Source organism: Halomarinibacterium sedimenti (assembly GCF_019312585.1).
In the GTDB taxonomy this organism is placed as follows: Bacteria; Bacteroidota; Bacteroidia; order Flavobacteriales; family Flavobacteriaceae; genus Halomarinibacterium; species Halomarinibacterium sedimenti.
In genome coordinates, this window is sequence record NZ_JAHWDP010000001.1 from 692,057 (window position 1) to 749,727 (window position 57,671).

Sequence of the window (57,671 nt, forward strand, 5' to 3'; positions counted from 1 at the left end):
TTCGAAAACACCAATTATTTTAGTGCCTACGGAATTCTCAAATACGATACATTGGACAACAAATTTTTTCCCTCTTCCGGGATGTTTTTTGATGGAGATTTCCACTGGTATCTTTTTGCTGAAGGTTTAAATAATGATTTTGAGCCATTTTCCATTGCGAAAGCAAAGGCAGGATATGCACATCGTTTCAATTCTAAAATATCAGGAAATATTAGTACAGAAGGGGGGCTAAAAATTGGAAGCACCACTACAAGTTCATTAGATTTTTTATTAGGAGGGTATGGTTATGTTCCAACAACAAACCTTATCCCTATGTTTGGGTATGAAGCTTTAGAACTTCGAGGAGACACCTATTTAAAAACTACTGTGAATCTTGACTATGAGTTTGCCCGTAAAAATCATCTTGTTTTATCTGGCAATATCGCAAATGTTGGTGATGATTTATTTGGAAACGGAGATTGGATAAAAAAAATTCAATATTCAGGAGTCTCTTTAGGATATGGTCTTGAAACTTTTTTAGGCCCCATGGAACTAAAATATTCCTATTCACCAGATAGTGGAGAAAGCATTTGGTACGTAAGTGCTGGGTTCCGTTTTTAAAATTAATAATTCTTCTACTTGAGAATTTTTCCGATATTTGTGGTATGGCAAATCTCCCTTGGAAATATTTACTGTGCCTTCTTAAATTTCTAATAAAAAGAAATCCTGAATGAGCTTATATGGCTAAAAACTCTTAATTTAGTAGGAGTTTAATTTTCAGAATTTTATATCAGAAATTAACCTTGTAAATAACAACACATGCCATTTTATCATAAACTAGGGAAAATACCTCCCAAACGTCATACACAATTTCGCAAACCCGATGGATCACTCTATCCAGAACAACTTTTTGGCACCATTGGTTTCGACGGAATGTACAGTAATATCTACCACGAAAACAGACCCACTCAAGTAAAGGAAATTAAAAACCAATACAGTGTAGCTCCTAAAGTTGTGAAGGCAAATAATATGAAATCGTATCGCTTTAGAGGATTTCAAGTAAAACCAGAAAACGATTATTTAGAAAGCCGAAAAACTGTATTAACAAATAGTGACTGTAATATTATTTTAGCTGCTCCCAAGAAATCACTTCGTGAGTATTTTTATAAAAATACCGATGCAGATGAATTGATATTCATTCATAAAGGCTCTGGAAAGCTACGCACATTTCTAGGCAATCTTGATTTTAAATATGGTGACTATTTATTAATACCACGAGGCATTATTTATCAAATAGATTTTGACACAGAAGACAATCGTCTTTTTATTGTTGAAAGCTACCATCCTATTTACACCCCTAAACGCTACCGTAACTGGTTTGGGCAATTATTAGAGCATTCTCCTTATTGTGAAAGAGATATCCGAAAACCAGAAGAGTTAGAAACATACGATGAAAAAGGAGATTTTTTAATGAAAATTAAAAAACAGGATGAAATTATAGAAATGGTTTACGCTACTCATCCTTTTGATGTGGTTGGTTACGACGGATATAATTTCCCATACGCCTTTTCTATTCACGATTTTGAACCCATTACAGGAAGAATTCATCAGCCACCCCCAGTACATCAAACTTTTGAAACCGCTGCCTTCGTAGTATGTAGCTTTGTCCCTAGACTTTACGATTATCACCCAAAAAGTATTCCTGCCCCTTATAATCATAGCAATATTGATAGCGATGAGGTGTTATACTACGTAGATGGAGACTTTATGAGCCGAAACGATGTGGAGGCTGGACATATTTCATTACATCCAGCAGGAATCCCACACGGACCTCATCCAGGCGCTACAGAACGAAGTATTGGAAAAACAGAAACAGAAGAATTAGCCGTGATGGTGGATACCTTTAAGCCTCTTAAAGTGACGGAAGAAGCTATGAAAATAGCAGACGACACCTATCATCAATCATGGTTAGATTAAAATTTTGAAACAATGAGTAAAGAAGTAAAATCTGTAAACTACGGTTTAGAAAAAATATTTGAAGGAGCAGAAGATTTCCTTCCCCTTTTAGGAACAGACTATGTCGAGTTTTATGTAGGTAATGCCAAACAATCGGCACATTTTTATAAAACGGCTTTTGGTTTTCAATCCCACGCTTACAAAGGGCTGGAAACGGGATCCAAAGATCATGTGAGTTATGTTCTAAAACAGGATAAAATAAGAATTGTCCTTACCACTCCACTTACAAGCAAATCTCCCATTAATGATCATATCGTAAAGCATGGTGATGGGGTAAAAGTGATAGCTTTATGGGTGGATGATGCTCGTAGTGCATATGAAGAAACAACAAAACGAGGGGCGAAATCCTATATGGAGCCAACGGTTGAGAAAGACGAACATGGCGAGGTTGTACGCGCAGGAATTTACACCTATGGCGAAACGGTGCATATGTTTGTAGAACGTAAAAACTATAAAGGAACATTCTTGCCAGGATTCCGTGAATGGAAATCCGATTATAACCCAACACCCACTGGATTAAAATACATTGACCATATGGTGGGTAATGTAGGTTGGGGACAAATGAATACCTGGGTAAAATGGTACGAAGATGTCATGGGATTTGTGAATTTCTTATCTTTTGATGACAAACAAATCCACACCGAATATTCCGCATTGATGAGTAAAGTGATGAGTAATGGTAATGGACGAATAAAGTTCCCTATAAATGAGCCTGCAAAAGGAATTAAAAAATCTCAAATTGAAGAGTACCTGGATTTTTATGAAGGTGCTGGGGTACAACACCTAGCGCTTGCTACAGACGATATTATTGAAACTGTTGCACAATTAAAAGCAAGAGGGATAGAATTTTTACCTCCCCCACCACAAGCATATTACGATGATATCCCAAGACGTTTAGGAACTCACATGGATATGATGAAAGAAGACATTAAAGAACTTCAAAAGTTATCCATTTTGGTAGATGCCGATGAAGAAGGGTATTTGCTTCAGATTTTCACTAAACCCCTTGAGGATAGGCCCACCTTATTTTTTGAAATCATTCAACGTATGGGTGCCAAAGGATTTGGAGCTGGAAATTTTAAAGCCTTATTCGAGTCTATTGAACGTGAACAAGCCGCACGTGGGACCCTTTAGTATTTGTAACAATAACAATACTCCGTCGTCCTATTCGGCGGAGGTTTTCAATTTTGGAACAGTAGTTGTAAAACCATAGAAAAGACTTATATATTTTCATAATGAAAAAACTAATTTTAGTACTTGCTCTGGTTGTAACAACGATTTCCTTTTCACAAAATCAAGCCTTTGGTGATGGAGAGTGGTTTAAGTTTCGCGTGCATTATGGATTTGTTACTGCTGGATATGCTACCCTTGAAGTAAATAATGCCGTTCTCAACGGTAAGGAAGTATATCATATAAAGGGTGAAGGCAGAACCATAGGAGTTTCAAAATGGTTTTTTAATGTAGAAGATTACTATCAATCCTACATCGATAAACAAAAAGATGTTCCATATCGCTTTATCCGAAAAATAGACGAAGGTGGGTATACCAAAGACATTCAAATAGATTTCAATAGAGAAACAGGTAGAGCACTTGTTTTAAATAAAGAAAAAAACACCCAAGACTGGGTCACTTTTAACAAAGATGCTCAGGATATGGTTTCGGCATTTTATTACCTGCGTAATAAAATTGATGCTTCAAAAATTGAAGTTGGTCATACGGTAGATATGGATATGTTTTTTGATAAAGAAAGTTATAAATTTCGATTAAAATTTTTAGGAAGAGAAACCTTAAAAACAAAATTCGGAAAAATATCCACATTAAAATTTCGCCCGTATGTTGAAGCCGGAAGAGTTTTTAAAGAGAAGGAAAGTTTAACGGTTTGGGTGACTGATGATGACAATAAAATTCCGCTACTAATAAAAGCCGATTTAGCAGTAGGCTCACTAAAAGCAACATTAACTGAGTTTAAAGGCTTAAAAAATTCATTTAAAATAATTGTAGACTAACCCTCCCATGAAAATCACACCAGAAACCGAGAAACTACTTGAGCAATTAGATAAAAAATTCAAAAATATTGGGCAAGATCTTGATACGCATCTTGAAGGGCTTTTATACGGAAAACCTATTACCTACTGGGATTATATCCAGACCGATGCCCTTTTAAATCTTCAGATACAAAGAACCAATCAGCCCGACGAGATGGTATTTATAATGTATCATCAAATAAATGAGTTATTGTTTAAAATGATTCTTTGGGAAATTCAGCAAGTATCACACGCAAAAGAACTTACTGCAACTTTCTTTTCAGAACGATTACTTCGCGTGAGCCGTTATTTTGATATGCTTACTTCCTCTTTCAATATAATGACCACTGGAATGGAAATTGAGCAATATTTAAAATTTAGAAATACCCTCACTCCAGCTTCAGGGTTTCAAAGTGCCCAATACCGAAAAATTGAATTTGCTTCCACAGAACTAATTAATCTTATAGATGCCCGTTTTCGTGAAAAGATAGATAGAAACACACCCTACGAACATGCATTGGAACACCTATATTGGCAGGCTGCTGGAAAGAATTTCAAGACAGGGAAAAAGAGTTATTTATTAAAGGCGTTCGAAGAAAAGTATAAAAATGAGTTTATAGCCTTTACAAAAGAATATAATACTATAAATTTGTACTCGAAATTTAAAAGCCTGCCCCAAGAGGTTAAAGAAAATGAAACTTTATTAAAGGCTATGCGTCATTATGATTATACTGTAAATGTAACTTGGGTAATGGCACATTATAATACCGCGAAAAAATATTTAAATCACGGTAAAGAGCCAGAAGAAGCAACAGGAGGAAGTGATTGGGCAAAATATATGCATCCAAAATATCAAAAACGTATATTCTTCCCATCTGTTTGGAGTGAAAAAGAAATTAAAGATTGGGGCAAGAATGTTTAGCCATAAAAGTTTAAAAAATTGAAACAGCTATTTTACGTTATCCCCGCATTTTTAATCCTATTAGCTTGTACTGAAGAAATAAAAGAAGAAACTACTCCCGAGCCCGAGCCCAAAATTATTGAAGAATACGGGTATATCCTCAATGATTTTAACGTAATACGTGATACCATTCGCCCAGGTGATACCTTTGGAGCCATTTTAAATGAAAATGGGGTTTCCCAAAATAAAATCTACGAAGTTGCGACCACTTTTAAGGACAGTTTTGATGTACGAAGAATAGTTGTAGGAAAACCCTATGTTTTACTAAACTCGAAAGACTCCCTCAATCAAACTCAAGTTTTTATCTACGAAAAGAACAAAGTAGACTATGCCATTATCGATTTTAGAGATAGTATTAGTGTTATTCACGAAAAAAAGCCAGTTACGTATGTTGAAAAAGAAGCCTCTGGTGTTATTACGAATTCATTATCTCAAACCATGGCAGAGAACAACTTGAGTCCCTACATGACAGATAGGCTGGCAAATATCTATGCCTGGACTATTAACTTCTTTCAATTACAGCCTGGAGACAATTTTAAAGTAATTTATACCGAAAAATTTATTTCAGATTCCATATCTGGTGGATTAGGAGAAATTAAGGCAGCCTATTTTGAACATAAAGGAAAGCCCATTTATGCTTTTAATTTTAAACCCGAAGGGGTTCATAATATGGCAGCAGACTTCTACGATCTAGAGGCCAATAATTTAAAAAGAGCCTTTTTAAAATCTCCCATTAAATTTAATTACCGAATTTCTTCAAAATATAATTTAAACAGAAGAATTGCCTACTATGGATATAAAGTACGTCCTCATAGAGGAACTGATTTTGCTGCTGGAATAGGAACCCCAATTTTAGCGACTTCAGATGGAACAGTGACCAAAGCAGAGCGCCGTGGTGGGAATGGAATTTATGTAAAAATAAGACATAATGAAACCTACGAAACCCAATATCTACACATGAAAAAGTACAATGTAAGAGTGGGCCAATTTGTTCGCCAAGGTGATGTGATAGGTTGGGTTGGAATGACTGGAAATACGGGTGGTCCGCATGTATGTTATCGTTTTTGGAAAAACGGTAAAGAAGTTGATCCCTTTAAAGAAGATTTACCTAACTCCAAGCCCCTAGAAAGTGTCTATCACGAAGAATATTTTTCTACCATGTTGCCCTTAAAAGAGCGTTTAGATTGTATTAAAAATTAATTTTTTTTCAATTCTACAATTGTTAATAAAATTGTTCCTATCTATTTTGCTTATAATCAAATACTTGCCTGTATTTTTAGTAATTTCACATTTATAGCAATTTCTTAACATAAAGTTGCTAATATTTTTAATAACTAACTTAAATTTGCACCCAACAAACAAATTCCAAACATTTATGAAAAAACTATTACTTTTTACTATGTTATTAGGCTATTTCGCAGCCTATTCACAAGGAACTGTTACTGGTAATGTTGCTGACTCTGATTTAGGAGGGCCACTACCAGGAGCCAACGTACTAGAATCTGGAACCAGCAATGGTACAGTTACAGATTTTGACGGAAATTTCACCCTTAACGTTAGTTCTAACTCTGGAGCTGTCGTAGTTTCTTATTTAGGGTTTATCAAGAAAACAGTTAAATTTACTTTAAGTGGAGGTACTGCTAACTTAGGAACTGTTGTTCTTGAAGCAGATGCTAATACACTTGCAGAAGTAGTGATTGTTGGAACTGGAGTAATCGATTTAGCAGAAGATCGTAAAACACCTGTTGCAGTATCTACAATTACTGCTCAAGAAATCCAAGACAAAGTGGCTGGTAACGTAGAAATTACCGAAGCACTTAAAAACACTCCATCTGCCTATGTTTCTGGACAGAGTGGTTTTGGAGATTCACAGTTTTTCTTAAGAGGTTTTGACCAAACTAATATTGGAGTTCTATTAAATGGACAACCAGTAAATGGTATGGAAGATGGCCGTGTATATTGGTCTAACTGGGCTGGTATTGCAGACATTGCTAATGCAATTCAGGTACAAAGAGGTCTTGGAGCTTCAAAATTGGCAATATCATCTGTGGGTGGCACAACCAACATTATTATGAAAGCTGCTGACAGAAATGAAGGTGGATTTGCTCGTTTCTTAGGAGCAAACGACAGTTATTTTAAAGGTACTGCTGCTTATAACACTGGAGTGAACGAAAGTGGATGGGCATTTTCAGTATTATTAGATTACTGGCAAGCGCACAGAAAATGGTCAAGAGGAACGTATGGTGAAGGACAAAATTATTTCTTCGCTGTAGGATACAAGCCTAACGAAACTCACTCATTTAACTTTTTAGTAACTGGTGCTCCTCAATTGCATGGTCAAAAATGGTCTCAATCTAGAGATATTATTGAAGCAGATCCAAAATTTAACCAACACTGGGGTTATAATGATGTAGATGGTGACTTTGGAAATATTTCTTCTGAAAGACAAAACTATTATCACAAACCCGTAGTGAACCTTAACTGGGATTGGACTATGAGTGAGAGTTCAGAACTTTCAACTGTATTATATGCGTCTTGGGGCCGCGGAGGTGGAACTGGCGATAGAGGTAATGGAAGAATTAGAACTGAAGATCCAGACGGTGATGGACCTCTTTATGGACAAATTGATTATCCTGCCATTTATGAAGCTAACTCTGCTATAGGTGTTGGAGGTGATTATAGCAACGATTTAGGTGCTGGATATATTAGAAGATCCTCTGTAAATAACCACCAATGGTTTGGAGCTGTATCTAATTTTAATCATGATTTCTCAGATAACTTCTCAATGAATGTAGGAGTTGATGCTAGAATGTATACAGGAGATCACTTTAGACAAGTTGCCAACTTTTACGGTTTAACGGGTTGGTCAAATGACCGTCCAGATGGTGCAGTAGTTACGACTGCTTTCGATGCAAACCCTTGGGCTTCTCTTTCTAATTTTGCAGATGAAAGTGAACGTATAAATTATGATTATTCTGAGGATATTAACTACATAGGTGGTTTTGGACAACTAGAATATGCCACAGATAAATTTTCTGTGTTTGTTCAAGGTTCTGTTTCTTCACAATCATACCAAAGAGAAGATCGCTTTGCAGAATTAACTTCAGACAAAGTAAGCAGAGATGGATATAACATCAAGGGAGGTCTTTCTTATACAATTGCTGAAGAGCACACAATCTTTATGAATGGAGGCTATTACTCAAGACAACCTTTCTTAGATAATATTTTCTCTTTTAGTGGTTCTAATGCAGACATTATTACTCCAGAAGTTGAAAATGAAATTATTCGTTCTGTAGAAGGTGGATATCACTTTTCAACTAGTGGTTTTAGAGCTAATTTTAATGCTTATATAACAGATTGGGCTAATAGAACAATCTCTTATATTGATGATATAATTGACCCAGATACAAAAGAAGAAATTGAAATTTCTGTACTTCAAAGAGGTATTCGTCAATATCATACAGGTGCTGAATTTGATCTAAGCTGGAGAGCTAGTTCTTGGTTAACACTTAATGGGTATATCTCTGGTGGTAGCTGGATTTTTAAAGGAACTTCAAGTAATTCAGTTTATAATTTAGACACACAAGAATTGCTATCTGAAGATGAAGGTGTTAACAGACAAGGCGTAAAAGTTTCTAGTGCTCCACAATTTACTACAGGTCTTGGAGCTAGAGCTAAAATCGTAGCTGGATTGAGTGTTGATGGAAACATTAACTATCGTGATCGCCACTATGAATTTACAGATGCTGGCACTAGTGCCGTTGATTATGAGCCAAGTAGATTACAACCTTATTCAATTACTGATTTAGGCTTATCTTACAATTTTAATCTTGGAGGAAGTAACGACCTTTCTTTTAGAGCTAATGTATTTAATGTGTTCGATTATATTGGACTTGCAAATACTGATGCATTTGGTTACTATACTGAAAACGGAAGAACCTATAATGCTTCATTGCGTTATAACTTCTAAGTTTTATCTCACGAAAATTGAAAAGAGGTTGGCAATAGCCAACCTCTTTTTTTATACCTTTATCTCAACTAAAAACTAAACAATTTCAAAATATGTACACGACATTTCAATTTATACATTCGTATTGGGCATACCTTGTGCTATTTATTGTCTTAATTGCTACATTAAATGCACTGGCAGGCTTATTAGGCAATAAAGAGTATCAACCTAAAGATTTCAGGATTTCGCTGTTTGCATTAATTGTTTCACACATTCAATTATTACTTGGGTTAGTTCTTTATGTAATTTCACCATTAGGACTAAAATCAATTTCAAGTAATGGAATGGGAACCGTGATGAAAGATTCCATGCTTAGGCTATATGCCGTAGAACATATTACGATTATGATCTTTGCGGTAATTTTAATAACCGTTGGCTATTCAAAGCACAAGAAGAAATTGGTTTCAAAACCAAAATTTAAAACGCTGTCTATATTCTATACTTTAGCACTTATTTTAATGCTAAGTAGAATTCCTTGGCAACAATGGTTTGCATAAAAAAAGCGCTCCAAAAGAGCGCTTTTTTTATTTTTCTTTGATAAGGTATAGATACACTGGAAAGTGGTCGCTATAGCCTCCCGTATAACCTCCATCGGCATAGCTACGGTAAGGATATCCTTTATACCTGCCTCGAGGGTTTGCTAAATACGATTTATTATAAATTCCTGCTTTGTAAAAACGATAAGTGGAATAATCGGTTTTGGTCAATTCTGCTGAAACAATCATTTGGTCAAATAAATTCCAGCCGTCGCGGTAAGCCAATGTACCAAGACCCTTTTTGAACATATCCGCCATGGGGTTATACAATTCTTTTAACCCAACTTCTTCTTTATCTTTTTTAGGCTTTAAAACTTCCGAAAGACTTGGACTTGTAGGATCGTCATTTAAATCTCCCATAGTAATAATTTTTGCATAGGGGTCTTCACTAAACAACGAATCGATAATTTGTTTGTTTAATTTGGCTGCTTTTACCCTTTTAAATCGGCTTCTCGCTTCACCACCACTTCTCGACGGCCAGTGATTTACTATAAGATGTATTTTTTCGCCATCTAGCATCCCACTTACCAATAGTTGGTCACGCGTATAAATTCGTTTGGTAACATCATTATCATCATAAATTTTTAACTCGTGTGCTTCATAATTAGTTGGGGTAAATATTTTTTTCTGATATAAAAGTGCTACATCAATTCCCCTTCTATCTGGCGAATCGAAATGCACAATGCCATAGTCTTTATTAGATAGTGCGTCTTGATTGATTAAATCCTCTAGCACTCTTCTGTTTTCCACCTCACAAACCCCTATAAGAACAGGCGAAGTTCCTGTAACATCGGCACCAATTTCAGAAATTACTTGCGCCATGTTTTTTAGCTTGTCTTTATATATTTCTTCAGTCCAATGGTCTTTTCCATCGGGGGTTCTATCGTCATCAAAAGTAATAGGGTCATCTTCAAAATCGAACAGATTTTCAAGGTTATAGAAAGCAACCGTATTTACTTTATACGTTTTCTTTTCTTGTGCTTTTCCTGGGAGTGTAATTAAAAAAGTGAAAGTAAAAAGCCAGAGTAATAATCTCATTATAATGTAATATTAAGTTTGCGTAAAATCCTTTGCAAAGGATGCGCCAAAATTACTTATTTCATTTAAAAAATGTAGTTTTGCACGCGAATTATAACGTTTATTTAAAATTAAAAACAAGAAAACAGGATGAAACAATTCATTTTAACCTTTTTCCTAGGCACAGTGGGGGTATTTTCCATGCTTGCTCAAGATGCTACGGTAAAAGGGAAAGTGGTAGATGCTAATTCTAACGAAGCTGTTCCCGGTGTGGAAATACGTATTTTGAGTAGTGTATTTAATACCGAAACAGATAGCGAAGGATCATTTTCTATTACTAGTAACAATCTGCCACAGGGAGAGCAGGTGTTAATTGTGAATAAAGCTGATTATATACTGCAGCGTATTCCCATTACCATTCAAAATGGAAAAACAGTCGATTTGGACCTTATTTTACTTCAGCTAGATTTATCGGAAGTGGAAGCCCAAATTGGTATTATTAGTCTTTCAGACAACGAATTAAATGAAGACGAAGGCACTTCGTATAATGTATCGGGTTTATTACAAGCCACAAACGATACCTTTTTAGATGCGGCCGCATTCGATTTTAGTGCGACGTTTTTTAGACCGAGAGGACTTGACAGCGAACATGGAAAAGTGCTTATTAATGGTATTGAAATGAACAAGCAGTTTAACGGTCGCCCACAATGGAGTAACTGGGGAGGCTTAAATGACGCACAACGAAATAGAGAGTTCTCTATGGGCTTGAAGGCTAACGATTACACTTTTGGTGGCCTTGCAGGGACAACCAATATTGTTATGAGAGCTTCTCAATACCGCAAAGGTGGCCGCGTGTCTTATGCTGCGGCAAACCGAAGCTATACAGGACGTATTATGGGTTCTTATAACAGCGGAATGACCCAAAATGGTTGGGCATATGCAGTGTTAGCTTCAAGACGATTTGGAGAAGAAGGCTTTCAAGATGGAACCTTATACGATGCCAACTCCTTTTTTGCTTCCGTAGAGAAAAAACTGAATGACGACCATAGCCTTAACCTTACCGCTTTTTACACACCCAATCGCAGAGGACGTTCTACTGCGATTACACAAGAAGCAAAAGATTTAAAAGGCATTAAATACAACCCCAATTGGGGATACCAAGACGGTGAAATACGTAACAGTAGAGAACGAGATATCGAAGAACCTGTTATTATGCTTAACCATTATTGGAATATTAGCGACAAAACTAGATTGAATACCAACATTGCGTATCAATTTGGAAAAATTGGGAATTCTCGTATAGACAATGGAGATAACAGAAATCCTTTTGGAAACTATTACCAAAGAATGCCAAGTTATTTCTTGCGTTTCCCATCGCCAACCTCTTACGATTACCAACAAGCTTATTTAGCCGAACAAGAATTTATTAATGATGGACAAATAGATTGGAACAATATCTATCAAACTAATCTAAACAGTGCTACTGGATATTCAAGTTATGTGCTTCAAGATGATAGAGTAGATGACACGCAATTAACATTTAACTCAATAATATCTTCTGCCATTACTGAAAACATCACCCTAAACGGAACTTTAAATTATAGAAGTCTAAAAAGTGAAAACTTTGCAGAAATAACCGATTTATTAGGAGGGACTGGCTTTGAAGATTTCGATAGATTCTATTCTGGGCCTACACCATCCTTTGCACAAAGTGATGTTCAAAATCCAAATAGGATTGCACAAGTAGGAGATGCTTACAAATACAATTATGAATTAGGTGCAACGGTCCTTTCAGGATTTGCACAAGCGCAGTTTAAATACAGCGAAGTAGATTTCTATTTAGGACTAAATGCTTCCAACACATCCTACCAAAGAACCGGTATTTTTCAAAATGGATATTTTGCCGAGGGGAATCGTTCTTTAGGAGATAGTGAGGAAGTAACCTTCACCAACTTTGGTGCAAAAGGTGGATTAACCTATAAAGTAACAGGGCGTCACCTTATCGATTTTAATGGAGGGTATTATACCAATGCGCCCACCTTACGTAATACTTTTGCAAACGCAAGACAAAATAACGACATAGTAGATAACTTAACGGAAGAAAAAATACAAAGCGCAGACTTAAGTTATATCTATCGTTCCCCAATAGTAAAAGCGAGAGTTACAGGATTTTATGCAGGCTTTCAAGATGCTACCGAAATTGGATTCTTCTTTACTCAAAATGCTTTTGGAACAGAAGACAACAGTGCCTTTGTTCAGGAGATTGTACAAGGAATTGAAAAGAGAAATGTAGGGGTTGAAATGGGAATTGAAGCCCAAGTAACACCCACATTTTTAGTAAAAGCTGCGGCTTCCGTAGGGCAAAACATCTATACAGACAACGCCACTATTTATCTTTCTGGAGACGATTACGACTTTGACCCTAACGATGGTTTTGTTGAAGGAAACGATTTAGAAGCTAGAGGAAAGAGAACCGTTTACTTAGAAAACTATCACGTAGCGGGAGGCCCCGAAAGAGCCTACCAAATTGGTTTTGAATACCGTGATCCAGATTTCTGGTGGGTAGGAGCTACTACCAACTACTTCTCAAATGCGTATGTAGATGTTAGTTCCTTACGCAGAAGTGAAGACTTTGCGTTGGACACAGACCTACAGGTATTTGCAGATTATGACCCAGAAGTAGCCAACCAATTATTACAACAAGAACAACTAGACGATTACTTTTTAGTAAACATTGTAGGTGGAAAATCTTGGAAGATTAAAGACTACTATGTTGGTTTCTTTGCTACTATTAATAACGTATTAGACCAAGAGTACAAAACTGGTGGTTTTGAAGATTCCCGTAGATCCAATTACCAACAACAGCTGGAAGAACAATCTAATACAGGCGGTCCATTGTTTGGCAACCGTTATTTCTTCGGAAATGGAACCACTTACTATCTTAACCTTTACGTTCGATTCTAAAAAATTTGATAAAAACAAAATTCAGTAAAATGAAAAACTTAAAAATAAATACTTTAATTCTACTACTAGCCGTAGTAAGCTTTGTATCCTGTGTTCAGGATGATGAATTTGGTATCCCTAATGGCGATGCCACAGAACTAAATATCCCTGCTACAGATATTGTAACTATAAATTCCCTAAGAAGTGCTTGGGAACAAGAACTAGCTACCAATGGAAATGCAACCCTTACCTTTAATGAAGATTTCGCTGGAAAATTCTTAGAAGGGTATGTGATCTCTACCGATGAAACTGGAAACTTTTTTGAAGAAGTAATCCTTCAAGATAAAGCTTCTAACCCTACTACAGGGGTAAAATTGGTGATAGACTCTAACCCTTTATTTGGTCGTTATGACTTCGGAAGAAGAGTCTACGTAGCACTTAATGGTCTTAGTGTTGGTATAGAAAACGGTGTGCTTACCTTAGGTATTGAAAGCGCTGGAAGCATCGAACCCATTGCCGAATCTCAAATGGATACCTTTATAAAAAGAGATGCTATGGTAGCCGAAATTGTTCCGTTGCCTTTAAACTTTTCAGATTTTTCTGAAGACAAAACCAACTTGTTTGTACGTTTAACCGATGTGCAATTTGTACGTAGCCAAGCACTAGGAAGTAACCCATTAACTTATGCTGGAGAAGCAAGCGATGAGTTTGATGGAGAGCGTATTCTTGAAAGCTGTGCAACTGGAGCTACCACTATTTTTAGTACCAGTACTTTTGCCAGTTTTAAATCGCAAGAATTAGCAACAGGAAGAGGAACCATAGATGCTATTTTAACCCGTGATTTCTTTGACGATTACTTTATTGTAACCGTAAATGGATTAAGTGATGTAAACCTTGACGACACCAACCGTTGTGATCCAGACACCTTTAGTTGTGATGGCCCAAGTGGTGGTGGAAATGTATTTTGGAGTGAAAACTTTGAGCAATTCAATGCTATAGAAGACTATGTAAATGCAGGGTGGACCAACGTAAATGTAAATGGAGGGGGAACACTTTGGGTTATAGGTAATTTTGATGGTACCAACTATGCCCAAATTTCTGGATTTAACAGTGGCGAAAGCACTATTGAAACTTGGTTAGTAACACCAAGTATTGATATGGATGCCACCACCGAAGAAGAATTGTTTATGGATATCCAAACCAATTTCGATAACGGAACCATTTTAAGTGTGGTATTCTCTACCAACTTTACGGGCGATGTTACTACAGCAACTTGGCAAGAACTTGATGTCGATATCCCAAGTGGTCCAGCTGGTGGATTTGGAAGTTTCCAATCGGTAGGTCCAGTAAACATTTCGTGTCTTGAAGGAACTGTAAACATTGCTTTCTTATACGAAGGTAGCGACCCTAATGCTACTACCCGTTACCATATAGACAATATCGAAATCACAGGGAACTAAGATTTTCAACAAAATATAATTATTTAAAGGACGCTCTTGGGCGTCCTTTTTTTATAACCTAAAGGGTAATTCAGTATCTTTGGGAAAGGCATCAATTAAAAAACAGCTATGGGATTCTTCAGATATATAGTTATACTTTTCGTTTTCGTTTCCTGTAAAAATTCAGAAACTAAAGAAAGCGATTCGGTTTCAGAGAAAGTAAAAAGCAAAATCACCTTCGTCACCAATAGGGATGGCAACGCCGAGGTGTATAGTATGAATGACGACGGCACCCAATTACAAAATATGTCACAACACGATTCGTTGGACTTCACCCCTGCTTGGTCCAACCTAGGGGAAGTGTATTTTTATTCGAATCGTACGGGAAATTCTGAAATTTATAAACTGGATACCCTGTCTAAAAAACTCACCCAGCTTACCAATCACCATGGTAATGATGTAATCCCTGTTCCTTCTCCCGATGGTGCTTGGGTGGCTTTTATGAGTGATCGCGATTCGTTAAGCAAGGATGTGTACCTAATGAAAAGTGACGGGTCTAACGTAAAAGCCCTTACCAAAAATGATGCCTACGAAGAAAGCCCCAGTTGGTCGCCAGACGGAGCATTTCTATTATTTACAAGACAACTTCGTGATTCCACAGATACCTCACACGCAGCCAATGGAGAAATTTTTAGAATGAATAAAGACGGTAGCAATGTTACCCGATTAACACATAAGGACGGCTACGATTCTGGAGCGGTCTATTCGCCAGATGGGAATAAGATTGCTTTCTACGGATTAAATGAAAATGGATGGGACATTTACCTTATGGATGCCAATGGCGACCATGTTACCAATCTTACCCAAACCGAACTAGAATGCTACTCCCCAAGCTGGTCGCCAGATGGCAACTGGCTCGTATATACCGCAGGAAGTAAGGGAGTGTACAATCTCTTCAAAATTAACATACGCACTAAGGAACGTATTCAGTTAACAAGCACTCAAGGAAGAAATGAATCTCCCGATTGGAATTAATAATCTTTTAGCATGAAAAACGTTCCCCATATTTTCTTCTTTATTTTTATGATAACAATAGGGTGTAAATCCTATTCTCAAATATCTGAAGCTAGTGTTCAAAATTGCGAAGCATCTTCAGTAAAACAAAATAAAAATGCGCTTTGGGCGTGCTATATCGCTACCCAACAAATGGATTCGCTGGCAACGCTCTACACCAACAATGCTGTTAAAGTAAGAAGCACAGGAGAAGTTTTTGAAATTGCCGATGCCATTGAACACTATTATTCAAAAAAGGAAGTAAGCATCACCTCCATAGAAACGCTCTATAAAACGCAAGCCAATAGTGTGTACGATTATGAAATGGGCACATTTACTTTAGAAAATGGGGATACCTATAAACATGTGATTATACGGAACACCCAAGCTTCCAATAAACGCGAATTTGAGAGTATTGCAAAAGCCGAAAACAACCTCCCCATAGACCCACAAATTGAAGTACGCAGAAACCAATGGATTGCGTTGTGCAATGCGCACGATGCCTTGGCGTTGGTTTCAGAATTATATGCAATTAACACCGTGTATTACAATCATAAGCCTGTGGTGGTGGGTGTGGATGCTGTGGCAAAAGAATACGGGTATATGAACAACCCACAATACACCCTCTCCCTTAGCCCGCTTCATCTAGAAATGGTGACCCCCACCCTCGCTTTTGAGATAGGGCAATGCAGCGGCAGCTACAACGGTAAATACATTATTATCTGGCAAAAAGATTCTCAAGGTACTTGGAAGGTGTTGGTAGATTCTAACATATAAAGAAGAACTCTATACACCTCATTTTTATGACGCTGAAAAACAGTTAATTATGTACCTTTGAGAAAGGTAAAATTTACAAGCCATGAAAACAGTTTTATTACTATTCTTGATGCTACTTACCGCATGTACATCAACACAAGAACCAGAATTCGATTTAATTATTTCTAATGTTAGTATTATTGACGGTACAGGTGCCGAAATAAAAAACGGACAAAACATTTACATTAAGGGGAATACCATTCATTCTATCAATTCAAATAAAATTAATCAAACCCAAAAAGTGATTGATGGCACTGGAAAATATGTAATTCCTGGATTGTTTGATTGCCATGTGCATACCAGTGATTTTGAAAATGATTTTCCAAGGTTTATGCATTATGGTGTCACTTCAGTCTTTATTACAGGTGGGAGTTTGTGTACAAACCAGTACTATGCTGCTATGCGAGATCAAGGCAACCAAGATTCTATTCCTTCTCCTAGAGTTTTTCACACAAGCCAGCATTTTAGCATGGAAGGGCGGCATCCTTCAAAAACATATTCAAGTAGCAACTGGCGCGACGGAGAATCTATATTTTATTTAAGAGACACGCTTCAAATTGAAACACTTATAAAGCAAGTTTCAAAATATCCCATTGTAGGAATTAAACTAACCATTGAAGATGGTCCAGCCCCTCCCTTTGTAGAACGCATGCCCCAAGAATTTATTAATAAGACGGTAAAAGAAGCATCTAAATATAAATTAGAGGTGTTTGCTCATGTAAGTGATAATACAGAATTGGAAATGGCTATTCAAGGAGGTGTACAAAATCTTGTACATTTTACTGGAGTAAACATAGACCCCAATAACAATGCGCATTTAAACCTTATTCAACAAATTAAAAATAGAAATGGGTCTTGGGTTACCACGCTTATGATTGACAAATCTTTTCTGTATCCTGTACATCCAGAATGGTTAGAAGCTAAAGAGATGCTTCCTATATACAAGGAAATGAAAAATGAACTCACTGAAGAAAGAGTTGAAAGAGCCTCTTTTTATATAGAAATTTTAAAAGAAGAATACAACCTAGAAGAAGGTACGCTTTCAGCTTTTATGAAACCTCAAGTAGAAGACATACAGTTTCTTAATGAAATGGGGGTTAATATGGTATTAGGATCGGACACTGGAAATGATTTCAACTTTTGTGGCTATAGTATTCACGAAGAAATGCAGCTTTTGGAACTTGGGGGAATGAAACCCCTAGACATTATAAAAATGGGCACCCATAATGCCGCAAAAATGCTTAACGTTATAGACACCCAAGGTACCATTGAAAAAGGTAAATTTGCAGATATGATTCTACTAGATAAAAATCCTTTAAATACTATAAAAAATACACTCTCTATTAATACAGTTGTAAAAAATGGGAAAATACAAAAGCGAATTACCTACTAGTTTAATATAACGCATCTCACACCTATGTTTAGACACCAAGGCAAAAGCAGAACGCTACAGCACAATCTTCGTATTGCCACCGTCTTATCTTTTGTAGCAGGCATTGTAAACGTAGCAGGATTTTTGGCCATACACCAACTCACCACCAACGTCACAGGCCACTTTGCCCTTTTTATTAATGACGTTTCTAATGTAAAAGTGTGGGAAGGCACCGTGTTTCTTGTCTATATTCTTTCCTTTTTATTAGGTTCCTTTACCTCTAGTTTTTTAATAGAAAATTATAACAGCACCAAAAAACTCAATGTTTTTGTACTCCCTACCTTACTAGAAGTAGTGCTTTTGGTTTTTGTAGCCTTAGCCAGCAATTTCTTTTTACAATATTACCCTAATGTTATTGCCTGTGTGTTGCTTTTTGCTATGGGGTTACAAAACTCGTTTGTTACCAAAATTTCGGGCGCCATTGTGCGTACCACTCACCTTACAGGACTCTTTACAGATTTGGGGATAGAACTCTCGCAGCTCTTTTTCCCAAAAAACCACCCAGACAAAAAACACCTTATAGCCACCATAAAATTACGAAGCTATATTATTTGTTTTTTCTTTTTGGGAGGCTTGGTGGGCGGATTTCTCTTTACCAAACTAGAACTAAAGCTCAACACCCTACTACTTGCCGCCTTAGTATTACTAGGTAGTTTATTTTACGACGACCTCCGTTTTAGAATGATTAAAACCCGAAGAAAATACCAACAACATAAAAATAGGTAAGAAATTTTTACCCTACCCGCAGGAAAAATCCTGATAAAAATCATGGAAGTAAGTAGGACGATCTCCCCACTTAAAAAAACGTCGCTTTTTTTACGGACACACCGTTGTCCTTTTTTTGTGACTCCCCAAAACCTAAAAATTAGGTTCTCACTTAATAAAGTTAAATATCAACCTAATACTATTAAATGATACCCTAATACCCGTAAGGCTAATTGTTAATACTATTAAATACAAGCCTAATCTATTTTAGGTTTATGATGAATATAATTAAATATAAGACTAATAAACTTAATTACTAACCTAATAGCTGTTAGGTTAACTATTAATAAAATTAACAACCAACCTAATAAAAATGATTACGCTATACTAAACAAAAAAAATACCTACGGCAAGAAAATAAACTACTTAACGCACAATTAGCCACGCTTAAAGAAGTGATGCGCAAGGGGTAAAATTGTTATCTTTGGGATAAGTTGCGGGATAACAGCAACAAAAAAATTATGATAACCTGACTTATTTACGGGATATCAGTAATAAATGTAACGATATAACAAGTTGGCAAACATAAAAACTTATGCGTATGAAAAAGATATTCGTAATATTTCTGCTTATTCATTTTAATTTCGCTGGTGCCCAAATAATTGATGTAATTACCGGAATAACACACCCTAATGAATTTGAATTATCAGGAGATGATTTATATTTTGTAGAATACACAGATGGCATAATATCAAAAATAGACGTAAATGATCCAAATCCGCAGCCAGAGTTTATATACGATGTTGGAAATAATCTTTATGATATTTTGATTTATCAAAATCGCCTATTTTATACAGTATATAATAACCCAATTATATATGAAATTGATTTAAATGACCCTAATCCTACCCCAACACAATTTATGACAGGACTCAATCACCCTGATGGCTTGTTATTAATAGGTACTGAATTGTATATTTCTGAACGATGGGGAGATAAGATTTCGAAAGTAAATATCAACGACTCAAACCCAACAATAGAATTGGTTGTGACAGTACAAGACCCCAGAGAATTATGGTTAGATGGAGATATTCTCTATATTATGGCACAAGATGGTTCAAAAGTAATGAGTATTAATATTACTGACATAGATCCTACAACAGAATTAGTTACTAATACAGGAGGAATTGCAAGTGATATAATAGTTTATGAAAATGATATTTATATTTCTTACATTTTCGAAGATAAAATTTCTAAATACGATCAAACAAATGGATTAGTCACACAAATCGAAGGGATTAATGGTCCGATTGGAATGATAGTCATTGGAGAAGATTTATATTTCACCCAGTATGATGCCAATAAAATCTCAAAAATTGATATAAATTCTTTACCTATTTCATTAAGTGTTTCTGAAAATGATTTTGAGAATATTAGTATTTATCCAAATCCTGTATCAACTGATTTAACTATTAATGGTTTAGATAAATCTGTAACAGCCGAAATTTACGATTTAGAAGGTCGATTAATCAAAATTAGCATTATTAATCCATTAGACAAATTATCTGTTGACGATTTGAACTCTGGCTTTTATCTACTAAAGATAGATGATTATAAAGTGGTAAAGTTCATTAAAAAATAATTGTTAATTACGATTTGCCAACAATGCCTATAATTCAGCGTGGCAGTTTTTTTCTCCGAAAAAAACGTACTTTTATGAAAGCTGATTTCACCTCTGAAAATTCCACTGAATTTTTCACGCCGAAATCATAGCCGAAACCGTTGGCATGCATTGTAAAGCACATTAAAACAATTATAGAAATGGCTAAAAATAAAACCACCGAAACGGAAGTAAATGTCTTTGAATTTATTGAATCTTATGTTGACAGCGATCAAAAGAAATCTGATAGTCATGAATTAATAAAATTAATGAGTAAATGGACAGGTTTTGAGCCAAAAATGTGGGGACCTACAATTATTGGTTTTGGAAGCTACCACTATAAATATGCTAGTGGTCATGAAGGAGACGCTCCTTTGCTTGGTTTCTCGCCACGAAAAACACAATTTTCACTCTATGTATATTCTCAAACTGAGAAGAGCAAAAGAGTACTAAAAGATCTTGGTAAATACAAAATGGGAAAAGCATGCATTTATTTTAAGAAACTCTCTGATATTAATATTTCTGTCGTGGAAAAACTATCTGAAGAAACAATTAAATATCTGAATGAACATCATGAATGTGCTTTTAGAAATTAACAACGACCAGCCAACAACATGTATAGTTTATGCTACGCATGGTTGGTTAAGAGGGCGATCGAGATAATATTTGTATATTTCGTTAACGGAAAAATTCGCGTCACTCAGCAGCGCACTTTTTTTTCTATCGGATTTTTCACCTTATCGGCTCATCCTTGCACAAGGCGCTTCGGCTTAAAATCCGCACGAAACCATACACGAAACGTTAGCGGTTATAAGAATGCAGGTTTTTAACCTATTATTGAAATTAGAATGAACAAAGTTTTAGTAACCGGTGGAACAGGAACTCTTGGTAGAGCAATAGTTAATTTATTAATTCGAAAAGGCTTCCATACAAGTGTTTTGAGCTCATCGAATGCCCCTGATCTCCCGTATTCGGTTAAAATTTTTAAAGGAAACTTAACAATTAAAGATAGCCTCAAAGAAGCAGTTTCAGGTTCTGATATAATTATACATTGCGCAACTAATCCACTAAATCCGAACGCTATAGATATTGAGGGCACCAAAAATTTACTATCCCATGTGAACAAATTTCAGCCAAAACATTTAGTTTACATTTCTATTGTTGGAATTGATAAAAGTTCGTATCCATATTACCAGGCGAAACGTGAAGTTGAAAATATGATCAAAGACTCAAATTTTTCATGGTCAATTTTAAGAACCACTCAATTTCATGATTTGGTTCTTAATTATTTTCTATTACCTTTTGACAAAGGTGGAGGAACCCCAATTAAAGTGCCAAAGAACTTGCGATTTCAATCAATTGACATTATGGATGTAGCAAAAACATTAATTGAAATAGCCACTGGAACTCCGCTAAATTCAACTCTCACAATAGGAGGGCCTGAAATTCTCTCAATTGAAGAAATGGGTCGAATTTATTTAAAAGTCTTAAAACGAAATGATGAAATACAATCAGAGTTAATTGAGAATGAATTATATGAAATATTCAGATCAGGCATAAACTTATATCCATCTCAAGTATCAGGAATTATTAGCTGGGAAGATTATTTAAGAATCAAATTTGAAGAAAAAACAACGGCTAACAACGGCTATCAGTAATTGCTTGCCAATCGCTTCGCTCGTGTCTCGCGGGTTTTTTATTACTACTTCAAATCAATTAATATCCTATCTTTAGACAAACCAACCGCTTGTGATAAAATTCTTTAGAAAAATTAGACAAAAACTGCTCTCTGAAAACAAGTTTAGTAAATACCTATTGTATGCCATAGGGGAAATTGTGCTTGTGGTTATTGGAATTTTAATCGCATTGCAAATAAACAATCTGAACGAGGAAAAAAAGAATAGAGAGTTTGAAAAGGAAATACTTATACAAATTCAAGAAAATATAAATATCGATAAACTTGCTTTAAAACATATTGTAAATGACTTTAGTAAAGCCATAACGTCATCTGAAAAAATTCTACAATCAGATGTATCTGATAAAAATAAAGACAGTATTAAAATATGGCTTGGCAACATCATAATGTTTGATAGGTTTCAGCCTCTAACGAATGCCTATGAGGTAATAAAATCGAAAGGGCTAGATAAAATTTCAAACAAAAAACTTCGATTTTTACTTGGAAAATATTACGATGACGAAGCTTCGCATATGGTAAAGTCCACTAACGATATTGAATTGACTTTTAATGACCATTGGCTACCTGTATTATTTGATGAAATGGTTGAGTTCGAATTTAAGAAATCCGTCGAATTAAAAGATTACAAAATATTACTTAGCCCGTCAAAAGCACAGAATATTTTAAAACTAAATCGTGACAATCTTGCTTCTGGAATTAATAGACTAAAAAGTGGAATAGCGACAATTGAAAAAATACAGCATTTAATAGAGGATGAAATAAAATAACGAAAGCCAGCTTGCGGCAGGTATGTGCAACTATGGCTATAAGCCATTGCTACGCCAGTCGCTACGCTCGTGTCTAACGGATTTTTTATTGCTCCTTCAAATCAATTAATATCCTATCTTTAAACAAACCAACCGCTTTTATGACAAAAGAAGACATATTTAACATTTATGTTGAAAATATTAAAGAGGTATTACCAGAATTTGAGACCCACGAGTTTGCCCTAACAGATAGCCTTAAAGATTTAGGAGCCAACTCTATAGATAGGGCAGAAATTCTCATGATGACTTTAGAATCCTTAGATGATTTTAATGCCCCCATGGTAGAATTTGCAGAAGCCCAAACTATAGGTGACTTGGTAAATAAACTGTACACCAAAGTATAGATTTGTGTGTATTATTTTTTTAAATTACCAATGTATTAACTCAAAAAGCGAGATATCTTGATAAATGGGTGGATGAGTTGGCAAAAGGCAAAAAAATGGATAAAATGTTACATTCCTAAAAAACCACAATGATCATAGACGTACACACCCACATTAATAACTACCACGAAGACCGTGTAGTATCACTCAAAGACAGTCTTGACCTCCTTACCACCACAATGCAGGAAAACAAGGTAAATTATGCTTTGGTGCTTTCGTCTTATAAAGTGAATGAACACCGCCCCAGTACGCGGCAGGTAGTTGAAGCGATTAAAGGGCGAGATAACTTAGGGGTGGTTTCTGGTATAAGTTATTTGCATTACAACCATAGAGATCTTCGGGAAATTAGTGAATACCTTGAAGCTGGACTTATAAAAGGACTCAAATTTTATCCTGGCTACGAACCTTTTTATCCCAATAACGAACGGCTTAAAGTCATGTACGAAATGGCTATTGAGTATGATGTTCCTGTGATGTTCCATAGTGGGGATACCTATGCGCCAACGGGAAAAGTTAAGTATTCGCACCCATTACAAATAGACGATTTGGCTGTAGACTACCCCGATTTAAAAATAGTGATTTGCCATGTGGGGAATCCTTGGATTAAAGATTGTATGGAGGTGGTGTATAAAAACAAAAATGTCTATGCAGATATTTCGGGGTTGGTTTTGGGAGATTTTTCAGAAAAGTTTGAGCGCTATATGAAAAAAGAAATCGAAGAAATGATAACCTACGCTGGCGACCCCAAGTATTTATTATACGGCACCGATTGGCCCATATCAAATATGAAATCCTACCTCAAATTTATGGACCAATTAGAACTCGCCGATGATAAAAAGGAACGCATCCTTTGGCAAAATGCCGCCGAGCTCTTTAAAATAGATGTGTCTAAGTTGTAAGAACATATATTTATCTTAGGAGATACTTTTTAAGCAGTATTAGAGTTTTACCTACACACTCAATTCACTTCATCAATTATAGAGATGAATAGTTTATCTTTATCGCCAAAATAATTCCTGTTGAAACAGATTCTTTGTTGCTTATTATTGGTTTCCTTTTTTGGACAAGCTCAAAATTATGTAGACCTCGCAAAATTTAGTTATGGACATACCTTCGATAACCGTTTTGAGGGCACCGAATTTAGCACCAATGTACTCATTCTCGAAGCAGATCTTACGGTACCTATCCCCATAAACGATAAGTATGTATTTGTAAGTGGAGTCTCTTTCACTAAAAATAGATTGCAATTGTTGCCAGATGCCCCGTATAATAATTTGTACGGAACTACCTTAAAAATAGGAATGTTAACGCAGTACAATGATAAATGGAGTTCAACTTTAGTGCTGCTTCCAAAGGTATCTTCAGATTATGAGCAAATCTCTACTAAGGATTTTTATCTAGGAGGTTTTGCCTTATTCAAATATCAAAAAAACGAACATCTCACCTATCGTTTTGGAGCTTATGGTTCGCGAGAAGCCTTCGGATTTTTTACCACACCCATATTTGGTTTTTATTATATCAGCCCAAATACAAAGTTTGAGATGGATATATCGATGCCCATTTCGGCAGATATCAATTACGATTTTAAAGCCTTAACGCTTGGGGTAGATTATTATGGTATTGGTAGAAGTTTTAATATTACTGAAGAATTGGCCCCAAAGGTATATGTCGATTTAGGTTCGTTAGAATTTTCTGGGTATGTTCAATTTAATACGTTTGAAAAAAATGTGTTGTTACGTTTAAAAGCGGGATATTCTAGTAATAATTTTGAAGTATACAGGCAAGGAGATAATATTGATTTAGGCCTTTCGGCTTTTACCTTTGGGGACGATAGGAAGCAATTAAATCCGCAAATTAACGACGGAATGTTTTTGCGTTTTGAAGCCATTTACCGTTTTCGATTAGAAAAAGTGGAAGAAAAAATTGAAATTATTGATTAACTTTAGGATATGAATCCTACCTGTCCAGAATGTGGCGAAAAAATTATTGGGCGCTCCGATAAGAAATTTTGTAGCGACGCTTGTCGTAATGCACACAACAATGCCCTAAACAGAGACACTAAAAATATTATTAGAACGGTTAACAATCGCCTCAGGAAGAATCATCGAATTTTAGAAGCATTAAATACACAAGACAAAACCAAAGTCACCAAAAATACCCTTTTAAAACACGGATTTATATTCGATTATTTTACGGGAACTTACACCACAAAATCTGGAAGCACTTATTACTATGTGTATGACCAAGGATATTTACCGCTAGACAACGATTTCTATTTGTTGGTGAAAAATGAAATTAGTTAGCACACTATTTCCAGCTATGCCCTTTTAAAGTAATCGCCGCTTTTAATACATCTTTTTGGCTTATTAAACCTACCAACTTACCTTCTTTTACAATAGGGAAACGTCTTCTTTTAGAACTTAAAAATTTATCGGCAGCATCAAATACATTCATTTCGCCATCTATGGTTTCAACATCGGTAACCATATGATCGCCCACTTTTATATCTTCCATAGGATGATTATAATAGCGGCTATGGCTAATTTGTTTCATACAATCCCCTTCAGAAATAATTCCAATTAATTCATTTTTTTCATTCACTACAGGACCCCCAGAAATTTTCTTTTTAATAAGGGTATTCATCACCTCCATAACCGACTGGTCTGGTTTAAACGTAGTAAGGTTGGTACTCATATAATCGGAAACCCTAATATTTTCCGAAGACCCTTTTTTGGGCTTTACCCGACGCCCTATATAACTTTTAATACTCATAATTTCAGTTTTTTAGCCTTTTAAATATAGCCAATTTAACTGAAAAACCATTTCCTTTGTTTATAATAAATTCTCTTTTCACTAATAAATTGTACTTTTAATATTCAAACCTCTCATAAATGAAACGTTCACAAGCTTCGCTATCCCTATTGTTGCTCATTGGTCTTATATACTACAGTTTCTATAGTCTAATGCCTCGAGAAGGCACCCCAGCAACACTCCCTGAAACCGAATTTTCCACAGAAAGAGCCCTAATTCCTTTAAAAGAAATTGCCAAAGCACCTCATTATATTGGAACTGAAGAAAACATTAGGGTACGAGAATATTTAATTGAACAATTAAAAGTCTTAGGCCTCCAACCCGAAACACAGGAAGGGTATATTCTCAATGAAAAATGGGGAGGCATGGACAAACCCGTGAACATTCTCGCAAAAATTGAAGGAATCGAAAAAGGAAAAGCATTACTCATTTTTTCACACTACGACAGCGCTTTAGTGCCTTCCCCAGGAGCGAGTGATGCAGGAAGTGGTGTTGTAACCATACTTGAAACTATAAGGGCTTTCAATGCCTCAGGCAAGCAACCCAAAAATGATATTATTATCCTTTTTACCGATGGCGAAGAAGTTGGCTTGGACGGTGCAAAACTTTTTGTAAGAGAACACCCTTGGGCAAAAAATGTGGGCTTGGCACTAAATTTTGAAGCTCGTGGTAGCGGAGGCCCTAGTAATATGATTGTGGAAACCAATCAAGGAAACAAAAATCTTATTCAAGGATTTATAGAAGCTAATCCAGAATACCCGGTGGCTTCTTCGTTAATGTATAGCATTTACAAAATGCTCCCAAATGATACTGACTCAACGGTGTTAAGAGAAGAAGGAGATATTGACGGGTTGTTTTTTGCCTTTATCGATGATCATTTCGATTATCACACCGCTAATGATAATTACGAGCGACTAGACCGTAAAACGCTTCAGCATCAAGGAAGTTATTTGTTGCCCTTGATGCATTATTTTTCCAATGCCGATTTATCTCAAATTAAAAGTGAAGAAGACTATGTCTATGTAAATATACCCTTTGTGAAAATGATAAGCTACCCCTTTTCGTGGGTACTACCTATGGCAATTGGAGCGTTCGTTATCTTCATTATCCTCATTTTCTACGGATTAAAAAACGGAAGGCTTTCTGGACAGTACATTACAAAAGGATTTGTCCCCTTTCTTTTATCGCTTGTAATTTCTGGATTGGCAGGCTATTTTGGTTGGGAGCTTATCCTAAAATTATATCCTCGCTATGAAGAAATTCAGCATGGATTTACATATAACGGTCATACCTATATTGCCTTTTTTGTGGTCGTAACATTAGCCATTACGTTTGGTTTTTATACTAAGTTTTCCAAAAGAATCCACCCTTCAAATTTACTTATTGCACCCCTGTTTTTCTGGCTTTTAATAAATATTGGGGTGGCTATTTATTTAAAAGGAGCCGCTTTTTTTGTAATCCCTGTATTTTTCGCTTTGTTATCCCTTTGGATTCTAATTAGACAAGAGTTCCCAAACCTACTTTTAATGCTACTCCTAGCTGTTCCTGCAGTATTTATTTTTTCACCGCTTATTCAGTTTTTCCCAGTAGGTTTAGGGCTGGAAATGCTTTTAATTAGTTGTGTTTTTACGGTGTTGCTCTTCGGATTACTTTTAACAGTTATAGGATTTTACAAGTATAAAAAATTGTTTTCTGCCTTATTTATCATATTGGCGATTGGATTTTTTATCAGTGCTCATTTTAACAGCCAATGGACCGAAACCACACAAAAACCTAATAGCTTAATCTATTACCAAGACACCGATGCTCAAAAAGCCTACTGGGTTACCTACGATAACATTCTTGACGATTGGACTCGTGGTTATTTAGGCGACAACCCTAAAGAAGCTTCCAACTATGTCGAAAGCGCTGCGGGTAGTAAATATAATACAGGCTATACCTTTGCTTCAGAAGCACCTTTTAAAGACATCCCTAAGTTTGATGCCTTTGTAAATACAGACACTATTTTGGGTGAGGAAAGAAGTGTTTCATTCACCATTTATCCTAAAAGAGAGGTAGATGTGATACGGTTATATGCCGATAAAAGTATTGTTTTCAATTCACTATCCTACAACGGAAAAAGCGTGGCAAAAGATAGCACTGGGAAAGTTTATAGTAACAGAGTAAACAACGGACTAATAAGCTATTATGTCTCTCCCAATGATACATTACAGGTAAATTACTCCGTTCCAAAAGATGTTGAAGTCACTTTTAATGTATTGGAATACTCTTTCGATTTAATGAAAAACCCGCAATTCACTATGGCCGAAAGACCTAAAAATACCATGACAAAGCCCTTTGTGTTTACAGATGCCATCGTGATGAAACGACTCATTGATAGACAAACACTTCAAAAACGAGTTGTCGATACTTTAAAAACCGTTGCGGATGAGTAAAACTATTGGCATTGCAGGTTTAGGATGGCTTGGATTACCTCTGGCGCAACGTCTTCAAAATTTAGGTTTTCGAGTAAAAGGAAGTGTTACTCAGCTTGAAAAAGCAGCAAAACTACAAGCCAAGGGATTCGATGCGTATGCTGTTACCATTTCTGAAAAAGGAGTGGAAGGTAGTGTGCAATCTTTTCTGAAAGACATTGATATTTTAATAGTCATGATTCCCCCTGGTTTGCGAAGAAATACAGGCTCAGACTATGTTTTAAAAATGACTCATTTCTTGAAAGAAATTGAAACAGCCAACATCGAAAAATGTATTTATATAAGTAGTACTTCGGTCTATTCAGACGAACAAGGCCATGTTACCGAAGCCAATACTCCAAAACCCGATAGTGAAGCTGGTAGACAACTTTTGCAAGTAGAACAGCTTTTTTTCAATTCAAATTTTAAATGCAGTATTGTAAGGTTTGGCGGACTTATAGGCGGAAGCAGACAACCCGTGCGCTATTTGGCAGGAAGAGAACATTTAAGTGGCGGGAACGCTTCGGTAAATCTCATTCATCGAGAGGATTGTATTGGAGTACTTTTAAAAATCATTCAAAATGATGCTTTTGGACATATTTTTAATGCTGTAAGTCCGCAACATCCTATGAAAAAGAAATACTATGTTCAAAAAGCAGTAGAACTTGACTTGGATGCTCCCTCTTTTTCCGAAGATATTTCAGAAATCTATAAAAAAGTAGATTCCCTTACCATTCCTAATTTGTTAGAATACACCTTTCAAATGGACATTTAAATTTCCGTATATTTAAAGTTCCTAAACTATTTGCGATGAATCGATTTTACTCTCTCTTTTTTGGGACGTTATTTGTCTCCCTTTCCATATTTGTTTCAGAAACTATTACTGCGCAAACCTATAGCGAAAATTTATACAGTGCCTTAGAATATAGACTTATTGGCCCTTTTCGAGGGGGTAGAAGTGCTGCTGTTACTGGGGTTCCTAATAAACCCAACCTCTTTTATTTTGGTGCCACAGGAGGCGGTGTTTGGCGCACCAAAAATGGAGGAAGAACTTGGGAAAATATAAGCGATGGTTTTTTTGGAGGCTCTATTGGTGCTATTGAAGTTGCCGTGGATGACCCCAATGTGATTTATGTGGGAGGTGGCGAAAAAACGGTTCGCGGGAATGTATCTTCAGGCTACGGTATGTGGAAAACCGAAGATGCTGGAAAAACTTGGAAGCAAGTTGGATTGGAGAAAGGGCGTCATATTCCTAGAATTGCAACCCACCCCAAAAACCATCAAATAGTCTATGCGGCCGTATTGGGAGATATTTACAAGCCTACACAAGAACGTGGTGTGTATAAAAGTACCGATGGCGGTAAAACATGGAATCGAAAACTTTTTGCCAATGAAAATGCCGGGGCGGTAGACCTTATTTTAGATCCAAATAACCCTCGAATTCTGTATGCCTCCACTTGGAATGTTCGTCGTACCCCTTATAGCTTAAGCAGTGGTGGGGAGGGTTCTGCCCTTTGGAAAAGTACCGACAGTGGTGAAACCTGGAAAGAAATTTCGAAAAATAGTGGGTTTCCATCCGATACTCTAGGGATTATTGGTGTGACCGTTTCTCCTTTAAATAGCGAACGCGTTTGGGCGATTGTTGAAAACAAAGAAAAGGGCGGACTCTACCGAAGCGATGACGGTGGTGACACATGGGAATACGTAAATAGTGACCGGGATTTGCGCCAACGAGCTTGGTACTACACCCGAATTTACGCCGACACCGAAGACGAAAACACGGTGTATGTACTTAATGTTCGTTACCATAAAAGCACCGATGGCGGAAAAATTTTCGATACCTATAATGCCCCACACGGGGATCATCACGACCTTTGGATTGCGCCAGAAGACCCCAACCGAATGATTATTGGCGATGACGGTGGTGCACAAGTTACATACGATGGTGGTGAAACGTGGAGTACCTATTACAATCAGCCAACGTCACAGTTTTATCGTGTTACTACGGATAACTCTTTCCCTTACCGAATTTATGTCGCACAACAAGATAATTCAACGTTAAGAATTCCGCACAGAACCGAAAGCTGGAATATTGATGAAGACGTTTGGGAATCAACAGCAGGTGGAGAGAGTGCTCATATTGCTATTGACCCACTAAACAATGACATTGTATATGGCGGAAGCTATGACGGATTTCTTACGCGTTATAATCATAAAACGGGAACTGTTCGTAGTGTGAGTGTATGGCCCGATAATCCCATGGGGCATGGTGCCGAAGCGATGAAATATCGCTTCCAGTGGAACTTCCCTATTTTCTTTTCAAAACACAACCCAAAGGTATTATATACTGCCTCTAACCATTTACATAAAACCACCAATGAAGGAGAAAGTTGGGAATTAATAAGCCCCGATTTAACCCGAAATGATCCTTCAAAATTAGGTTCTTCGGGTGGACCTATCACACAAGATAATACCTCCGTAGAATATTATTGTACCATTTTTGCAGCAGCAGAATCTCCCATTACCGAGGGTCTTTTATGGACAGGAAGTGACGATGGGTTGGTTCATATTACAAGAAATGGCGGTAAAACTTGGGAAAATGTGACCCCAAAAGGAATGCCCGAATGGATGATGATAAATAGCATTGAGCCTTCTCGATTTGATGCGGGAACGTGTTACATTGCTGGCACCAAATACAAAACGGGTGATTTTGCACCGTATTTGTACAAAACAACCGACTACGGAAAAACCTGGAAGAAAATCACCAACGGTATTCCAGCCGAACACTTCACAAGAGTGCTTCGTGAAGATGAAACCCAAAAAGGAGTGCTCTATGCCGGGACGGAAGCAGGAATGTACATTTCTTTTAACGATGGAGAATCTTGGCAAGCCTTTCAACTGAATTTGCCGATTGTACCTATTACAGATTTAGCCTTAAAAGACAATAACCTTATTGTTGCCACCCAAGGAAGAAGTCTTTGGATGATTGATGATTTAACAGTATTACATCAACTTGCCGTAGCAAAATCAAAAACTAACTTTCTATTTAAGCCTAAGGATAGTTACAGAATGGATGGGCGTTCCAGAAAAGGTTCGCTTACCACGGGAACCAATCACCCAAATGGTGTAATGGTGTATTTTAATTTGGAAGACCCTTCCGAAAAGGAAGTCACATTGAGTTTTTTAAAGATGAATAACGACATCATAAAAACCTTTAGTAGCAAAGGAAAAAAGGACAAACTTTCTGTAAAAAAAGGAGGCAATATGTTTGTTTGGGATACCGAAGGCGACGGAGCAGAACGACTGGATGGAATGATTCTATGGTGGGCAAGTACCGATGCCCCAAAAGCAGTTCCAGGCACTTATAAAGTAGTTTTAAAAGTAGGAGAAGAAACGCTAACGCAAAACTTTGCTATTCTTCCAGACAAAAATGCGGAAACCGATATCGCAGGGATGCAGCGGCAATTCGATTTTATTACAGACATTAATAAAACGGTGGATAAAGCGCATAAAAGCATCAAAAAAATTAGAAAGATTAATGCCCAATTAGAAGATTTTCAGAAGCAATACAAAGACAATGACAATGTGAAAGATTTGGTGGAAAAGGCAAAGACATTAAGTGAAGATTTTTCTGAAATTGAAAAAGCGTTGTACCAAACTAAAAACCGAAGCGGTCAAGATCCCTTAAACTTCCCCATAAAGCTCACTAATAAATTGGCGCATTTAAATAGCTTGGTAAGTATGGATGACTTCCCACCTACCCAACAAGATATTTTGGTAAAAAATGAATTAACCGATAAAATAAATGAAGAATTAATGCACTTTGAAATTTTGGTTTCTAGCGAAATAAAGGCATTTAACGAGCAGTTTAATGCCTTGAAATTGAATTATTTATTTATTGAAGAAGAAAAATAATAATGCTATACTACTACCTCAAATCCCTCCACCTTATTTTTGTGATTACTTGGTTTGCTGGGCTTTTTTATATTGTACGCTTGTTTGTATACCAAATTGAAGCTTCCCAAAAGCCGTCTCCAGACAAAGAAATTCTAGGCACACAACTTAAACTCATGGCAAAACGCCTTTGGTATATTATTACCTGGCCCTCCATGATTTTAGCCACAGGATTTGCCATTTGGATGCTGGCCATGCGTACTTTTTACCTCACCGATGGATGGATGCAAGTAAAGTTGGTGTTTGTGGTGTTGCTCATTGTTTACCATATAAAATGTCACCTCATTTTTAAGGATTTACAAAACGATAAGGTGAACTACTCTTCGAATTTTATGCGTATTTTTAATGAAGGAGCAACCATTATTCTGTTTGCCGTGGTGTTTTTGGTCATCTTAAAAAATGCCTTTAATTGGATTTATGGCACCGTAGGGATTATATTATTTTCTATCCTCATTATGCTGGGTTATAAATTATATAAACGCATTCGCGAAGGCAAAAAATAAGTTTTGGTGCAATTATTGTTATCTTCCCGTAACCATTTCAACGTATGAAGTTTTACAAATCGTTACGCTTTCGGATTTTTCTATCGATGCTATTGTTGTTAGTGATGACTTTTATTTCACTTTCAATAGTGACAGCCATTCAGTATAAAGAAGAAGCAGAAGACTACCACCGGGAACGATTGCTTCGTAAAGAAGCCAATATCAAAGAAAACATCAATTATGTTTTAAAAAATACGACCTACCCCGTGGAAACGGAACTTATTCCGTTGATTTTTAAAAGTAAAATTTATGAAATTAAAGACATTCACAATCTTGAAATTCATTTATACGATTTAAAAGGCACTCTGCTTAAATCTTCCCGAGCCTCTTTTTTACGCGATACTTCTTATGCAAAACTTTCAAGAGATATTTTAACACACATTGAAGATTCTCCTACCAAAAGTTATGTCTATTCTTTTGAAGAAGATGGACAAGAATATCAATCTTCCTACTCCTACATCACTGATGCTTCCTTTAAACCGTTGGCGATACTTAATTTACCGTATATAGAGGATGATGGCTTTATTAATAAAGAACTTATGGAAAACATAAAGCGCGTTGCCATGGTATACGGCTTTATGTTATTAATTGCCATAGGACTAGCTTATTTTCTTTCTAAATATATCACCCGTTCTCTAAAAACCGTAAGTGATAAAATCACCGAAACACGCCTCAACAAGCGGAACAAAAAAATTAAACTAGATAACGATACTTCCCAAGAAATTTACACCCTTGTGGAAGCCTATAACGGAATGATAGACGAACTCGAAATAAGTGCCGCACAATTAGCGAGTAGTGAACGTGAGGCCGCATGGCGGGAAATGGCTAAACAAGTGGCGCATGAGATTAAAAATCCGTTAACACCTATGCGATTGTCGGTGCAAAGTTTTCAACGGAAATTTGACCCCAATGATCCTAACATAAGCGAAAAAGTAAACGAATATACCAATACTCTTATTCAGCAAATAGATACCTTAAGTTCTATAGCTTCCGCATTTTCAACTTATGCAAAAATGCCCGCACAGCAGGATGAAAATTTAAATGTGGTAGCCATTACAAAGCTGGCTTTGGATATTTTTAATGAAGATTACATTTATTTCTTTTCTGAAGAAAAAGAAATTATTTCAAAATTCGATCGTACACAACTTATTCGAGTGATTACCAATTTGGTGAAGAATAGCATCCAAGCCATTGAAAAGAAAACCCCAGAAGACCCAAGAATAGAAGTTAGGGTATTTTCAGAAAATAAACATACCTACATAACAGTTTCAGATAATGGTGCAGGTATTTCTGAAGAGAATAAATCGAAGGTTTTTGAGCCAAAATTTACCACAAAATCAAGTGGCATGGGCTTAGGTTTAGCCATGGTGAAAAATATTGTAGAAACGTATCAGGGAAGCATTTCCCTTCAATCTATCGAAGAAAAAGGAACCACATTTACCGTTTCTATTCCACAAAACTAATAGGTTTTTAGTACCTTTAGATTTCAAATTTTTCAACAGATGAAAGCTAGAGTTTACGATAATATATTGGTCGATTTTAATAATGGGATTACCACCATAACCATTAATCGCCCTTCTAAATTAAATGCCTTAAACCTTGAAACTATCAAGGAACTTCATAAAGCCTTTAAACGTGCCGAAAAAGACAAAGACACTAAAGTAGTAATCATTACTGGAAGTGGAGAAAAAGCCTTTGTCGCGGGTGCAGACATTAGTGAATTTGCAGATTTTTCGGTATCGCAAGGAGAAAAGTTAGCTGCCGAAGGGCAAGCGTTACTATTTGATTTTGTAGCCTATCTTTCTACGCCCGTCATTGCCGCCGTAAATGGTTTTGCATTGGGAGGTGGTCTGGAATTGGCTATGGCAGCACATTTCCGTATTGCTAGTGACAATGCAAAAATGGGACTCCCCGAAGTGTCCTTAGGAGTCATCCCAGGATACGGAGGTACTCAGCGATTACCTCAATTGGTAGGCAAAGGACGTGCGATGGAACTTATCATGACAGCGAGTATGATTGATGCTTCACAAGCCTTACAATATGGTTTGATAAATCATGTTACAACCCAAGAAGAATTACTCCCATTTGCTGAAAAATTAGCTGAAAAAATAAAACGAAATTCTTCTGTAGCGATTGCTGCTGCCATTGAAGCCATAAATGCAGGCTTTGAAGCGGGTGAAAATGGTTTTGACACCGAAATTACTGCCTTTGGAAAATGTTTTGGAACTGCCGATTTTGCAGAGGGAACACAAGCCTTTTTAGAAAAAAGAAAGCCCAACTTTCCAGGAAAATAATAACTAGGAATATTTCCTGTTATATTTGGATTATTTCCAATATTTAAATTAACTTTGAAGAAGTCTTTTCCTTCAACGTTTATTTATGTCCCAACCTATCAAGGGCCGTGGTGCCCAAAAACAAGTCCATAATCGTTTTTTTGAACACCAACACGAACCCTTGGATGACTTCCTCAATTATTGCGAGGAAGAAGGAGAACTTGCCGATAAAAACAAAACCAAATATATCGATGTATTCCCTAAAACCCTTGTTAATAAAGTAGATAGCCCCGATGTGGGTATGGGTTATTCTGCCAATCCATATCAAGGCTGTGAACACGGTTGTGTGTATTGTTACGCACGTAATAGTCACGAATATTGGGGCTACGGAGCAGGTTTAGACTTTGAACGAAACATATTAGTGAAAAAAAATGCCCCTCAACTGTTAGAAGAAAAATTAAAGAGTAAAAATTGGCAAGGAGACACCATAGTTTTTTCGGGAAATACAGACTGTTATCAGCCTATTGAAAGAAAGCTAGAAATCACTAGGAGCTGTTTAAAAAAACTATTTCAGTGGAAAAATCCAACGGGAATTATCACCAAAAACGCATTGATTTTAAGAGATTTAGACATTTTAAAAGAAATGGCAAAATACAATATCATTGCAGTCAATATCTCTATTACATCCTTAGAGGAGGATACCAGAAGATTGCTAGAGCCTAGAACCTCCAGCATTAAAAACAGGTTAAAAACCGTAGAAGTACTTTCGAAACATAACATACCTGTAAATGTGATGATGGCGCCCATTATTCCGTCTTTAAATAGTCACGAAATATTACCTTTAATAGAAACGGTGGCTACTTTGGGAGCAAAAAGTGTAGCCTATACGGTGGTGCGATTAAACGGTCAAATTGCCACCATTTTTGAAGATTGGGTACAAAAGGCACTACCCGATAGAGCCGAAAGAATACTAAACCAAATAGCCGAATGCCACGATGGAAAATTGAATGACAGTCGATGGGGAACTCGAATGCGAGGCGAAGGAACTATTGCAAAACAGATCGCTGACACTGTTATTCTAGGTAAAAAAAAGTATTTAAAAGATAGTAGAATGCCAAAACTAGACCGAAGCCATTACCTTCAATTAAAAGATCCACAAACGAGATTGTTTTAGATAATCTTAGATTTAATTTGAGTTTCAACTGTATTGACTAATACCTCCTTTTCAAAATCTGAGACTTTTAAAGGTGGGTGTACATAAAAGGTAAGTCTTGTAAACAGCGGAATAGGAAACATGCCGTAGCGTTGTAATTTCCAAGAATTATTAATTGAAATTGGCAAAACATAAGCTTTAGGAGCATGCTCAAATAAAGTGATGAGTCCCTTTCTATAAAACTTTTTTGGAACACCGTCCCTACTTCGGGTACCTTCTGGAAAAATCACCACACTTCTATTATTTTCTGAAATGTATTTTGCAATTTTTTCAACTTCTTTTGTGGCTTGCGCTGGGTTTTTGCGATCGATTAACGCCGAACCTCCCTTTCGTAAATTATAAGAAACCGTGGGGATGCCTTTCCCTAATTCAATTTTTGAAATAAATTTGGGATGTATTTTCCTTAAAAACCAAATGATAGGCGGAATATCCCATAAGCTCTGGTGATTTGATGCAATGATAATCGGCGCATTTTTTGGAACTTCTGAAGAAATTTCAAACTTAAATGTAGTCCCAACCACGTGAAGAATCACTAAAAATAATCCGTTAACTATATCAACACTAGTCTTATGCGCTTGGTACCCGAAAACATTTAAACAAACTCGCTGAATGACTTCAAATAGCAATAATAATATCCCAAACAAAATATAGAATACTACCGAAAAGGGATAACTTAGTATTTTAAGAAAGGGTTTCATGAATATCAAAAATAAAAAAACCGCTTCAATGCGAAGCGGTTTTACTTTTCTATTAATTGAATAATATTAACAGTATTCGTTAAAAGCGCTTTTCAAATTTTCTGCTATCATATCGGCACTTCTTCCTTCAATGTGATGTCTTTCTAACATGTGAACTAATTCCCCATTTTTAAACAAAGCCATAGAAGGTGAACTTGGAGGGAAAGGAACCATTAAGGCTCTTGCGGCATCCACGGCTTCAAAATCTACTCCTGCAAATACCGTGACCAATCGGTCTGGCGTTTTAGCATTTTGTAAGGAAATTCTCGCTCCTGGACGTGCATTGGCTGCAGCACAACCACAAACCGAATTTACAACCACAAGGGTCGTTCCGTCTTGATGAATTGCATCGTCTACTTCATCTGCTGTAAATAATTCGGTAAAACCTATTCTGGTCAAATCTTCTCTCATCGGTTTTACCAATTCTGCTGGATACATAATTTTTGTTTTTAGTGTAACAATTAAAGTGCAAAGATAACCAATTTTAGGATGATAGTTCTTAAAACTATCTAAACACTTTTATAGAAATAGTTATCTTTGATTTCTTTTTCTATTAATTTAATTACACTACATGATTCGTTGGCTATTGGCCATTTTAGGCTATTCTTTTTTTAGATTTCCAGGTGCTATTATTGGCTTTATTTTAGGAAGCATTTTCGATAATATGAATCTAGGTAAAACCAAATCTACTAGACGAACTATTTTTCAGCAGCCTAGAGAATCGGTGAGTCCAGCCGACTTCGAGCTCAATCTACTCTCCTTAGCCTCTTTGGTCATAAAAGCCGATGGAACTGTAAGCCAGAATGAATTGGATTACGTTCGGCAATATTTCGTCCAAGCTTATGGAAAAGAACGAGCCAATGCTACCTTTAAAGTGTTTAATGAAGTAGTTAAAAAGCGTGAAATTTCTGCTCAAAAAATTGGAGGGCTCTTACGCTCGAGAATGCGATATGAATCTAGACTCCAAATGATACATTTCCTATTTAGTATTGCACAAGCAGATGGCACTGTTTCTACGCCAGAAGTCAATGAAATTTCAAGAATAGCAGGGTATTTAGGCATTCAAATGCGGGATTTTGAAAGCATAAAAGCGATGTTCTTTAAAAACCCCGATAGCGCCTACAAAATCCTAGAAATTGAAAGAACAGCTTCCGTTTCTGAAATTAAAAAAGCCTACCGTGAAATGGTTAAAAAATACCATCCCGATAAACTACAAGGTATGGATGAAATGTACAAAAAGGGGGCTTTGGAAAAGTTTCAAAAAGTACAAGAAGCCTACGAACAACTTCAAAAAGAACGTGGCTTTTAATAAGATGAACTAAAAAATTTAGTATTACTTTTAGACTAATCTAAAAATATTTTTACCTTTGCCTTATGTTTACATTGGCAGAAGAAAATTATTTAAAGAACATCTTTCATCTTCAACAGCTTTCTCCACAAGGAGTAAGTACAAATGCTATTGCCGAAAAACTAGAGACAAAACCTTCATCGGCTACGGATATGGTTCAAAAATTGGCTGAAAAAGAAGTACTCACTTATATTAAATACAAAGGCACTACCCTTACTGAAAACGGAAGGAAAATTGCAGCAAATATTATTAGAAAGCATCGTCTTTGGGAGGTTTTTTTGGTTGAAAAATTAAACTTTCAGTGGGATGAAGTTCATGAAATTGCAGAGCAATTGGAGCATATTCATTCTGAAGATTTAATTTCTAGATTGGATAAGTTTTTGGAGTATCCTTCGGTAGATCCGCACGGCGATCCCATTCCGGATAGTAACGGAAATTTCAAAAAAACAGAAAAGAAATTGCTTTCCAAACTTTCAAAAAATGAAAAAGGAATCTGCGTAGGCGTAAAAGAATCGGCTAGCGATTTTTTAAAATATCTGGACAAAAGACATATCGGTATTGGCGTTGAAATTAGTGTTTTAGAAAAAGATGATTTTGATGACTCGATGACCATACAGGTTTTGGATGAAACCTACTTTATTACAAAAAAAATTGCAGAGAATTTATACGTACAAATGAGCTAACTTATGAAATATAAATACACTTTTTTACTACTTTTTATTTTCGGAATTTCCTTCGGAATAAATGCGCAAGAAACTGAACTTGCTACTCCATTAGTTACAGACAGACCAGATGCCACTGAAGCTTCATCTACTGTAGGAGCTGGCGTCCTTCAAATAGAAGCAGGAGGATTTTACACTTCCTATGAAGAAAACAACAATAAAAGTGAAACCTATGGTTACAATACTACTTTAGTTCGTTATGGGGTTCTAGAAAATTTGGAACTCCGATTAGGATGGAATTTTGAAGAAACTCGATTCTCATCTAATGGCACTAAAAACCCGAATGTGCTAAGTGGCTTCTCCCCTTTACTAGCGGGTGCTAAAATAGATATTGCCCAAGAGAATGGTTGGAAACCTGAAATGGCATTGATTGGACATGTGTTTTTGCCTTTTACAGCGGGAGAAGATTATAAACCAGAAACCACTGGAGCCGACTTTCGGTTTTCGCTTTCCCATACACTAAGTGAAAAATCGAGTCTTGGTTATAATATTGGAGCGCAATGGGGGGATGATTCTTCAGAAATTGCTTATATCTATACTTTAGCATATGGATATTCAATTACAGATTGCTTTGGGTTTTATGCCGAAGTATATGGCGATTTTCCCGAAAATAATGAAGCCAATCATTTTTGGGATGCAGGTGTCACCTATTTGGTGAATCCTAATTTACAATTGGATGCAACAGTTGGGAGCGGTATTTCGAAAGGACAGGATATCCTCTTGAGTGCAGGACTAAGTTATAGAATTCCAAAAAAGAAATAATATGAAAAAAATACTCTTTATAGGTTTATGTATTGTCTTGATTGGATGTAAAAATCCTTCTTCAACATCTGAAAAATTAAATGTAGTCACTACAACTACGATGATTACCGATTTAGTTAAAAACATCGGTGGTGATGCTATCGAAATAAATGGTCTAATGGGTGCTGGAGTAGATCCTCATTTGTTTAAAGCAAGCGAAGGGGATGTTTCTAAACTATACCATGCAGATGTCATTTTCTACAACGGGTTACACCTAGAAGGAAAATTGGTTGAAGTTTTTGAAAAGATGGAGTCTCAACAGAAAAAAACCATTGCCTTAGGAGAGCAACTAGATAAAGATGGCTTAATTGGTTCAGATTATTTCGCTTCAAATTACGATCCTCATGTGTGGTTTAATATTCAGTATTTTAAGGAATTCGCCAACACAGTTACCCAGGTATTATCGGAAGAAGACCCCAAGAATTCAGAACTATTTGTAGCAAATAACAATTTGTTTCAAAAAAAATTAACCGACTTGGAAACTGAAGTAAAAGCCATTATTGAAACACTTCCCCAAGAAAAAAGAATATTGGTTACCGCGCATGATGCCTTTAATTATTTCGGAAAAGAATACGGATTTAATGTAGTGGGCCTACAAGGACTTTCTACAGCTACCGAAGCAGGGGTTCAAGATGTTCAAAAACTTTCCGATTTTATAATTGAAAATAAAGTAAAAGCCATTTTTATAGAAAGTTCGGTGCCTAGACGCACTATTGAAGCCCTGCAACAGGCAGTACTTTCAAAAAATCACGAAGTAATAATTGGAGGTTCTTTGTTTAGTGATGCATTGGGAGATGCAAATACTGTGGAGGGCACTTATATTGGGATGTTTTTATACAATGTAACCACCATCGTTAATGCTTTAAAATAAGCTCATGGAACAAAAATTCGCCATAAAAGTAGATGACCTAACGGTAGCCTATGACTACAAACCTGTTTTGTGGGATATCGATTTAGCAGTCCCAGAAGGTGTTTTAATGGCAATCGTAGGACCTAACGGCGCAGGAAAATCGACACTTATAAAAGCAGTATTAGGTATTATTAAACCCATTGCAGGAAGTATTTCCATTTATGATAAACCCTACAAGGAACAGCGAAAATTGGTAGCCTATGTTCCTCAAAAAGGAAGCGTAGATTGGGATTTCCCAACGACAGCCATCGATGTAGTTATGATGGGTACCTACGGAAGCCTAGGCTGGATAAAGCGTCCTGGTCAGAAAGAAAAAAAGGCCGCTTTAGAGGCTTTGGAAAAAGTAGGTATGCTTCCATTTAAAAACAGACAGATTAGTCAGTTGAGCGGCGGACAACAACAGCGGGTATTTTTAGCACGAGCTTTAGTGCAAAACGCCTCCATTTATTTTATGGATGAGCCGTTTCAAGGGGTAGATGCTTCTACAGAGATTGCAATCATCAATATTTTAAAAGAATTACGAAAAGCGGGAAAAACCCTTGTGGTGGTACATCACGATTTACAAACGGTGCCGGAATACTTTGATTGGGTTACGTTTCTGAATGTGAAAAAGATAGCTGCGGGACCTGTAAAAGAAATTTTTAATGATGACAACCTCACCAAAACCTACGGAATTAATTATAAAGTAGCGATCAATAAATAGCATTACCATGTCTATTACAGAATATTTCGAACTGGTATTTACAGACTACACCCTTCGCACCATTACGCTGGGAACTGCTGTATTAGGTGCAATTTGTGGCATGTTAGGTAGTTTTGCCGTATTGCGAAAGCAGAGTTTGTTGGGTGATGCTATTTCACACGCTGCGTTACCGGGAATTGCTATTGCCTTTCTTATTACAGGGGCAAAGGATTCGAATGTTTTAATGCTGGGTGCCTTGGTGAGTGGCTTGATTGGCACCTTTTGGATTCGGGGGATTATAACAAAAACACACTTAAAAAGTGATACAGCCTTAGGGTTAATTCTTTCCTTATTCTTCGGATTTGGAATGCTATTACTCACCTTTATTCAAAAACAGCCTAACGCTAATCAAGCGGGATTAGATAAATACTTGTTTGGTCAAGCTGCCACTTTAGTTGAAAAAGACGTCACTATTATGGTTATTGTCACTGGGATATGTCTAATAGTATTGTTGCTCTTTTGGAAGGAGTTTAAAATTCTCCTTTTTGATGCCGATTATACCAAAACCTTGGGCTTCAACACAAAATTTATTGATATACTCATTACCTTTTTTATTGTTTTAGCCATTGTGTTAGGCTTACAAACGGTTGGAGTTGTTTTAATGAGTGCTTTGCTTTTGGCTCCAGCGGCAGCGGCTCGTCAATGGACCAATAGCCTAAAAGTGATGATTATTTTAGCCGCGATTTTTGGTGCTTTTTCTGGTGTTTTGGGCACAGCGATAAGCGCAAGTGACAACAACCTTTCAACAGGTCCAGTGATTGTGTTGGTGGCAGGGGTTTTTGTTTTGTTTTCCTTTATTTTTTCACCCGAAAGAGGTATTCTTTTTCGAGAAATTCGTTTCAGAAAAAACAGAAATGACCTTCAACTCAAAAAGACACTTCAATTTATGTATGGCATTGCTAAAACACACGAAAACATTTCGCACCCACACGCCATTCGAATACTAAACAACTTCCAAGGCTTTACGAAAGGGTCGTTAAGAACGATGGAAGAGAAAGAATGGATTCAGCTTAAAGGTCAAGAATGGTCTTTGACATCTGTTGGTTTTGAAGAAGCCAAAAATCTATTTAATCAGCAAAAAAATGACTAACCCACAAATTGAAATACAGTTAATTGGAGTGGTTGTCGCAATGGCCTGTGCCATTCCTGGGGTGTTTTTGGTATTGCGAAAAATGTCATTAATAAGCGATGCTATTAGTCATTCCATTCTACCGGGTATTGTGATAGGTTTTTTTATTACCCAAGATCTCAATTCACCTTTATTAATATTATTGGCTGCTTTAACTGGAGTGATAACCGTTGTTTTAGTGGAGGTAATTCAGAAAACGGGTTTAGTCAAGGAGGATACTGCCATTGGGTTGGTTTTTCCTTCACTATTTAGTATTGGGGTGATTCTCATTGCAAAAAATGCCAATGACGTACATTTGGATGTGGATGCCGTATTGCTTGGAGAGCTTGCCTTTGCTCCATTTGACAGGTTATTTATTTCAGGAATGGATATGGGGCCTAAATCTTTATGGGTTATGGGAATCATACTTATCATTACCATCCTTTTATTGTTTCTGTTTTTCAAAGAATTAAAGGTGAGCACTTTTGATAAAGGACTATCTGCCGCATTAGGATTTTCTCCTTTTGTGATGCATTACGGACTTATGTCTGTTTCTTCCATAACAGTAGTGGGTGCTTTTGATGCAGTGGGAGCCATTTTGGTGGTGGCCTTTATGATTGCCCCAGCAGCCACAGCCTATTTATTGACAGCCAATTTGAAAAAAATGTTACTCCTATCTATACTTTTTGGAGCATTTTCCGCCATTAGTGGGTATTGGCTAGCCCATATTCTTGATGCCTCAATTTCTGGTTCGATGACCACTGTGTTAGGACTTCTGTTTTTTGGGGTGTATTTATTTGCCCCAAATAAGGGCTTATTGTCTGTACTATATCGTCAAAAGCAGCAAAGGACTGAAGTTTCCTTAATTACTTTTTTATTGCACTTGAATAATCATTCTGAAGAAAACGAGCGCCATATTAATCACCTCAACGAACATATCAACTGGCAAAAAGTGCGTTCAAAGACCGTAGTTGATTTGGCATTGAAGAATAATATGATAAGTATATCCAACAATATTGTTTCACTTACCGAAAAAGGTAAAGAATTTACCAATTTAGCGCTGAAATATATTATGACCAACAAAGACGAAAAGATTGAATATATGAAGGATGATTTCTTTCTTTTTAGGGGATAAAATAACTTACTGAAAGTTTTGGCATCATTTTTTCATATATTTCTAAACCAATAAAGTAATCCTATGAAAAAGCTACTTTTATTATCCATACTATTCATTTCATTATCAACTATGGCTCAAAATGAAAAAGTGGAAACTCCAAAAATTGCTGTTAAAATGGAAATAGGACAAACCATTTCTTTACAAGGAGTATCCTTAACTTTTATAGATGTTATTGAAGATTCTCGTTGTCCAAAATACACAAATTGTATCTGGGCAGGAAGAGCTGTGGTATTGGTTGAAGTTGAGGTAAATGGCAAGAAGGAACAGAAAAAGATATACCTTGGAGAAACTCGCAATAATGAGCCAACAAGTAAAACCCTGTACTCCAAAGACGGATATTTTATTGAAGTTGTTGCTTTGAACCCCTATCCAGAAGATGGAAAAGAAAAGGCTCCTTATACGCTTTTAGTTTGTGAAAGCATCTAATCTAATGGCAACCACAATCTTTATCGCCGCATTTTGTTTTTCCGCCATCGAGCGTACCAAACACTTTCTTTTTATTCTCGAATATAGGATTCCACACAAATTTTTTCAGAAGAAAAAATAGTGCTATGCTAAAGGTTATAATAACTAGGATGGTTTGCATACTGCAAAGATATTATTTTAAAAACTGATACGCACCCAAGGCAACAACATAGGCAATAGCCGACATAATTACCAATTGCCAAAAAGGCCATTTCCAACTATTAGTTTCTCTTTTTACAACGGCTAAAGTACTCATGCATTGCATCGCAAATGCGTAAAACAGCAAAAGAGAAACTCCACTCGCAAAATTAAAACGAGGGGTGCCTAAAATTGGGTTTACCTCAGCGGCCATTCGGTTTCTAATCGTTTCTTCTTCATCACTTCCCACACTATATATAGTTGCTAAGGTTCCTACAAATACTTCACGTGCCGCAAAAGAACTTACAATAGCAATTCCTATTTTCCAATCGTACCCTAACGGACTCACCACAGGTTCCAATCCTTTCCCAATGATTCCTATATAGGAGTTTTCAAGTTTAAACGCTGCAACTGCTGTTTCCATTTCTTCTTCGGAAAGTAATTTTTCAGAATTTCTATTTTGTACAATTTGCTCGGCATCATTAAAATCTCCTGGTCCATAGGAAGCCAAAACCCATAATATTATGGAAATAGCCAAAATAATTTTCCCAGCCCCCAGCACAAACGACTTTGTTTTTTCAATAACGGTAATCAATACATTTTTAGGCATGGGAACCTTATAATTGGGCATTTCGATCACAAAGAAAGAACGATTTCTAATCTTTAAAATCTTATCTAACAAATACGCAGAAAATATGGCTGAACCGAATCCTAATAAATACAAAAACATTAAAGTAAGCCCTTGCAAACTGAAAATTCCCAAAACACGCCCTTCAGGAATAATCAATGAAATGATAATAAGATACACAGGGAGTCTTGCAGAACAAGTAGTAAAAGGTGTAACTAAAATGGTAATTAATCGTTCTTTCCAGTTTTCAATGTTTCGAGTAGCCATAATAGCAGGAATGGCACAAGCAGTTCCTGAAATTAATGGCACCACACTTTTACCGCTAAGTCCAAAGCGTCGCATGACCCGATCCATTAGAAAAACCACCCTACTCATATAGCCACTTTCTTCCAATACCGAAATAAATAAAAACAAAAAGGCTATTTGCGGTATAAAAATGACTATTCCGCCTAAGCCTGGTACAATTCCTTCGGCCAAAAGATTGGTAAAATCACCGGTCGGTAGCGAGTGTTTTAACCAATCGCTTAACGAAGCAAAGGAAGAATCGATAAAGTCCATTGGGTAGCTACTCCAATCGAAAATAGCCTGGAACATAAGGAGCATTATCGCGAAGAAAATAAAATACCCCCAAAACTTATGGGTTAACACCCTGTCGAAACGACTGCGTAAATCTTTGGCCTTTGAGGCATCAATTTCTAGCGTTTCCTTTAGGGTTTCATTTATAAATTGATACCGCTTGATGGTTTCCTTTTGCTGAAGTCGCTTAAGATTGCTTTTAGATTCGGTTTGAAAAGAATGTACTCCTTTAAATTCATTTCTGTCTAATTTACCAAAATTTACATCTTGGGTAATGACTAGCCAAAGTTTATACAAATCTTGATTTGGAAAGGCTTTTCGAAGTCTGTCAAAATATTCTGGGGCAATCACCGATGCATCTAAACACGGCTTTGTAGAAATGTCTTTATAGTTGGAAATAAATTCTTTTAATGTTTCAAATCCTTCATTTTTTCGAGAACTAATTAAGGCTATTTTAGTTTCAAGACGCTGTTCCAATTCTGGAATCTTCACCGAAATGGCCTTGCGCTTCATTCGGTCGGCCATATTAATGGCTAAAATTGTTGGGATTCCTAAATCCTTAATCTGAGTGAAAAGGAGCAGATTTCGTTTAAGGTTTTCAATATCACAAACAACAATGGCAACGTCGGGAAAATCTTTGTCATTTTTATTGAGCAAAAGTTCAATGACTAAGTTTTCGTCAATGGAGGAAGCATTTAAACTATAGGTTCCTGGTAAATCAAGAATATGTGCCTTCTTTCCTCTTTCAAGTTTGCAAATTCCCTCTTTTTTTTCTACAGTTATCCCAGGATAATTCCCCACTTTTTGGTTGAGACCCGTAAGTCTATTAAAAACAGATGTTTTTCCAGTATTGGGATTCCCTATAAGAGCTACATTTATCTGTTTTGCCATAGTTAGGAAATCAATTCTATTTCAATTTGTAAAGCAGTTTCCTTTCTAATGGCTAAATGACTCCCATTAATATTAATGTAAAGGGGGTCGCTAAATGGCGCTAATTGTACTAAGGTCACTTCATTGCCTGGAAGACAGCCCATTTCTAAAAGTTTTAGTGGAATTAAATCGACCGAAAACTCGGTGATTATTCCCTTTTCTCCTTTTTGAAGTGATGCAATGGTAGGCATTGTTCTTATTTAGACTGATTTTAAACAATGCAAATGTAGGGAAAATATTGGGGTATAAAAAGGCTGTTATTCTTCTTTTTCAAGAATCTTTATGTCCTCAAGTAATTGTTCAATCGTTTCTGGTTTTGTACCATCGTAAAAACCCCGAATGCGTCTTTTTTTATCTACTAGTACAAAATTTTCGGTATGAACCAAATCGTATTCATTATAAGGAACATCTTTGGCAGCTAAATAGGATTTTCTTGCCAAGTCGTAAATCTGCTTTTTATCACCCGTTACTAAGTTCCATTTACTATCGTCTACTCCTTTTTTAACAGCATATCGCTTTAATTGTGCCACAGTGTCAATTTCTGGAGTCACCGTATGTGACAATAACAAAATATCTTGCTTGTCCTTTAGTTCCTTTTGGATTTGCACCATATGATCTGTCATTACTGGGCAAATAGTTACACAAGTAGTAAAAAAGAAGTCAGCTATATAAATTTTATCTTTATAATATTCTTGAGTAATGGTTTCACCATTTTGATTAATCAAGCTGAAATCCCCAATGGAATGATATTTCTTTTTATACTGAAGGGTGCTATCTACCAATGATGCATTTACGTCGCTTGGTTGATAAATCTTTAGCGTTTTTTTAGGTACAAGCACCTGATAAATAGAAAAAATAATAACAACTGAAAGGACTAAGAGCACTATTCCGAAGAATTTATATTTTGAAAAAAACTGAAGCATGAGATTTTAAATATAGTGCAAATTTACTCTTCAAAAAGAGAGCAAAAAAACTGTAACAGTTAAATGTTTTGTAATACTAACTGCCTATGTTTGTTTTATTTTTTTTGCAAAGAGTAAAGCACTACTTTTGCAGTTCAATTTTTTGAAAGGAATCTATGGAGTTTTTTATAAAGATATCTCAGTTTTTACTTAGTCTTTCCCTACTTATCATATTACACGAATTTGGTCATTATTTACCAGCTCGATTGTTTAAAACCAAAGTGGAAAAATTCTTCCTCTTTTTTGACATAAAATTTGCCCTCTTTAAAAAGAAAATTGGTGAAACCGTTTATGGAATTGGATGGCTTCCTTTAGGGGGTTATGTGAAAATAGCGGGGATGATTGATGAAAGTATGGACAAGGAGCAAATGGCACAGCCTGCTCAACCTTGGGAGTTTAGAAGTAAGCCAGCTTGGCAGCGCCTAATCATTATGCTTGGGGGTGTTATTGTAAACTTTATTGTTGCCCTACTTGTGTATATTTTTGCTTCTTTTTACTATGGGGATACCGATATTGCCACCAATAGTTTAAAAGATGGTTATAGCGTAGAAAACCCGATTTTGAAGGAGATTGGTTTCCAAACGGGGGATAAAATAGCATCTGTAGATGGGGAAACTTATGAAAGCTTTCAAGATTTACGAAAAAGTATCATTGTAGCTAATGAAATTACTGTTTTAAGAAATGGCAAAGAAATAAGTTATCAATTGCCTGAAGACTTTTTAGGACAATTAAGCGACAGTGATGATCGCACATTGTTTCAGTTGAGGATTCCTTTCCTGGTAGGTCAGGTGGTTGACTCATCGGCCAATAAAAATGCTGGACTTAAAAAAGGAGATTATATTTCTGAAATTAATGGAGAAGCAGTCCCTTATTACGATGTCATTGTTGAAAAGCTTCAGAACTATAAAGGACAAACGGTAACCGCTACTGTTGTAAGGGAAGGCGAAACCCTTAAAATTCCTTTAAAGATTGATGAAAATGGAAAAATGGGGATTTTCCCAGCTCAAAGCTTTAAGGTAATGGACGAGCTCGGACTTGCCAAAGTAGTTAAAAAAGAATACGGCTTTTTTGAAAGCTTTGGAGTAGGTACGAAAAAATTTGGTGCTCAAATGTCTGGTTATTGGGATCAATTAGTAAAAATATTCAACCCAAGCACTGGGGCCTATAAAGGTGTGGGAGGATTTAAAGCCATTTTTGATATTTTCCCAGATACGTGGAGTTGGGAAGCTTTTTGGAGTATTACGGCCTTTTTATCTATTATGCTTGGGGTATTAAACTTGCTCCCTATTCCAGCATTAGATGGTGGTCACGTAATGTTTTTACTTTGGGAAATGATTACAGGTAAAAAGCCCGGAGATAAGTTTATGGAGTATGCACAAATGATTGGTTTCTTTTTATTAATTGCCTTAGTACTCTTTGCCAACGGGAATGATATTTACAGGGCCATTGCAGGGAAATAAAAAAAATAACCTTTCTTTTTTGTTCAGATAAAAAATACTTTATATTTGCATCCGCTTAAAAGGAAAAATACCTTCCTCCTTAGCTCAGTTGGTTAGAGCATCTGACTGTTAATCAGAGGGTCCTTGGTTCGAGCCCAAGAGGAGGAGCAAAATAAAAGTCTTCGCATTGCTGCGAAGACTTTTTTTATTAAATTCTTTCTATAGTTGAACTTACTTTATCCGCTATACACTTTATTTCTTGAAAACATGTTTACTAATTTGCATGTCATTGTCTAAAGATAGAATGACAAAATACAATCCAGTAGAAAGCGAAGTTAAATCTATTTCAGTTCTTGAAAAGGCATCCTTTTCGAACAATAGGCCTCCTGTACTAGAATAAATTGATAGTTTAAATGCTCCCAGATTGGTTTTAATAGTTGCAGTATTAATTACAGGATTGGGAAAGATAGAAATAGTGGGTGTTGTACTTTCTTCATAAATAGTTAATCCCTCTTCAATAATTTTTATGGAGCCATCGGGTTCAAAGGGGTTAGACCATTTTTCATTGGTATACAAGTCTGAGCCTCCCAACGTTTTTAAAAAAGCCACAAGGTCGTGTTTCTCACCTTCCGTAAGATTCAACTGTTGTGGTTCGCCGTTAGGATCTCTTAACCTTGTATCCAAATTGGTGTTTTCAGGGTTATTAGGAATGTGATTATAATGATTTATAACCTCTAAAAGGGTGGCAAAACTACCATCGTGCATAAATGGTCCATTTAATGTTCCGTCTGGTTTTGCCAAATCCCGAAGTGAAGGTGCTCTTATATTGGTAATATCAATTTCACCTGGCATTCCTGCCACGGTAATCACTCCATTATTAAATGAATTAATATGTAATGCAAAGCCCGAAGGAATGTGACAGTCTGCGCAACCTACATTCAGAAATAAGTCTTTACCCCTATTTTCCTGCGGCGTAAAGTTAGGAAATGGCTCATTTGCATAGTTCACTTGTAACAATCCTTCATCAAATCTAGAATCGAATGACTGGATGCTTCTAATAAATTGAGCAAGGGCTAATTGCATTCGGTTTTCGGTTATTTGAGAATCGCCATAGGCAAACTCGAATAGCGTGTTGTAATAGTCGACACTTTGGAGGTAGTTAATTAAATCATCGAACGTAGGATTGCCAATTGTGCCACTAAATCCCATTTCAATATGGTCTCTTATAGGCTGGGTGGTTTGTTCTTCAAGTGTTTCGGCTCGTTCATCCCAAAAAAAACTATTTTCATTAGAAAATCGAGCATTCACAAGGCGCATAGAGTGTCTACCTGTAAGTCCATTGACTCCTTGACTCTGAACATTTGGGTCTCCAAATGCATGTTCTTGAATATGGCAACTAGCGCAGGCGATGGAGCCATTACTTGATAGCTTTTTATCATAAAAAAGCACACGTCCCAGCGTTGCCGTCTTATTATTAATAGGGTTATTTCCACTATTATCTTGAAATACGTATTCTGGAATGTCCTGATTAGCATAATTAAACAGATGGTTCAGGTCTATGGTTGCACTAATAAAAATCAATCCAAAAGCTAGTAAAATTGACAGCTTTAAAAATCTATTTTTTGAAACGGACATAAAATTTCCTTTGTTTTAAATCAAGGAACAAGATAATGAATTTAAAAACTCTTAGAGCTAAGCAATCGCTTTGACCGAGAATGAAAGATCGCACTTTTGATGAAAATGCAAGTGTCACGCAGTGTAAGAATGCTATTTTGTGTGATTCTTAAAAAATTGATTGGATTTCTCAAGCATTTCTTTGAAATCATCTATATCTGTAAAGGAGTGGTCGGCAGAGTTCCAAATTCTAAACTCAAGATTCTTATTATGCTTTTTAATCTTTTCAATCATGTTTTCAGCCTGATCTACAGGAACTGTTTTATCTTTTCCACCGTGCATAATTAGCAGGGGACTATTTATATCATTTGCATAACTTATTGGGGATATTTTTTTTAAATACGAAGATTCATTAGACCCTAGAGCAGTATTCCAAAATTCATAAGAATAATAGTTATCATCATCCTTTTGCTTTTTCATCCATGCCTTAATATCTGTTGGGGCCGCGATAGAAATTCCTGCATTAAATAATTCGGCATATTTAACCAAACAAAAATAAGTTGCATAGCCTCCATAACTATGTCCAAACATAAAAACATTTTCTTTGTCTAATGGAAACTTTTCTAAAACGAACTGGGTAGCATCGGCAATATCATTTACCATAACTTCATCAAGACTACTAACCCCAGCTAATACATGGGATTTACCAAAACCCGTCGAGCCTCTATAATTAATGCGTAAGGTGGCGTAGCCTCTCGATGTAAAATACTGGGAGAAATCGTCTAAACGCCAATAATCTCTCGCCCATGGCCCGCCATGGGGCAACACAACTAGTGGTATTTTTTCGTTTTCTTTTATGTTAACAGGCAGATTAAAATAACAAGGAATATTATAATTATCTCTTGTCTTAGCTATTACCACTTTTGATTTTGAAAGAGCATACTCATTTAATTCCTCATTAAAATGAAACATTACGGCATAAGAATTTTCTTGAACATCAAATACTCCAATGTTTCCGGTTGAAGAATCATTCCATTGATGAATTAATAATCTATTACCTGAAACATCTAAATCGATAATTTCATTAAAAAATTGGGGGAATTGGCTGTTAAGCTTGGCTACTTTTTCTGAAAAACTAGAAGACAACCATTTATATTTTGGAGTGAGACAGGTGTATTTAAAGCCCGCAATTTCAGCATTATTATAATCGAAAATGAATTTAATTCCTTCACCGTCTAAATCCTTTACATCACAATTAACATCAGCAACAAAAGTTTCTATAACTTCTTCTTTTTCAATATCATAACTAAACATCTCTCTTTTATCAGAAAAAATATTCGACGTTATGTATATTATATTTGGGTTATATCCAAAACCTTCAAAAGTTAAATATTGTTTTAAATGGGTTCTTGGGTCTATAGTAAAAGAATACTGGTTCCCACCAATTTTAATAATGCAGGGCTTCAATGTTTTGGTTTCTGGGTCATATTTATAATAATAGCTCATGCCCTTGTCCGATATTTTAACTGCCATTCTAATATTTCCAAAAGCATCCGTAATCCAATGATTTACTTTATGAGTGTCTGCATTCATTATAACATACTCTTCTCCAGTGTAAATATTAATCTCCTTGATCGCGGCATGAAGATTACTGTCATAAGTTTGTACTAAGATTTGATGGCTTTTGTTGTGTAAAAGGCTGATTATTGAATTATAACGGAGATTTGCCTGCCAGTTCCAATAGGTTGATTTCTTTTTATAATTTATTCTACTTACTATTTCAACTAAATTTTTTCCATCAATATCAACCGCTTTAATTGCTCCTTTCGATTCATAAATAATACGTTCATTGGTAAGCCAATATACAGCGTCAATTCCAAAAAAATCTAACGGTATTCTATGGACTAATTCGTATTTATCTATATCAATAATATTAATGGTTGTAGAACGATTAAATAAATAGCTATCCTCATTCTTATCTATAACTTCTATATAATATTTTCCATTAGGCGAAATAGTAAAATGACTTCGATTATTTTGTTTAAACATTACGTCCAATGGTATTAACTTTTGGATGGAATCCTGAGAAAAACAATACAGACAAGAACTAAATAATAAAAATATTGCTAAAGGAAATCGTACCATTTTTAAATTAAAATATTGTATTGATAAATATAAATATCTACAATAAGTTGAATTAATTTAAAAGTATTAATTTTTCAGAATAATTTATAGTAATTATTTTAAACATTTTGGCCTCGTAGTTCAATGGATAGAATAGAAGTTTCCTAAACTTTAGATCCAAGTTCGATTCTTGGCGAGGCTACGAGACAAGATGAGAAGTTTACCCTGAGCTTGTCGAAGGGATTCTTGGCGAGGCTACTTATTAATATTTCCCTTTCAAATTCTCTAGCATAATCTTGGTCATATCCTCCAAAGAAAATTGGTGCTCCCAACCCCAATCTTCTCTAGCTTCGCTATCATCTATACTCTGTGGCCATGAATCTGCAATGGCTTGTCGAAAATCTGGTTCGTAAGAAATAGTAAAATCTGGAATGTGTTTTTTTATACTTTCGGTTATTTCTTCAGGATTAAAACTAAAAGCAGAAAGGTTATAAGCGCTTCGCGTTTTTATTTTTTTGGCTGGAGTTTCCATAATATTGATAGTGGCATTAATTGCATCATCCATAAACATCATGGGTAGCGTAGTTTCAGCATTCAAAAAACAAATATATTTTTTATGTTTTAAGGCCTTATGGTAGATGTCTACTGCATAATCTGTAGTGCCACCGCCAGGCATAGTTTTATAGCTAATTAATCCTGGATAGCGTACACTGCGCACATCTACTCCATATTTATTATAGTAATACTCACACCAACGTTCTCCCGTTTGTTTGCTAATACCGTATACGGTGCTAGGCTCCATGATAGTGCGCTGCGGGGTATTTTCTTTGGGCGTTGTTGGCCCAAAAACCGCAATACTAGAGGGCCAAAATATCTTTTCAATTTTTCCTTCTTTAGCTAAGTTTAATACATTAAACAAAGAATTCATATTCAAATTCCAAGCCTTCATAGGGAACTTTTCTCCCGTAGCAGAAAGCATAGCTGCCATTAAATAGACTTCAGAAATCTCATGTCTTATTACAATATCCTCAATTTCACTATAACTTGTTGCATCTAAGAGTTCGAAAGGACCACTTTTCATCATTTCTTCATCACCTTCTACAATGTCCGATGCAATGACCTTATGTGCAGGATACAATTCTCTAAGTTTTGCCGTAAGCTCTGTCCCTATTTGACCACAAGCCCCTATAATAAGAATTCTTTTTTTCATTTAATTAAATATTTGACGGTAAATATAAGGATATCTCAATGGTTCTTTTTAATTAAATTTTAATAGAAGTTTACTGTAAGTCCTTTATATTTGTACAGTTAGATTTACAATGAATTATTTACCTTTTTTTACACTCCTCTTCTTAGTGTTTTTATCTTGTGGTGATGCTACTTCTGAAGAAAATATATCTCAAGAAGTTGTAGTTGATACATCTGTCTATGGAAATACCCAATTTGAGGTTCCCAAACTCATCCCTCAAGCAAATGCATTGGTAGATAATTGGCCTATTTTTCAGGATTTTAGAGGTGAAGCTTTAACACTAAAAAATATAAAATTAGAAGATTTAAAAATAAAGTCTGAAAAACTATTGGCGCATACCGATTCGCTTTCAAAAAATATTCCAGATACTCTGTATTCGAATGCAATTCAATCAAGATTAACTATTGTAAAAACGAGAATACATTTATTAAAACAAGAAGTAAACAGAGGAAAAACTCGCCCTGAAGAAATAGAAAACAATCTTTTAGAAGCGCAAAAAGCGATTGAAACATTTATCATTCAAATTAACGAGAAAGTACTCAAAGACAAAATAGACTTTCAACGAAAAGATGACGAACAGAAAGAACTCGAAAAGCAAAAAAAAGCAAGAGATTCAATATTTAAATTAGAATTAGAAGATCAATAATCACTTTTACACCAAAAAATATAATAACAAACTAAAAAACAATGAAAAAAATACTTTTAAAATCCCTTCTTTTATTTGGAATTTTCGCTGTTACTTTTTCTTCATGTAAGGAAAAAGAAACTGCCCAAATAGAAGACGAACCAAGAGGAATTATCTTGGCTAATATGGATACACTTGTAAGTCCAAAAGATGACTTTTATAGTTATGTAAACGGAACTTGGATGAAAAATACAGAAATCCCTGAAGACGAAGTTCGCTGGGGCGGTTTTAATGTATTGCGCAAAAAAACAGATCAAGACATGCTTGCCATTTTGGACAAAGCCCAAAAAAGCGACAAATATGCTCCCGAAACAGATCAAGCAAAAGCAATTATGATATTCCAAACCGAGTTGGATACTCTTTCTCGAAATAAAGAAGGAATTACACCACTTCAGCCTATTTTGGATAAAATTGCTGCCATAACATCTATTCAAGATTTTCAAAAGGTTATGACCGAAAATGCTGCCGAAGTATCACAACCCTTCTTTGGTATTGCTGCCTTTTCAGATCCTAACGATAGTTCTATGAACGCTTGTTATATTACCCCTGGCGGATTAGGATTACCCGATCGTGATTATTATACAAATACCGATGCAAAATCTATTGAAATAAGACAACAATACGTAGATCATATCACTAGAATGCTTCAGTTTTTGGGAGATACGGAAGAAGAAGCTCGCAAACAAGCGGAAACGATCCTTGCTTTCGAAACTAATTTAGCCATTCCTCGTCTAGACAAAGTAGCTCGCAGAGATTTCAGAAATTTCAACAATCCTCGTTCCTTGGAGGAGGTTCAAAAAATGGTTCCATCAATTGCTTGGAAAGATGCCTTTACTTCTATGGGAGTTACTAAAAAGGTAGATACCATCATGGTAATGCAACCTGCTTATATGAAAGTAGTAGAAAATACTATGAAAAAGGGCGATATCAACACTTGGAAAACCGTGATGCGTTGGGCAACTCTTAACAATGCTGCTGGCATGCTTTCTACCGAAATTGAAAAAGCCAATTGGGATTTTTACAGCAAAACCTTACGTGGTGCTAAAAAGCAAAAATCGGCCGAAGAACGTGCGCTGGCTACGGTAAATAACACGGTTGGAGAAGCCTTAGGAAAATTATATGTGGATGAAATGTTCCCGCCTGAAGCAAAAAAGAAAGCCGAAGATATGATTGCTAACGTGATTGAGGCTTTTAAGGAACGTATTCAGAAATTAGATTGGATGGGAGACACCACAAAAGTGAAAGCTATTCAAAAGCTAGATAAATTTACCGTTAAAATTGGCTATCCAGACAAATGGAAAGATTTTTCTACTATGTCTGTAAAGCCTGAAAACAATTATTATCAAAATATGGTAGCGGTAGCAGAATGGCAATTAAAGGATAATCTTGATAAAATTAATGAGCCTGTAGATAGAACCGAATGGGGCATGTCACCACAAACTGTGAATGCGTATTTCAACCCATTTAATAATGAAATTGTATTCCCAGCCGCAATTTTACAACCCCCTTTTTATGATTATTTAGCCGATGAAGCGGTTAATTACGGCGGAATTGGTGCTGTAATTGGACACGAAATTTCACACGCTTTTGATGACAGTGGCTCTCGATTTGACTCTGATGGAAACTTAGTAAACTGGTGGACGGAAGGCGATTTAAATCAGTTTACTGAAAGAGTGAATAAATTAGCCGAGCAATACGACCAAATTGAGGTATTGGATAGTGTTTTTATTAACGGAAAATTTACTTCGGGTGAAAACATTGGAGATTTAGGTGGTCTTTTAGGGGCTTATGACGGACTTCAAAGATTTTACAAAGAAAATGGAAGACCTGAAAATATTGACGGATTTACACCAGAACAACGTTTCTTTATGAGTTGGGCTACCATTTGGAGAACCAAGCAAAGAGACGAAGCTTTGAGAACACAAATACAAACCGACCCCCATTCTCCAGGACGCTATAGAGCGACACAACCATTATTAAATATTGATGCTTTTTACGAAGCTTTTGATATAAAAGAAGGAGATAAGATGTATGTAAAACCAGAGGACCGAGTGCGGATTTGGTAGTAGAATCTATAAACTGAAAAGGGAGCTCATGAGCTCCCTTTTTTATTCTATTAAATCCTTTTTAACCGCCCTATTTAAATAGTAGGCTGTGACTAAAGTGGAAAGGACATCGGCAATTGGAAAAGCTATCCAAACCCCAAAAATACCTATAAAAGGAGGAAGTATTAACAGCAACGGAATTAAAAAGAACCCTTGCTTTGTGAGGCTTAATAATAATGCGGGTATGGCTCTGCCAATCGCTTGAAAATAAGATGCACCTATGAGTTGCACCACAATAACAGGAGTAGCGGCGAATACCCAACGCAGTGCAGAAGGGGTTCGTTTCAATAATTCTTCATTGTTGGCTAAGGTTACCGTATCTAGGCTTTCAGAATTACTTATAAATATGGATACAATTTCAGTGGGAAAGACCATAATAATCGCAAAAATAAATAATGCAATGGCTCCCGAGTACTTAATAGAGGTGTTGATTGCCTCTCTCACCCTTCCGAAGTTTTGTGCCCCATAATTATATCCAGCTATAGGCATA

Annotated in this window: 51 protein-coding genes, 2 tRNA genes and 1 pseudogene (2 of these 54 running past the window's edge); 43 read left to right on the forward strand and 11 right to left on the reverse strand. The window is 36.2% G+C overall.

Annotated features, from left to right (window positions below; genetic code table 11):
• From KXJ69_RS03315 to KXJ69_RS03350, 8 genes are all read left to right on the forward strand, one after another.
• Positions 1-600, forward strand: the 3' portion of a protein-coding gene (locus tag KXJ69_RS03315; RefSeq protein ID WP_219051243.1) for a patatin-like phospholipase family protein. The gene continues 1,647 nt to the left of window position 1, outside the view; 600 of the gene's 2,247 nt are visible here — the last part of the coding sequence; the start codon falls outside the window, past its left edge; it ends in the stop codon at positions 598-600.
• A 198-nt stretch (positions 601-798) separates the two neighbouring features.
• Entirely contained in the window at positions 799-1,956 is a 1,158-nt protein-coding gene (locus tag KXJ69_RS03320) for a homogentisate 1,2-dioxygenase (RefSeq protein ID WP_219051245.1), read from the forward strand.
• Between the two features lie 12 nt (positions 1,957-1,968).
• On the forward strand, positions 1,969-3,129 hold the full coding sequence (hppD, locus tag KXJ69_RS03325; protein ID WP_219051247.1) for a 4-hydroxyphenylpyruvate dioxygenase: 1,161 nt from the start codon (positions 1,969-1,971) through the stop codon (positions 3,127-3,129).
• 101 nt (positions 3,130-3,230) lie between these two features.
• Positions 3,231-4,001, forward strand: a complete 771-nt coding sequence (locus KXJ69_RS03330; protein WP_219051249.1) for a DUF3108 domain-containing protein — start codon at positions 3,231-3,233, stop codon at positions 3,999-4,001.
• Positions 4,002-4,008: 7 nt separating this feature from the next.
• Positions 4,009-4,941, forward strand: a complete 933-nt coding sequence (locus KXJ69_RS03335; RefSeq protein ID WP_219051251.1) for a tryptophan 2,3-dioxygenase family protein — start codon at positions 4,009-4,011, stop codon at positions 4,939-4,941.
• Between the two features lie 18 nt (positions 4,942-4,959).
• Positions 4,960-6,180 (forward strand): M23 family metallopeptidase, encoded by a 1,221-nt coding sequence (locus KXJ69_RS03340; RefSeq protein WP_219051253.1) that lies wholly within the window; start codon positions 4,960-4,962, stop codon positions 6,178-6,180.
• Between the two features lie 175 nt (positions 6,181-6,355).
• Positions 6,356-8,950, forward strand: coding sequence for a TonB-dependent receptor (locus KXJ69_RS03345; protein ID WP_219051255.1), 2,595 nt, complete (start codon positions 6,356-6,358; stop codon positions 8,948-8,950).
• A 92-nt stretch (positions 8,951-9,042) separates the two neighbouring features.
• Positions 9,043-9,486, forward strand: coding sequence for a hypothetical protein (locus KXJ69_RS03350; RefSeq protein WP_219051257.1), 444 nt, complete (start codon positions 9,043-9,045; stop codon positions 9,484-9,486).
• 27 nt (positions 9,487-9,513) lie between these two features.
• On the opposite strand, the gene KXJ69_RS03355 is transcribed toward KXJ69_RS03350, so the two are convergent.
• The gene (locus KXJ69_RS03355; RefSeq protein ID WP_219051259.1) at positions 9,514-10,563 is read right to left on the reverse strand and encodes an endonuclease/exonuclease/phosphatase family protein; all 1,050 of its coding nucleotides are present in this window, start codon (positions 10,561-10,563) and stop codon (positions 9,514-9,516) included.
• 129 nt (positions 10,564-10,692) lie between these two features.
• On the opposite strand from KXJ69_RS03355, the gene KXJ69_RS03360 reads away from it, so the two are divergent.
• The 15 genes and pseudogenes from KXJ69_RS03360 to KXJ69_RS03430 all read left to right on the forward strand — a co-directional run bounded on the left by KXJ69_RS03360 (position 10,693) and on the right by KXJ69_RS03430 (position 25,778).
• Positions 10,693-13,506 (forward strand): carboxypeptidase-like regulatory domain-containing protein, encoded by a 2,814-nt coding sequence (locus tag KXJ69_RS03360; protein WP_219051261.1) that lies wholly within the window; start codon positions 10,693-10,695, stop codon positions 13,504-13,506.
• A 29-nt stretch (positions 13,507-13,535) separates the two neighbouring features.
• Positions 13,536-14,945 (forward strand): DUF5689 domain-containing protein, encoded by a 1,410-nt coding sequence (locus KXJ69_RS03365; protein WP_219051264.1) that lies wholly within the window; start codon positions 13,536-13,538, stop codon positions 14,943-14,945.
• A gap of 108 nt (positions 14,946-15,053) precedes the next feature.
• The gene (locus KXJ69_RS03370) at positions 15,054-15,959 is read left to right on the forward strand and encodes a beta-propeller domain-containing protein (RefSeq protein WP_219051266.1); all 906 of its coding nucleotides are present in this window, start codon (positions 15,054-15,056) and stop codon (positions 15,957-15,959) included.
• Between the two features lie 12 nt (positions 15,960-15,971).
• Positions 15,972-16,754 carry a Cif family virulence factor gene (locus KXJ69_RS03375; RefSeq protein WP_219051268.1) on the forward strand — a complete coding sequence of 261 codons (783 nt, stop codon included), beginning with the start codon at positions 15,972-15,974 and terminating at the stop codon, positions 16,752-16,754.
• A gap of 82 nt (positions 16,755-16,836) precedes the next feature.
• Positions 16,837-18,186, forward strand: coding sequence for an amidohydrolase family protein (locus KXJ69_RS03380; RefSeq protein ID WP_219051270.1), 1,350 nt, complete (start codon positions 16,837-16,839; stop codon positions 18,184-18,186).
• 24 nt (positions 18,187-18,210) lie between these two features.
• Positions 18,211-18,951 (forward strand): YoaK family protein, encoded by a 741-nt coding sequence (locus KXJ69_RS03385; protein ID WP_219051272.1) that lies wholly within the window; start codon positions 18,211-18,213, stop codon positions 18,949-18,951.
• A gap of 580 nt (positions 18,952-19,531) precedes the next feature.
• Positions 19,532-20,572, forward strand: coding sequence for a T9SS type A sorting domain-containing protein (locus KXJ69_RS03390; protein WP_219051274.1), 1,041 nt, complete (start codon positions 19,532-19,534; stop codon positions 20,570-20,572).
• Between the two features lie 179 nt (positions 20,573-20,751).
• The gene (locus tag KXJ69_RS03395) at positions 20,752-21,186 is read left to right on the forward strand and encodes a DUF1801 domain-containing protein (RefSeq protein WP_219051276.1); all 435 of its coding nucleotides are present in this window, start codon (positions 20,752-20,754) and stop codon (positions 21,184-21,186) included.
• Positions 21,187-21,438: 252 nt separating this feature from the next.
• Entirely contained in the window at positions 21,439-22,248 is an 810-nt protein-coding gene (locus KXJ69_RS03400) for an SDR family oxidoreductase (RefSeq protein WP_219051278.1), read from the forward strand.
• A gap of 91 nt (positions 22,249-22,339) precedes the next feature.
• The gene (locus tag KXJ69_RS03405; protein WP_219051280.1) at positions 22,340-23,053 is read left to right on the forward strand and encodes a DUF6090 family protein; all 714 of its coding nucleotides are present in this window, start codon (positions 22,340-22,342) and stop codon (positions 23,051-23,053) included.
• A gap of 140 nt (positions 23,054-23,193) precedes the next feature.
• Positions 23,194-23,436 carry an acyl carrier protein gene (locus KXJ69_RS03410; protein WP_219051282.1) on the forward strand — a complete coding sequence of 81 codons (243 nt, stop codon included), beginning with the start codon at positions 23,194-23,196 and terminating at the stop codon, positions 23,434-23,436.
• Between the two features lie 23 nt (positions 23,437-23,459).
• A pseudogene (locus tag KXJ69_RS03415) lies at positions 23,460-23,555 on the forward strand (DUF2200 family protein); the annotation flags it as partial.
• Positions 23,556-23,564: 9 nt separating this feature from the next.
• Positions 23,565-24,374, forward strand: a complete 810-nt coding sequence (locus tag KXJ69_RS03420; RefSeq protein WP_219051284.1) for an amidohydrolase family protein — start codon at positions 23,565-23,567, stop codon at positions 24,372-24,374.
• Positions 24,375-24,494: 120 nt separating this feature from the next.
• On the forward strand, positions 24,495-25,415 hold the full coding sequence (locus KXJ69_RS03425; RefSeq protein WP_219051286.1) for a DUF6268 family outer membrane beta-barrel protein: 921 nt from the start codon (positions 24,495-24,497) through the stop codon (positions 25,413-25,415).
• A gap of 9 nt (positions 25,416-25,424) precedes the next feature.
• Positions 25,425-25,778, forward strand: coding sequence for a hypothetical protein (locus KXJ69_RS03430; protein WP_219051288.1), 354 nt, complete (start codon positions 25,425-25,427; stop codon positions 25,776-25,778).
• 4 nt (positions 25,779-25,782) lie between these two features.
• Here KXJ69_RS03430 and KXJ69_RS03435 read toward each other — a convergent pair whose 3' ends face one another.
• Positions 25,783-26,247, reverse strand: a complete 465-nt coding sequence (locus tag KXJ69_RS03435; protein WP_219051290.1) for a CBS domain-containing protein — start codon at positions 26,245-26,247, stop codon at positions 25,783-25,785.
• A 119-nt stretch (positions 26,248-26,366) separates the two neighbouring features.
• Here KXJ69_RS03435 and KXJ69_RS03440 point away from each other — a divergent pair, with 119 nt between their 5' ends.
• The 7 genes from KXJ69_RS03440 to KXJ69_RS03470 all read left to right on the forward strand — a co-directional run bounded on the left by KXJ69_RS03440 (position 26,367) and on the right by KXJ69_RS03470 (position 36,682).
• Positions 26,367-28,721 (forward strand): M20/M25/M40 family metallo-hydrolase, encoded by a 2,355-nt coding sequence (locus tag KXJ69_RS03440; RefSeq protein WP_219051302.1) that lies wholly within the window; start codon positions 26,367-26,369, stop codon positions 28,719-28,721.
• The gene (locus KXJ69_RS03445) at positions 28,714-29,514 is read left to right on the forward strand and encodes an NAD(P)H-binding protein (RefSeq protein ID WP_219051304.1); all 801 of its coding nucleotides are present in this window, start codon (positions 28,714-28,716) and stop codon (positions 29,512-29,514) included. Before KXJ69_RS03440 ends, KXJ69_RS03445 begins: the two co-directional genes overlap by 8 nt.
• A gap of 35 nt (positions 29,515-29,549) precedes the next feature.
• Entirely contained in the window at positions 29,550-32,654 is a 3,105-nt protein-coding gene (locus KXJ69_RS03450) for a VPS10 domain-containing protein (protein WP_219051306.1), read from the forward strand.
• A gap of 2 nt (positions 32,655-32,656) precedes the next feature.
• Positions 32,657-33,196, forward strand: coding sequence for a CopD family protein (locus tag KXJ69_RS03455; RefSeq protein WP_219051308.1), 540 nt, complete (start codon positions 32,657-32,659; stop codon positions 33,194-33,196).
• 44 nt (positions 33,197-33,240) lie between these two features.
• On the forward strand, positions 33,241-34,698 hold the full coding sequence (locus tag KXJ69_RS03460) for a sensor histidine kinase (RefSeq protein ID WP_219051310.1): 1,458 nt from the start codon (positions 33,241-33,243) through the stop codon (positions 34,696-34,698).
• A 39-nt stretch (positions 34,699-34,737) separates the two neighbouring features.
• Positions 34,738-35,529: an enoyl-CoA hydratase/isomerase family protein gene (locus tag KXJ69_RS03465; protein WP_219051312.1), complete on the forward strand. Its 792-nt coding sequence runs from the start codon at positions 34,738-34,740 to the stop codon at positions 35,527-35,529.
• Between the two features lie 85 nt (positions 35,530-35,614).
• On the forward strand, positions 35,615-36,682 hold the full coding sequence (locus tag KXJ69_RS03470) for a PA0069 family radical SAM protein (protein WP_219051322.1): 1,068 nt from the start codon (positions 35,615-35,617) through the stop codon (positions 36,680-36,682).
• Here KXJ69_RS03470 and KXJ69_RS03475 read toward each other — a convergent pair.
• Together KXJ69_RS03475 and KXJ69_RS03480 are read right to left on the reverse strand one after the other, a co-directional pair.
• Positions 36,679-37,419, reverse strand: a complete 741-nt coding sequence (locus KXJ69_RS03475; protein WP_219051324.1) for a lysophospholipid acyltransferase family protein — start codon at positions 37,417-37,419, stop codon at positions 36,679-36,681. The two genes, KXJ69_RS03470 and KXJ69_RS03475, sit on opposite strands and share 4 nt — an antisense overlap.
• Positions 37,420-37,485: 66 nt before the next feature.
• Positions 37,486-37,896 carry a BrxA/BrxB family bacilliredoxin gene (locus tag KXJ69_RS03480; RefSeq protein WP_219051326.1) on the reverse strand — a complete coding sequence of 137 codons (411 nt, stop codon included), beginning with the start codon at positions 37,894-37,896 and terminating at the stop codon, positions 37,486-37,488.
• 133 nt (positions 37,897-38,029) lie between these two features.
• Here KXJ69_RS03480 and KXJ69_RS03485 point away from each other — a divergent pair, with 133 nt between their 5' ends.
• From KXJ69_RS03485 to KXJ69_RS03520, 8 genes are all read left to right on the forward strand, one after another.
• Positions 38,030-38,767 carry a TerB family tellurite resistance protein gene (locus KXJ69_RS03485; protein WP_219051328.1) on the forward strand — a complete coding sequence of 246 codons (738 nt, stop codon included), beginning with the start codon at positions 38,030-38,032 and terminating at the stop codon, positions 38,765-38,767.
• Between the two features lie 65 nt (positions 38,768-38,832).
• Entirely contained in the window at positions 38,833-39,489 is a 657-nt protein-coding gene (locus KXJ69_RS03490; protein WP_219051330.1) for a metal-dependent transcriptional regulator, read from the forward strand.
• A 3-nt stretch (positions 39,490-39,492) separates the two neighbouring features.
• Positions 39,493-40,290 (forward strand): transporter, encoded by a 798-nt coding sequence (locus tag KXJ69_RS03495; RefSeq protein WP_219051332.1) that lies wholly within the window; start codon positions 39,493-39,495, stop codon positions 40,288-40,290.
• A 1-nt stretch (position 40,291) separates the two neighbouring features.
• Positions 40,292-41,200 (forward strand): metal ABC transporter solute-binding protein, Zn/Mn family, encoded by a 909-nt coding sequence (locus KXJ69_RS03500; RefSeq protein ID WP_219051334.1) that lies wholly within the window; start codon positions 40,292-40,294, stop codon positions 41,198-41,200.
• Positions 41,201-41,204: 4 nt separating this feature from the next.
• Complete coding sequence (locus KXJ69_RS03505) at positions 41,205-41,942, forward strand: metal ABC transporter ATP-binding protein (RefSeq protein ID WP_219051336.1); 738 nt, start codon at positions 41,205-41,207, stop codon at positions 41,940-41,942.
• 7 nt (positions 41,943-41,949) lie between these two features.
• Complete coding sequence (locus KXJ69_RS03510) at positions 41,950-43,071, forward strand: metal ABC transporter permease (RefSeq protein WP_219051338.1); 1,122 nt, start codon at positions 41,950-41,952, stop codon at positions 43,069-43,071.
• Entirely contained in the window at positions 43,064-44,224 is a 1,161-nt protein-coding gene (locus tag KXJ69_RS03515) for a metal ABC transporter permease (RefSeq protein WP_219051340.1), read from the forward strand. The genes KXJ69_RS03510 and KXJ69_RS03515 overlap by 8 nt, the downstream gene beginning before the upstream one ends.
• Before the next feature lie 63 nt (positions 44,225-44,287).
• Positions 44,288-44,692, forward strand: coding sequence for a hypothetical protein (locus KXJ69_RS03520; protein ID WP_219051342.1), 405 nt, complete (start codon positions 44,288-44,290; stop codon positions 44,690-44,692).
• 172 nt (positions 44,693-44,864) lie between these two features.
• Here KXJ69_RS03520 and feoB read toward each other — a convergent pair whose 3' ends face one another.
• From feoB to KXJ69_RS03535, 3 genes are all read right to left on the reverse strand, one after another.
• A complete protein-coding gene (feoB, locus tag KXJ69_RS03525; RefSeq protein WP_219051344.1) occupies positions 44,865-46,964 on the reverse strand; it encodes a ferrous iron transport protein B in 2,100 nt (699 codons plus the stop codon).
• A 2-nt stretch (positions 46,965-46,966) separates the two neighbouring features.
• Positions 46,967-47,194: a FeoA family protein gene (locus tag KXJ69_RS03530; protein WP_219051346.1), complete on the reverse strand. Its 228-nt coding sequence runs from the start codon at positions 47,192-47,194 to the stop codon at positions 46,967-46,969.
• A 66-nt stretch (positions 47,195-47,260) separates the two neighbouring features.
• Complete coding sequence (locus KXJ69_RS03535) at positions 47,261-47,926, reverse strand: SCO family protein (RefSeq protein ID WP_219051348.1); 666 nt, start codon at positions 47,924-47,926, stop codon at positions 47,261-47,263.
• Positions 47,927-48,081: 155 nt separating this feature from the next.
• On the opposite strand from KXJ69_RS03535, the gene rseP reads away from it, so the two are divergent.
• Complete coding sequence (gene rseP, locus KXJ69_RS03540; RefSeq protein ID WP_219051350.1) at positions 48,082-49,425, forward strand: RIP metalloprotease RseP; 1,344 nt, start codon at positions 48,082-48,084, stop codon at positions 49,423-49,425.
• Positions 49,426-49,498: 73 nt separating this feature from the next.
• Positions 49,499-49,572 (forward strand) — tRNA-Asn (locus KXJ69_RS03545).
• Between the two features lie 84 nt (positions 49,573-49,656).
• On the opposite strand, the gene KXJ69_RS03550 is transcribed toward KXJ69_RS03545, so the two are convergent.
• Positions 49,657-51,039: a cytochrome c peroxidase gene (locus KXJ69_RS03550; protein ID WP_219051352.1), complete on the reverse strand. Its 1,383-nt coding sequence runs from the start codon at positions 51,037-51,039 to the stop codon at positions 49,657-49,659.
• A gap of 132 nt (positions 51,040-51,171) precedes the next feature.
• On the reverse strand, positions 51,172-53,067 hold the full coding sequence (locus tag KXJ69_RS03555; RefSeq protein WP_219051354.1) for an alpha/beta hydrolase family protein: 1,896 nt from the start codon (positions 53,065-53,067) through the stop codon (positions 51,172-51,174).
• A 205-nt stretch (positions 53,068-53,272) separates the two neighbouring features.
• Here KXJ69_RS03555 and KXJ69_RS03560 point away from each other — a divergent pair.
• A tRNA-Arg gene (locus tag KXJ69_RS03560) sits at positions 53,273-53,344 on the forward strand.
• Positions 53,345-53,404: 60 nt separating this feature from the next.
• Here the strand turns inward: KXJ69_RS03560 and KXJ69_RS03565 are convergent.
• Positions 53,405-54,352 (reverse strand): NAD-dependent epimerase/dehydratase family protein, encoded by a 948-nt coding sequence (locus KXJ69_RS03565; protein WP_219051356.1) that lies wholly within the window; start codon positions 54,350-54,352, stop codon positions 53,405-53,407.
• A 109-nt stretch (positions 54,353-54,461) separates the two neighbouring features.
• Here KXJ69_RS03565 and KXJ69_RS03570 point away from each other — a divergent pair, with 109 nt between their 5' ends.
• Positions 54,462-55,037: a hypothetical protein gene (locus tag KXJ69_RS03570; protein ID WP_219051358.1), complete on the forward strand. Its 576-nt coding sequence runs from the start codon at positions 54,462-54,464 to the stop codon at positions 55,035-55,037.
• Positions 55,038-55,078: 41 nt separating this feature from the next.
• Positions 55,079-57,142: a M13 family metallopeptidase gene (locus tag KXJ69_RS03575; RefSeq protein WP_219051360.1), complete on the forward strand. Its 2,064-nt coding sequence runs from the start codon at positions 55,079-55,081 to the stop codon at positions 57,140-57,142.
• A 42-nt stretch (positions 57,143-57,184) separates the two neighbouring features.
• On the opposite strand, the gene KXJ69_RS03580 is transcribed toward KXJ69_RS03575, so the two are convergent.
• Positions 57,185-57,671, reverse strand: partial view of an MATE family efflux transporter gene (locus KXJ69_RS03580; protein WP_219051361.1) — the end only. 887 nt of this gene lie beyond the right edge of the window; 487 of the gene's 1,374 nt are visible here — the last part of the coding sequence; its start codon lies off the right edge, out of view — the gene reads right to left on this strand; the stop codon is at positions 57,185-57,187.

What these genes read in the sequence shown, in the direction of transcription:
- KXJ69_RS03350 (WP_219051257.1), top strand. Translation starts at nt 9,043, where the DNA reads ATGTACACGACATTTCAATTTATACATTCGTATTGGGCATACCTTGTG.
- KXJ69_RS03360 (WP_219051261.1), top strand. Translation starts at nt 10,693, where the DNA reads ATGAAACAATTCATTTTAACCTTTTTCCTAGGCACAGTGGGGGTATTT.
- KXJ69_RS03390 (WP_219051274.1), top strand. Translation starts at nt 19,532, where the DNA reads ATGAAAAAGATATTCGTAATATTTCTGCTTATTCATTTTAATTTCGCT.
- KXJ69_RS03380 (WP_219051270.1), top strand. Translation starts at nt 16,837, where the DNA reads ATGAAAACAGTTTTATTACTATTCTTGATGCTACTTACCGCATGTACA.
- KXJ69_RS03335 (WP_219051251.1), top strand. Translation starts at nt 4,009, where the DNA reads ATGAAAATCACACCAGAAACCGAGAAACTACTTGAGCAATTAGATAAA.
- KXJ69_RS03345 (WP_219051255.1), top strand. Translation starts at nt 6,356, where the DNA reads ATGAAAAAACTATTACTTTTTACTATGTTATTAGGCTATTTCGCAGCC.
- KXJ69_RS03460 (WP_219051310.1), top strand. Translation starts at nt 33,241, where the DNA reads ATGAAGTTTTACAAATCGTTACGCTTTCGGATTTTTCTATCGATGCTA.
- KXJ69_RS03440 (WP_219051302.1), top strand. Translation starts at nt 26,367, where the DNA reads ATGAAACGTTCACAAGCTTCGCTATCCCTATTGTTGCTCATTGGTCTT.
- KXJ69_RS03395 (WP_219051276.1), top strand. Translation starts at nt 20,752, where the DNA reads ATGGCTAAAAATAAAACCACCGAAACGGAAGTAAATGTCTTTGAATTT.
- KXJ69_RS03330 (WP_219051249.1), top strand. Translation starts at nt 3,231, where the DNA reads ATGAAAAAACTAATTTTAGTACTTGCTCTGGTTGTAACAACGATTTCC.
- KXJ69_RS03365 (WP_219051264.1), top strand. Translation starts at nt 13,536, where the DNA reads ATGAAAAACTTAAAAATAAATACTTTAATTCTACTACTAGCCGTAGTA.
- KXJ69_RS03480 (WP_219051326.1), bottom strand. Translation starts at nt 37,896, where the DNA reads ATGTATCCAGCAGAATTGGTAAAACCGATGAGAGAAGATTTGACCAGA.
- KXJ69_RS03490 (WP_219051330.1), top strand. Translation starts at nt 38,833, where the DNA reads ATGTTTACATTGGCAGAAGAAAATTATTTAAAGAACATCTTTCATCTT.
- KXJ69_RS03410 (WP_219051282.1), top strand. Translation starts at nt 23,194, where the DNA reads ATGACAAAAGAAGACATATTTAACATTTATGTTGAAAATATTAAAGAG.
- KXJ69_RS03505 (WP_219051336.1), top strand. Translation starts at nt 41,205, where the DNA reads ATGGAACAAAAATTCGCCATAAAAGTAGATGACCTAACGGTAGCCTAT.
- KXJ69_RS03320 (WP_219051245.1), top strand. Translation starts at nt 799, where the DNA reads ATGCCATTTTATCATAAACTAGGGAAAATACCTCCCAAACGTCATACA.
- KXJ69_RS03385 (WP_219051272.1), top strand. Translation starts at nt 18,211, where the DNA reads ATGTTTAGACACCAAGGCAAAAGCAGAACGCTACAGCACAATCTTCGT.
- KXJ69_RS03565 (WP_219051356.1), bottom strand. Translation starts at nt 54,352, where the DNA reads ATGAAAAAAAGAATTCTTATTATAGGGGCTTGTGGTCAAATAGGGACA.
- KXJ69_RS03430 (WP_219051288.1), top strand. Translation starts at nt 25,425, where the DNA reads ATGAATCCTACCTGTCCAGAATGTGGCGAAAAAATTATTGGGCGCTCC.
- KXJ69_RS03550 (WP_219051352.1), bottom strand. Translation starts at nt 51,039, where the DNA reads ATGTCCGTTTCAAAAAATAGATTTTTAAAGCTGTCAATTTTACTAGCT.
- KXJ69_RS03535 (WP_219051348.1), bottom strand. Translation starts at nt 47,926, where the DNA reads ATGCTTCAGTTTTTTTCAAAATATAAATTCTTCGGAATAGTGCTCTTA.
- KXJ69_RS03400 (WP_219051278.1), top strand. Translation starts at nt 21,439, where the DNA reads ATGAACAAAGTTTTAGTAACCGGTGGAACAGGAACTCTTGGTAGAGCA.
- KXJ69_RS03510 (WP_219051338.1), top strand. Translation starts at nt 41,950, where the DNA reads ATGTCTATTACAGAATATTTCGAACTGGTATTTACAGACTACACCCTT.
- KXJ69_RS03450 (WP_219051306.1), top strand. Translation starts at nt 29,550, where the DNA reads ATGAATCGATTTTACTCTCTCTTTTTTGGGACGTTATTTGTCTCCCTT.
- KXJ69_RS03435 (WP_219051290.1), bottom strand. Translation starts at nt 26,247, where the DNA reads ATGAGTATTAAAAGTTATATAGGGCGTCGGGTAAAGCCCAAAAAAGGG.
- rseP (WP_219051350.1), top strand. Translation starts at nt 48,082, where the DNA reads ATGGAGTTTTTTATAAAGATATCTCAGTTTTTACTTAGTCTTTCCCTA.
- KXJ69_RS03515 (WP_219051340.1), top strand. Translation starts at nt 43,064, where the DNA reads ATGACTAACCCACAAATTGAAATACAGTTAATTGGAGTGGTTGTCGCA.
- feoB (WP_219051344.1), bottom strand. Translation starts at nt 46,964, where the DNA reads ATGGCAAAACAGATAAATGTAGCTCTTATAGGGAATCCCAATACTGGA.
- KXJ69_RS03375 (WP_219051268.1), top strand. Translation starts at nt 15,972, where the DNA reads ATGAAAAACGTTCCCCATATTTTCTTCTTTATTTTTATGATAACAATA.
- KXJ69_RS03445 (WP_219051304.1), top strand. Translation starts at nt 28,714, where the DNA reads ATGAGTAAAACTATTGGCATTGCAGGTTTAGGATGGCTTGGATTACCT.
- KXJ69_RS03570 (WP_219051358.1), top strand. Translation starts at nt 54,462, where the DNA reads ATGAATTATTTACCTTTTTTTACACTCCTCTTCTTAGTGTTTTTATCT.
- KXJ69_RS03370 (WP_219051266.1), top strand. Translation starts at nt 15,054, where the DNA reads ATGGGATTCTTCAGATATATAGTTATACTTTTCGTTTTCGTTTCCTGT.
- KXJ69_RS03500 (WP_219051334.1), top strand. Translation starts at nt 40,292, where the DNA reads ATGAAAAAAATACTCTTTATAGGTTTATGTATTGTCTTGATTGGATGT.
- KXJ69_RS03575 (WP_219051360.1), top strand. Translation starts at nt 55,079, where the DNA reads ATGAAAAAAATACTTTTAAAATCCCTTCTTTTATTTGGAATTTTCGCT.
- KXJ69_RS03465 (WP_219051312.1), top strand. Translation starts at nt 34,738, where the DNA reads ATGAAAGCTAGAGTTTACGATAATATATTGGTCGATTTTAATAATGGG.
- KXJ69_RS03485 (WP_219051328.1), top strand. Translation starts at nt 38,030, where the DNA reads ATGATTCGTTGGCTATTGGCCATTTTAGGCTATTCTTTTTTTAGATTT.
- KXJ69_RS03555 (WP_219051354.1), bottom strand. Translation starts at nt 53,067, where the DNA reads ATGTTTAAACAAAATAATCGAAGTCATTTTACTATTTCGCCTAATGGA.
- KXJ69_RS03530 (WP_219051346.1), bottom strand. Translation starts at nt 47,194, where the DNA reads ATGCCTACCATTGCATCACTTCAAAAAGGAGAAAAGGGAATAATCACC.
- hppD (WP_219051247.1), top strand. Translation starts at nt 1,969, where the DNA reads ATGAGTAAAGAAGTAAAATCTGTAAACTACGGTTTAGAAAAAATATTT.
- KXJ69_RS03520 (WP_219051342.1), top strand. Translation starts at nt 44,288, where the DNA reads ATGAAAAAGCTACTTTTATTATCCATACTATTCATTTCATTATCAACT.
- KXJ69_RS03455 (WP_219051308.1), top strand. Translation starts at nt 32,657, where the DNA reads ATGCTATACTACTACCTCAAATCCCTCCACCTTATTTTTGTGATTACT.
- KXJ69_RS03475 (WP_219051324.1), bottom strand. Translation starts at nt 37,419, where the DNA reads ATGAAACCCTTTCTTAAAATACTAAGTTATCCCTTTTCGGTAGTATTC.
- KXJ69_RS03420 (WP_219051284.1), top strand. Translation starts at nt 23,565, where the DNA reads ATGATCATAGACGTACACACCCACATTAATAACTACCACGAAGACCGT.
- KXJ69_RS03355 (WP_219051259.1), bottom strand. Translation starts at nt 10,563, where the DNA reads ATGAGATTATTACTCTGGCTTTTTACTTTCACTTTTTTAATTACACTC.
- KXJ69_RS03470 (WP_219051322.1), top strand. Translation starts at nt 35,615, where the DNA reads ATGTCCCAACCTATCAAGGGCCGTGGTGCCCAAAAACAAGTCCATAAT.
- KXJ69_RS03495 (WP_219051332.1), top strand. Translation starts at nt 39,493, where the DNA reads ATGAAATATAAATACACTTTTTTACTACTTTTTATTTTCGGAATTTCC.